Source organism: Pantoea sp. PGP6, from assembly GCF_053474785.1.
Genome location: NZ_JBQBMA010000001.1, coordinates 3,135,435 through 3,192,335 on the forward strand (window position 1 = coordinate 3,135,435; position 56,901 = coordinate 3,192,335).

Sequence of the window (56,901 nt, forward strand, 5' to 3'; positions counted from 1 at the left end):
TCCTGTTGCACCGCGGCTTCCCGATCTCCCAGTTGGCGACCCACTCCAACTATCTGGAAGTGTGTTACATCCTGCTGAATGGCGAAGCGCCAAATCAAAAGCAGTTTGAAGAATTCCGTACCACCGTTACCCGTCATACCATGATTCATGAGCAGATTACCCGTCTGTTCCACGGCTTCCGTCGTGATTCACACCCGATGGCGGTGATGTGTGGCGTGACCGGCGCACTGGCGGCGTTTTATCACGATTCGCTGGACGTTAACAATGAGCGTCACCGCGAAATCGCCGCGTTCCGCCTGCTGTCCAAAATGCCGACCATGGCCGCGATGTGCTACAAATACTCTATCGGTCAGCCGTTTGTTTACCCGCGTAATGACCTCTCTTATGCCGGTAACTTCCTGCACATGATGTTCGCGACACCGTGCGAAGAGTACAAGGTAAATCCGGTACTGGAACGCGCCATGGACCGTATCCTGATCCTGCATGCTGACCATGAGCAGAACGCCTCGACGTCAACCGTGCGTACCGCCGGTTCTTCTGGTGCTAACCCGTTTGCCTGTATCGCCGCCGGGATCGCCTCCCTGTGGGGACCGGCGCACGGCGGTGCCAACGAAGCGACACTGCGCATGCTGGAAGAGATCAGCACCGTTGAGCACATTCCGGAATTTGTTAAACGTGCCAAAGACAAAAATGACTCCTTCCGTCTGATGGGCTTTGGTCACCGCGTTTACAAAAACTACGATCCACGTGCCACCGTGATGCGCGATACCTGCCATGAAGTCCTGAATGAGCTGGGTATGAAGGATGATCTGCTGGAAGTGGCGATGGAACTGGAACACATTGCGCTGAACGACCCTTACTTCATCGAGCGCAAACTCTATCCAAACGTCGATTTCTACTCCGGTATTATTCTGAAAGCGATGGGAATTCCTTCCTCAATGTTTACCGTGATCTTCGCGATGGCGCGTACCGTTGGCTGGATTGCGCACTGGAAAGAGATGCACGACGAAGGGATGAAAATCGCCCGTCCGCGTCAGCTCTATACCGGTTATACCGAGCGCGAATTCAACTCGCAGCTGGAAAAATAAGCGTTATATTTCAACGCAAAAACGGGGCCATCTGGCCCCGTTTTTTTTATAGCTGCCGTCAGGCACTCAGTGCTGACACCCCGGACACCAGTAAAAAGGCCGTGATGAGAGCGTGCCCTTCTCAATCACCGTGCCGCAGCGCCGGCATTTTTTGCCCTGCCGATGAAACACCTCAAACTGAAACGCCGCTTCCTCATGATATTTCTTCATCGTGCCACGCATCCGATAGGCATGGCGCGGCACTGAAAGCAGCGCCTCGCTGAAAGCAGTCAGCTGATGGTTACTGAGATCCTGCGCCCGATGCTGCGGCAGCAACTGTGCCAGCCAGAGAATTTCGGCACGCAGGTAATTGCCCAGCCCGGCCAGAAAAGCCTGATCCAGCAGCAGACCACTGAACTGCCGCCGCCGGAAACGGGGTGACAGCAGCCGCTCTTTCACCTCATCCACCGTCAGCGCACTGCTCAGCACATCGGGGCCGATGCGGTTAAGAAACGGGTGTGCTGCCAGCGTATCGGCGTTCAGTAACTCAATATCTGACGCGCTATACAGCAGAATAGCCCGATCGGCCGTCGCCAGCCGTACCCGTAACTGTCGGGTGGTCTGTAATTCCGTTTCGGGCGTGACGATGCGCCAGACGCCATACAGCTGATTGTGGCTGTAGAGCGTCAGGCCATTGCTGAAATGTGTCAGCAACGCCTTGCCGCGTGTCTCAATCGCCTGCACCTGTTCGCCAATCAGCGCCGGTTCGTAAGTTTTCAGCGCCGGAAAGGCAAACCACGCTTCGGTTAACGGCTGGCCGACAATCGCGGTTTCGAGCTGATCCGCCACCCGGCGGATCTCTGGTCCTTCAGGCATCGTGGATCCTCTTAGTGTGTGGCACCGCCAGCTATTTTCAGATCTTCACCGGTCTCCAGCGTCACCCGGACCGCAATTTCCAGCGCCTGAATCACACTGGCGACCGACATGCTTGGCGCACCAGGGTGCAACGCCGCCTGCTCCGGCAGGTAAGGGATGTGGATAAAGCCACCGCGCACCGGCGTCTGCTGCTGGGCCAGCCAGTGCAGCAGACCATACATCACCCGGTTACAGGTAAAGGTCCCGGCGGTCTGTGACACCGAGGCGGGAATCCCCGCCTGACGCAGCGCGGCCACAATCGCCTTGATCGGCAGACGCGAGAAATAGGCCGCCGGACCGTCAGCCACAATTGCTTCATCAACCGGCTGATGGCCGGCGTTGTCGGCAATACGCGCATCATCAACGTTGATGCCGATGCGTTCAACGGTAATATCGCTGCGCCCGCCCGCTTGTCCTACCGACAGAATCGCATCCGGTTTCACCTCCTCCAGCGCCTGGTAGAGCACATCCAGCACATCCGCAAACACCACCGGCAACTGACGGATGACGATCCGTGCGCCAGCAATCTCTTTGCCTTCCAGCGCACTGACCGCTTCCCATGATGGGTTAATGCTTTCACCGCCAAACGGTTCAAAGGCGGTCATCAGGACAGTTTTCATTCAGCCTCACAGGAACATCAGGAAATAGAGCAGGAAAATGTTAACGATTAACAGTAGCACACCGGTCGGGACCTGAGCTTTGATCACCGCGTTACGATCCGGCAGCTCCAGCAGCGCCGCCGGCACGATGTTAAAGTTAGCCGCCATCGGCGTCATCAGCGTGCCGCAGTAGCCGGAGAACATGCCGATGGCTGCCATCACCGCCGGATTGCCGCCGTGCTGCAGCACCAGAATCGGAATACCGACGCCCGCTGTGATAATCGGAAACGCAGCAAAGGCGTTGCCCATCACCATGGTCAGCAGCGCCATGCCACCGGCATAAACCGCCACCGCGATAAAGCGACTGTCGACCGCCAGATAGCTTTCGGTCAGATGGGAAATCGCACTGCCGACGCCGGCACTGGTAAACAGCAGACCCAGGGTGGCGAGGATCTGCGGCAGGATAAATGCCCAGCCAATAGCATCCAGCAGCCGTCGGGTCTCCTGCATCGACTGCACCGGTTTCTCATGCGTCAGTTTCAGCGCCACCAGCCAGCCGATCAGGCAGCCGATCATCATCGAAAACAGCGTCACCAGCGTCGCGTGGTTACTAGGACCAAACACCGTATCCTGCAAGCCCGGGATATGGTTGAACGCCAGCACGCCCGCGACCGTCACCACCGGGATCGCTAGCGCAGGCAGGAACAGTTTATTGCGCAGGCGCAGCGCACTGGCCTGTTTCTCCTCATCACTGCGCTGATGATAGCGGCCCAGCTTTACCCCGCCTAAGCCAGCAATCAGCGCCATCACCACCACTGCGACCCCGACGCTAATGTTCAGCATCCGGGTGCCGGCGGCTGCCGAACCCATCCACTGCGTCATCAGTTGCGTGGTCCAGTCGCCAACCAGGAAAATCAGGCCATACAGCGCCCAGAACAGTCCGGTGGTTAAACGACGCGGGTTGGCGCGATCGCCCCAGGAGAGGAGCGCCACCACCAGCAGGATCAGCCCTGCCAGCCACATCAGATATTGTTGCTGAAACATTACTGCCCTCCTTTGGCTTTCAGTGCCTGGCCGTTCAGCGCCTGTAATTCACGGGCTAACTGACGATCGAGCCGTACCAGGCGGGCCGAGTGGATCAGGAAGGCCGCCACTGCGGTCGGGATACCCCACAGGGCAATGTGCAGCGGTTCAGTCTGAATCCCGGCCGACTCCTGCATAAAGTTGTGCATAAAGATAATCGCGCCAAAGGCGACGAAAATGTCCTCGCCAAAGAACAGCCCGACGTTATCAGTTGCCGCCGACATGGCGCGCAGACGATGGCGCACCTCTGACGAGACGTCAGCATAACGGTTTTCCGTCGCCCCTTCCGCCATCGGTGCCAGCAGTGGGCGCACCATCTGCGGATGACCACCGAGGCTGGTCAGGCCGAGCGCTGCGGTCAGTTCGCGCACCAGCAGATAGACGATCAGTAAACGTCCGGCGGTGGCGGTTTTAATCTGGGCGATCCACGCCTGCGCCCGCTCTTTCAGCCCGTGACGTTCCAGCAGGCCGATCACCGCCAGCGGCAGCAACAGAATCAGTGGCAGGTTACGGGTGTTGAGAAAGCCCGAACCGAGCTTTTCCAGAATGTCGGCCAACGGCATCATGGCCGCGAAGCCGGTGACGAAACCGGCGACAATAACCACCAGCACCGGATTAAACCGTAATACGAAGCCGATAATGATGGCTGCAATGCCAAGCAGCGGCCAGAGATTTACCACGCTATCCATCTTTTCCCCTTAGAGTATGAAAAAGCCCGGGCACAGCCGGGCTAAGCATTATTATTCAGGCACTGGTGACGCTGATTTGCTGGGCGGCAAAGGCATCACGCAGCCGCCGGGCAAACTGCAACGCATGCGCCCCGTCGCCATGTAAGCAGACGGTTTGCGCTTTAACCGCGACCCATTCCCCGCTGATGCTTTTTACCTTGCCCTGCTGCACCATGCTCAGCGTCTGATCGATCGCCTGCTGTTCATCCTCAATCAGCGCTCCGGGCTGGCTGCGCGGCACCAGCGCACCGCTGCTGAGGTAACCGCGATCGGCAAACACCTCTTCACGGGTACGGAGACCATAGTGAGCCGCCGCCCGAATCGATTCGCTGCCCGCCAGCCCGACCACAATCAGCTGGCTGTCCACCGCCTTAATCGCCCGGGCAATGGTGTCGGCCAGCACCGCATCGGCCGCCGCCTGGTTGTAGAGCATGCCGTGCGGCTTAACATGAACCAGCCGCACGCCTTCGCTTTCTGCCAGGCTTTTCAACGCCCCAATCTGGTAGATCATCTGGGCATAGACCGTTTCCGGCGGCAGCTGCATCGCGCTGCGGCCAAAGTTTTCGCGGTCGGGAAAAGCCGGATGTGCGCCAATCGCTACTCCGGCTTCTTTCGCCCAGCGGATCGATTGCAGCATGGTCTGGGCATCGCCGGCGTGAAAGCCACAGGCGATGTTGGCCGAGCTGACCAGTTGCAGCAGCGCGCGATCGCTGTCGCAGCCTTCACCGAGATCGGCGTTTAAATCAATTTTCATCAGCGAGTCCCCATACCATCTGGTCCAGCGCACGCTGCTGATGCTGACGCGCCTGCATCGCCTCCGGCAGAGTGCAATGAATAAAGTGAATCGGTTCACCCAGCCGGATTTGCGCCAGGTGATAGAGGTCAGCCTCGATAATACAGGCGATACGCGGATAGCCGCCGGTGGTCTGGGCATCCGCCATCAGCACAATCGGCTGACCGTTAGGCGGCACCTGCACCACGCCCGGTACCAGCCCGTGCGACAGCAGTTCCCGCGGGTTTTCCCGGTTGAGCTGACGTCCCTCCAGTCGGTATCCCATCCGGTTACTTTGCGGACTGAGCTTCCACGCTGTGCGCCAGAACGCCTGCTGCGCCTCGCGGCTGAACTCATGGTATTCCGGACCCGGCAGCGCGCGAATGCGGTTGCCCCACAGCAGCTGCCGGACGCCAGCTTTGCGAGCAAACTGACGGGTCGGTTTGCCCAGCGGAAGGCAGTCGCCATCCTGCAGCGTGCGCCCGTGGAATCCGCCAAATCCGGCTTTCAGATCGGTGCTGACAGAACCGAGCATCGCCGGCAGATCGAACCCGCCCTGCACCGCCAGATAGCTGCGCATGCCGTGTACCGGCATCGCCAGCGACAGCACCTGTCCTTTTTTAACCGGGGTGCGCCAGCCGGTCCATACCGGATTACCGTCCAGTTCTGCGTTACAGCCAGCGCCGGTCAGCGCAAACCAGCCGTCGCGGGTGAACTCCGCCTTAAACTGGCCGAGCACCATCTCCAGCACCGCGCTGTCTGGCGCATTGCCCACCAGCAAATTAGCGGTGGTCATCGCGGGCTGATCCAGCACCCCACCGAGGCTGATACCGTACTGCCGCCAGCCGTGACGACCCGCATCCTGTATCGTGGCGGCCAGTCCGGCTCGCAGGATCCTCAACATACGCCCTCCTTCTGTGGCACGAAGCGCACGGTATCACCGGGTCGGAGCAGCGTCGGCGGTTGCTGCAGCGGATCAAACAGCGCGACAGGCGTCTGGCCGATGAGCTGCCAGCCGCCCGGTGACGCCAGCGGATAGACACCGGTCTGGCTGCCGCCGATACCGACCGATCCGGCGGGCACGGCGACGCGCGGTTCTGCCCGACGAGGAATATGCAGACGCGGATCCAGCCCACCCAGATAGGGAAAGCCGGGCTGAAAACCGATGAAATAGACCACGTAGTCGGTACTGCTGTGCAACTCCACCACCTGATGGATGGAGAGTCCGGCGTGTTCGGCCACTACCGTCAGATCGGGGCCGGCCTCGCCGCCATAAATGACCGGGATCGCCACCTGACGTGATTCCGGTATCTGCACTTCACTCTCTTCCCACCAGCGCTGCAGCCGCTCAATGGCGTCCAGCGCGCTCTGCTGTGGATCACGCAGTATCAGGGTGATGTTGTTCATGCCGGGGATCACCTCCTGAACGCTCGCGACCGCCTGCAGGCGCTGGTTCAGACCCCAGATTCGTTGCTGGCTGGCCAGCGAGATGGGTGGTTCCAGTTCCAGCACCACCGCGCGTTCACCCAGTAAATAACAACGTGCTCGTTGCAACAGCGACCTCCCGTTGAGCTGAAATCTCGCGTGCCAGACCGGTTCTGGCGCACGGCTCAGCCGTTTGCTTATCTACTCAAAGCAAACAGTTATGCGAAAGTGACGGAGATGTGTCAACAGATTTAGGTCCTGCGGCGGGGCGCAGGACCGGGAGTGGGATCAGGCAGGATTCGGAATATCGATGAAGGTCACATCCAGACCGTGGTGTTGCGCCAGCCAGTCGCCCAGCGCTTTGACGCCACCGCGCTCGGTCGCATGGTGTCCGGCAGCGAAGAAGTGCAGTCCCTGTTCACGAGCGCTGTGAATGGTCTGCTCCGACACTTCACCGGTCAGGTAAGCATCCACACCAAAAGCAGCAGCCTGATCGATAAAGCCCTGCCCGCCACCGCTGCACCAGGCGATGCGGCGAATCAGTTCTGGTGCGTTGTCGCCACAGTGCAGTGGCTCACGTCCCAGCTTATCGGCAATGCGATCGGCCAGTTGCTGGCCGGTGAGTGGCTCGGCCAGTTCACCCCACAACACCAGCGGCATCACTTCGCCACGTACCTCGATATCCAGCAGCTTCGCCAGCTGCGCGTTGTTGCCTAACTGCGGATGGGCGTCGAGCGGCAGATGCCAGCCATAGAGATTAATGTCGTTGGCCAGCAGCGTACGCAAACGACGACGCTTCATGCCTTTTATCGCGGCCGGTTCGTTTTTCCAGAAATAACCATGGTGCACCACTATCGCATCTGCCTGACGTGCTACGGCTTCATCCAGCAGGGCCTGACAGGCGGTAACGCCGGTAATCACCGTTTTCACTTCGCTGCGCCCTTCAACCTGCAAACCGTTTGGGGCGTAATCACTGAAGTTGTGGCTCTCCAGCTGCTGATTGATCAGCGTCTCGAGTTGGTAATGATTCATCGTGGCTCCTTGATCGCCTCAGGCCGCGCTTTTCGCGCGCTCAAAGGCGTCTAATGTCTTTTTACGGGCGCTCTTATGTTCCACGATCGGTGGCGGATAATCGAGTTTCTTATGATTTTTCGCGGCCCACAGCAGCGGCTGATGAATATCGCTGTCCGGCACGTCTGCCAGCTCCGGCAGATAGTGGCGGATAAATGCGCCCTGCGGATCAAAGCGTTCACCCTGCGTGGTCGGATTGAAGATGCGAAAATAGGGCGCGGCATCGGTGCCGGTCGAGGCTGCCCACTGCCAGCCGCCATTGTTCGCCGCCAGATCCCCATCAATCAGCTGCTGCATGAAGTAGCGTTCACCGTCGCGCCAGTCAATCAGCAGATCCTTGACCAGAAAACTGGCGGTAATCATTCGTAGCCGGTTATGCATCCAGCCAAGCGCGTTGAGCTGCCGCATCGCCGCATCCACAATCGGATAGCCGGTTTTCCCTGCTTTCCAGGCGTCGAAATGGGCTGCGTCAGTCTGCCATTCCACGTGTCGCGTCCAGCTAACAAAGGGCTGGTGCTTGCACAGCGTCGGATACGCCACCAGCAGATGACGATAAAACTCGCGCCAGATCAGCTCATTCAGCCAGCTAAACGCCCGGCTGTTGTCCAGCGCGTCAGGATGTTCATGCAGCACGCGGTGTAGGCACTGTCGCGGCGATAACAGCCCGGTCGCCAGATATACCGATAACCGGCTGGTGCCGTCCCGCGCCGGCAGATCGCGCTCGGCGGGATAATCCAGCACCGGCTGGGTTGCGAACTGCCGCAGGCGTTTCAGGGCTGCGGCTTCGCCGGGCGGAAACAGCGTCTGGTCAACGCTGTCGGTCGGATAATCAAACGGTGGAATCGCCGGGTTTTCCAGCGGCGCGCCGGGACGCGCTTTCGGCGCGGGCACACACTCCGGCAGGGTTTGCTGCAAGCGGCGGACAAACGCTTTGCTGAACGGGGTAAAGACTTTGTACATCGAGCGGTCACCGCTCTGTACGCTGCCAGGCGGCAACAGCAGGCTGTCATCAAAACCCTGACAGATCACGCCCGCCTGATCGAGACGCTTCTCGGCGTCCGCATCGCGCTGGCGTTCGTTGACTTCATACTGATAGTTGTAGAAAAGCTGGTCGACCTGCTGCTGCTGGCAAAAGCTGACCAGGTAATCGACCGCGTCGCCGAAGGTCTCACACGACTGATAATGCAGAGCGATACCCCGCTCGGCCAGCGACGCCGCCAGCAGTTGCAGACTGGCATGAATAAAGGCCGCCTGTCGCGGCGCCATGTCGTGCTGCTGCCACTGTTTCGGCGTGGCGAGATAGAGCGCAATCACCTTTGCCTCGCTGTCGCGGCAGGCAGCATGCAGCGCCAGATTGTCGTTGAGGCGTAAGTCGTTACGCAGCCAGACCAGATGGGTGGTCATAACACTCCTGAATTATTGTCCGTAACGTAAACACAACGCTTCCGGATAGGGATCGAAATAGCGTTGCTCAGCCAGCCATGGATGCGGGAACTCCGCCATGTAGTGCTTCAGAATGGTAATCGGCACCAGCAATGGTTGGGTGCCCTGGCGGTAACGATCAATCAGCGTCGCCAGTTCCTGCCGCTGCGGTGAACTGAGCTGGCGGCGGAAATAACCCTGAACGTGCATCAGAACGTTGGTGTGATTACGACGCGAGGCGGGTCGTGACATCAGCGCCATCATGCGATTACGGTATTCGAAGGCGAATGCTTCCAGTGAGTCCCACTGGTTCATTGAGGCGACAAACGGCCCCAGCTCGCGGTATTTCTCCTGCGAATGGGCCAGCATCAGTAATTTATAGCGGCTGTGGAAGGCAATCAGACGGTGACGGGTCAGGCCGCTTTGCCACATCTGATTGAACTCATGCAGAGCGCAGATACGACCAATGAAATTTTCGCGCAGCGCAGGATCGTGCAGTCGTCCATCCTCTTCCAGCGGTAACCACGGCATTTCACGCTGCAGGAATTCAGCAAAAATGCCGGTACCGGCTTTGCGATTGTTGTTGGTGTCTGGCTCGTAAACCCGCACCCGCTCCATGCCGCAGCTGGGGGATTTGGCGCACAGGATATAGCCTGACAGATGATGCAACGATTTCACGCGCTCGGCCGACCAGTCACGCATCCGGTCAGTCACCTCTTCCCCGCCATCTTTGCTGAAGCACAGATGCAGTTCCTCATCACCCTGATTAACCAGGCGTAAGGCTGGGCGCGGCGTCGGCAGACCAATCGCCATTTCAGGGCAGATCGGCTCGAAACGCACAAAAGGCGTGAGGTCTTCGGTAGCGAAAGTAAGGCGCTTGTGTCCACCGTCAAATCTGACGCTTTCACCAAGCAAGCAGGCACTGATTCCGACCGGGATTTTTTCGCTCATACTTGTACAACCTCCGAAATCTTGTAGAGGTTTAAGTGTAGCGTAAATCAGCCAGGAAGACAGCGTTAAGCCAGGGAAAAGCGCGGCTGTTTTAAGAAAAAACGCAAAAAAAAGCCTGGTCCAGTGACCAGGCCGATTCAGCAGATATCCGTCTTACCAGAAAGCGCCGCCAGCGGCTTCTGCTTGCGCCAGCCATACCGGCTTGGCGCTGGTTTTGCACCACATCCGATGCAGATAGCTGTAGAAGCGAGCGCGGTCGCGACGGAACAGCATCACGGGTAACGCAACAACGCCGAGAAGGACCACCAGCGTGCGACGCAAAATGATTTTGGAACGTGGATAAGCCTGATACATGGTTATCACCTCCCGGAGAGTTATAAGGTTCGAATGTGATCTGTGTCTAAGATTACGCCTGATTGTGTAATTTTACTACTCATCAGACCACTTATTTACCCGAAAATGTATCGTTTAAGAATTAACCTGTAATTAAGTTACACGGATGTTATTTCGTGGTTACGCGCAGGTTTAAATCAGCCCGGCGTAACCGGCACGGACGGCAGAAAAATTTGTTGGTAAAGTAGCGCATCACTGTTTATTCAAGGCAGGTTTGCGTGACCACGGTTTTGATCGTTGAAGATGAAAAAGAGATCCGCCGTTTTGTGCGGCTGGCGCTGGAAAATGAGGCACTGAAAGTCTTTGATGCCGATACGCTGCAGCGCGGCTTGATTGAAGCCGCCACCCGTAAACCCGATCTGGTGATCCTCGATTTAGGCCTGCCGGATGGTGATGGTACCGACTTTATCCGCGACCTGCGCCAGTGGAGCGCGATGCCGGTGATTGTGCTGTCAGCACGCAGCGACGAGCAGGATAAAATCGCCGCGCTGGATGCCGGTGCTGATGACTATCTGACCAAACCGTTTGGTATCGGTGAACTGCTGGCTCGCGTCCGGGTCGCACTGCGGCGGCACAGCAGCCAGCAACCCGACGCCCGCGTCACCTTTGCGGATGTGAGTGTTGATTTTGCTGCACGCCGGGTACAGCGCGGCGGCGAGGAGATTCATCTCACCCCGATTGAGTTTCGCCTGTTGAGTATTCTGCTGAATAACGCGGGCAAAGTGCTGACCCAGCGCCAGCTCCTGAGCCAGGTGTGGGGACCGAATGCGGTGGAGCACAGCCACTATCTGCGCATCTATATGGGGCATCTGCGGCAGAAGCTGGAAGCCAACCCGACCCAGCCGGTGCATCTGCTGACGGAAACCGGTATTGGCTATCGCTTTATGCCATAAAAAAAGGCGCCAGAGGCGCCTTTTTCATTGCCCGATTTCTCAGGCGTTTTTCAGTACTTCGCTGACAATCTCTACCGCTTCTTTCTCAATCTGCGCGCGGTGTTCCGCACCCAGGAAGCTTTCACAGTAGATTTTGTAGGCGTCTTCGGTGCCTGACGGACGCGCGGCGAACCAGCCGTTGTCGGTCATCACTTTCAGGCCACCAATCGACGCGCCATTACCTGGCGCAGCGGTCAGACGCGCGGTAATCGGGTCGCCCGCCAGCGTATCGGCGCTCACCATCTCAGGTGACAGCTTCGACAGCGCGGCTTTCTGGGCAGACGTTGCGGACGCCTGCAGACGGTTATAGCTTGGCGCACCAAAGCGCCCGGCCAGTTCATCGTAATGCTGCTGCGGGTTTTTACCGGTGACAGCAGTGATCTCTGCCGCCAGCAGACACATGATGATGCCGTCTTTATCGGTTGACCATGGCGTGCCATCGAAACGCAGGAAAGAGGCACCGGCGCTCTCTTCGCCGCCGAAACCAAAGCTGCCGTCATACAGACCATCAACAAACCACTTAAAGCCAACCGGCACTTCCACCAGCTTACGGCCGATGTCGTTAACCACGCGGTCGATCATCGCGCTGGATACCAGAGTTTTACCAACGGCGACATCCTGGCCCCACTGTGGACGGTGCTGGAACAGGTAGTTGATTGCCACTGCCAGATAGTGGTTTGGATTCATCAGGCCTGCCGGAGTGACAATACCGTGACGGTCATAATCCGGGTCGTTACCGAACGCCAGATCGAACTTGTCGCGGTAAGCCAGCAGACCGGCCATGGCGCACTCAGAGGAGCAGTCCATGCGGACCACGCCATCTTTATCCAGATGCATAAAGCGGAAAGTCTGATCGACAGCGTCATTTACCAGCGTCAGATCCAGCTTGTAGTGCTCAGCGATACGCTGCCAGTAAGCAATACCAGAACCACCCAGCGGATCAACACCAATTTTCAGACCGGCTTTCTGAATCGCCGGGAAGTCGATGACCTGCGCCAGACCTTCAACGTAAGGCTGGATCAGATCTTTCTCGACCACGTGGCCGCTGGCCAGTGCCTGATCGATTGGCAGACGTTTAACTTCTTTCAGGCCATCTTTGATCAGCTGATTCGCGCGATCTTCAACCACTTTGGTGACGTTGGTATCAGCCGGTCCGCCATTAGGTGGATTGTACTTGATGCCGCCATCTTCCGGTGGGTTGTGTGAAGGCGTGATCACAATGCCGTCGGCCAGTGCGCCACCGGCTTTGTTGTGCTCAAGAATGGCGTTAGAGATGGCAGGGGTCGGCGTATAGCCATTATCCTGCTGCACAATCACATCCACGCCGTTCGCCGCCAGCACTTCCAGCACCGACAGGATCGCCGGCTCGGACAGCGCGTGGGTATCTTTACCCACGTAGCACGGACCGGTGATGCCGTTCTTTTTACGCTCTTCTGCAATCGCCTGCGCAATCGCCAGAATGTGCATCTCGTTGAAGCTTTGACGCCCTGCGCTACCGCGATGGCCAGAGGTGCCAAACTTCACCGCATGTTCCGGGTTCGCCACGTCGGGCTGCAGGACATAATACTGTGAGGTTAATTGTGCAACGTTAATCAAATCGCTCTGCTGGGCGGGTTGCCCGGCACGGGGGTGATTGGCCATTGGCGCTTCTCCCTGACGCTTCAGTTTAAATGGTGCCGCAAACTTTCTCTGTCAGTTCCTGCGGGAACTGCATTGAGAGCATGATGTGTTCGATCATGCTGCATTTGCGACCGGTATTGGTATTGGTGATCACCCAGTACGGTGTGCCGGGTACGTGCTTCGGCTTAGTATGGGTGCCATTTTGCAACAGCGTATGCTCATCACCCGCAAAATAGACGCGGGTACGGCCCTGCAGTGATGCAGTTGCCTCAGCAAAGGCTGCGGTATCAAGACGATAGAGCGTTGACAAGATTAGCATAAAGCGATTAACCGCCCGCTTCTGCTCCGCATATTCATCAGAAAGCATCAGTTCACGCATCGCGCGTACCCGATCCTGCGGACGTGAGCCAGCCACGGCAGGCTGAGTCTCTTTCGCCGCACCGGACGCTGCATTTTGTGCCGGCGCAGCAGGTGCTGTCTGACCGGCCGTGAACTTCAGCATACGACGCAGAATGTCGGATGCGCTTTCACCAATGTGTTGCGTGTGGCTGGCAATATAACGGTAGAGCTCTTCGTCAACTTCGATCGTTTTCATCTTATTCCGTACGGTTCTTTCTCATGACAGAACCACTTGTTTCCTGAAAAGCCCTAAGCAAAGTTTGGCGATTCGAAGGGTGAGCGGGTTCTAACATGAGGATTATAAAGTTAAATTCAGGCGGGTTGTTAGCAATCAAACGGTTTACGGGCAAAAGTCAGAATATGTCCTAATGCCGCCGGAACCGGCGCGCCTGAAAAGGTGAATCCATGATAACCTAAGCTTAGGTCTCAAACTTAAGAACTTTGCCATGATTTTGAACGCCCGTCTGCAAACTGAACAATCCCCGACTGATTCCCTGCCCATCCTGCTGATCCACGGCCTGTTCGGAACGCTGGATAACCTTGGCGTGCTGGCTCGCGGGTTAAAAGATGCCGCGCCGGTACTGCAGGTTGATGTCCGCAACCATGGATTATCACCGCGATCCGATCAGATGAACTACGCTGTGATGGCACAGGATATGTTAGAGACGCTGGATGCGCACGGCATCGATCGGGTGGCGGTAATCGGTCATTCGATGGGCGGCAAAATTGCCATGACCATGAGTGCGCTGGCGGCAGATCGTATCGAACGTCTGGTGATGATCGATATCGCACCGGTGGATTATCAGACCCGCCGCCACGACACCATTTTCGCGGCGATCCGCGCGGTAACGGAAGCGGGCGTGACTTCCCGCAGTGAAGCTGCGCAGGTGATGCGTGGCCTGCTTGATGAAGAGGGTGTGATTCAGTTCCTGCTGAAATCTTTCCAGCAGGGTGAATGGCGCTTCAACGTGCCGGTATTGTGGGACAACTACACCACCATTTCTGGCTGGCAGCCGGTTCCCGCCTGGCCGCATCCGGCGCTGTTTATTCGCGGCGGTGACTCCAGCTACCTGGATAATCAGTACCGCGAGGCGTTGATTACGCAGTTCCCGGCGGCTCATGCGCATGTGATCAGCGGCGCGGGACACTGGGTGCACGCCGAAAAACCTGATGCCGTATTACGCAGCGTCCGTCGCTTTTTTGCGCTTTAAAAGCAAATACCTGGCGGCAAATGTTTAGGATTGGCGTCCGGAGTTAGCGTGGAGTATGATGGCGCGCTAAAATTTTGCCGCCGGTCATTTTGCCGCGGTAACGGCCAATAATTTATAATCTGCGCGGCGAGCGTCTGGCGCCCGCACATTCAGTTTCACTAAGCCATGGCAAAAGAACACACTGACCGCACGACGCTCGATCTGTTTGCTGATGAGCGCCGCCCAGGTCGACCCAAAACCAGTCCGCTTTCGCGTGATGAACAGCTGCGCATCAATAAGCGCAATCAACTGAAACGTGACAAAGGGCGCGGGCTTCGTCGTGTCGAACTGAAAATGAACAGTGAAGCCGTCGAAGCGCTCAATACGCTGGCAGAACAGCGCAATCTCAGCCGTAGCGAATTGATTGAACAAATGCTGCTGGCGCAACTCAAACTGGATTAATGCGGGCAAAACGCACGCAGAGGCAAATGTCGAGGCTTTAACCGTTCCGCGGGTTTGTCTCGTCTGCTATTATTCGCTGAAATGTGCTGCGGCACACATCTCATCATCAGGATTTAAGAGGTTATTTTACTCATGGCACTCGTAGGCATCTTCTTTGGCAGCGATACCGGCAACACCGAAAACATTGCAAAAATGATCCAGAAACAGCTGGGTAAAGACGTTGCAGAAGTCCACGACATCGCGAAAAGCACTAAAGAAGATCTGGAAGCGTTTGACATCCTGCTGCTGGGTATTCCGACCTGGTATTACGGTGAAGCGCAGTGCGACTGGGATGACTTTTTCCCGACGCTGGAAGAGATCGATTTTAACGGCAAGCTGGTTGCCCTGTTCGGCTGCGGCGATCAGGAAGATTATGCCGAGTATTTCTGTGATGCGATGGGCACCATCCGCGACATCATTGAGCCGCACGGCGCAGTGATCGTAGGCCACTGGCCGACCGAAGGTTATCACTTCGAAGCGTCAAAAGGCCTGGCTGACGATACCCACTTCCTCGGCCTGGCGATTGACGAAGATCGTCAGCCAGAGCTGACCAATGCGCGCGTCGAGAAATGGGTTAAGCAGATTTTTGATGAACTGCAGCTTAAAGAGATCCTCGAAGCCTGAGGGTAGCCGACTCAATGTGAGCGCCAGCTCACATTGAGGCAACGGAAATTCCTATAGAAATAATAGCCACATTTTTTTAACTTTCTTCGTTTAATCTGTAGAATACCCGCATCGATCTTCCGCTTATTTTCTCTGGCAGCAGATAGGACTAAGCGAAATGTTAACAGACTCCTGCAGAAATCCTCCCCGGCTCGGTGACGTATCCCATACAGCCCCGGGTGATTTAGGCACTCCCCTCGGTTTTCATTTCACTGCATCAGTTCTATAATGAGACGCAAATGAGAATGGGTATAGATCGACATTCAAGGCCAAGCGCCACAAAAGTGAATATAAGTAACAGGACAAAATCCGCATGACTGACAACAATACCGCATTAAAGAAGGCTGGCCTGAAAGTCACGCTGCCCAGACTGAAAATTCTGGAAGTGCTTCAGGAACCTGAGTGCCATCACGTCAGCGCGGAAGATTTGTACAAACGCCTGATCGACATCGGCGAAGAGATTGGCCTGGCCACCGTTTACCGCGTGCTGAACCAGTTCGATGATGCCGGTATCGTGACCCGTCACAATTTTGAAGGCGGCAAGTCGGTGTTTGAGCTGACCCAGCAGCATCACCACGATCACCTGATCTGCCTGGACTGCGGTAAAGTGATTGAGTTCAGCGACGAGTCGATTGAAACCCGTCAGCGCGAAATCGCCACCCGCCACGGCATCAAGCTGACCAACCACAGTCTCTATCTGTATGGTCACTGTGCACTGGGCGACTGCCGTGAAGATGAGACGCTGCACGATCAGTAAGTCTGACGCAGGCTGAAATAAAAAAACCGGTGAATTCACCGGTTTTTTTTGTTCTTTTTTCGCTGTCGGCTCAGGCAACCAGCGTTTCCTGCAGATAACGCCAGCGCGGAATCGAGGTACTGTAATCCAGAATCGCCAGTGCGATGCGGCTCTGATTATTGCCGTTCAGCATCTGCATCTCCCGGTACTGTACGGTGACCTCTTTCTCCTGATGGGAAATGACCACGTGCTCGCAGGTTGCGATACGCATCCCTTCCCGCTGGCCCTGTAGCTGACGGAAAAGATCTTCCACTTCATTCAGGTTCAGCTGAGTTCCGCGCGGGGTAACCATGCGAAAATCGGGATGAAAATAGGACATCATCAGCTCGAAACTGTCATCAGAGCCGGCAGGTTGATTGAAAATACGTTCAATAAGTTGATGTAAAACGACGACACTGTGTTTGGCTTCCTGGGCGAGAACGGTCATTTTTTTTCCTTATATCACTCGCTGAGCTATGTCTGTGAGGGCATAGCCTACCTGAAAGCGGATAATTCACATCTGGTAATTGATTAATTTTTTTAAACTCAGATTTCTCTCACAACTTCGTAACAATCGCTGAAAAAGGCTTGTAGAATAAACCTCGGTGATGGCAAAAATCAGGACAATAAAAAAGGGCGATAAGTCGCCCTTTTGTCATTTTATCAGGTCAGCACCAACGATTATTCGCCAGCTTTAGTCCAAGTATCGCGTAAGCCAACGGTGCGGTTAAACACCAGCTGTGACGGCTTCGAATAGACGCTGTCCGCGCAGAAGTAACCTTCACGCTCAAACTGGTACGGCGTGGTGGCTTCCACATCGCGCAGGCCTGGCTCAACAAAGCCCTGTTTGATGGTCAGCGAGTCTGGATTGATCACCGACAGAAAATCGTCGGCTGCACCCGGATTTGGCACGCTGAACAGGCGATCATACAGGCGGAACTCGGCTGGCTGCGCGTGTTCTGCCGACACCCAATGGATCACGCCTTTGACCTTGCGGCCATCAGCAGGATCTTTACTCAGGGTATCAACATCGCTGGTGCAGTAGATGCAGGTGATGTTGCCGTCTTCATCTTTTGCCACCCGCTCAGCACGGATCACGTAGGCGTTGCGCAGGCGAACTTCTTTGCCCAGCACCAGACGCTTATACTGCTTGTTGGCCTCTTCACGGAAATCCGCCCGGTCGATCCAGATCTCACGGCTGAAAGGCACTTCACGCGTGCCCATCTCCGGTTTAGACGGATGGTTAGGCATGGTGATGCTTTCGTGATGGCCAGCCGGCAGATTTTCGATCACGACTTTCAGTGGATCGAGCACCGCCATAGCACGTGGCGCATTCTCATTAAGATCGTCACGGATGCACGATTCCAGCGACGCCATTTCCACAATATTGTCCTGCTTGGTGACGCCAATACGGCGGCAGAACTCGCGGATTGACGCGGCAGTGTAACCGCGACGGCGTAAGCCAGAAACGGTCAGCATGCGCGGATCATCCCAGCCCTCAACGTGCTTCTCTGTCACCAGCTGCGTCAGTTTGCGTTTTGACATCACCGCATACTCAAGATTCAGGCGCGAGAACTCATACTGACGCGGGTGCACCGGAATGGTGATGTTATCCAGCACCCAGTCATACAGACGACGGTTGTCCTGGAACTCCAGCGTACAGAGTGAATGGGTAATTCCTTCCAGCGCATCGGAGATGCAGTGGGTAAAGTCATACATCGGATAGATGCACCACTTGTTACCGGTCTGGTGGTGTTCAGCGAATTTAATTCGATAGAGCACCGGATCGCGCATCACGATAAAGTTAGAAGCCATATCGATTTTGGCGCGCAGGCAGGCAGTGCCTTCGGCAAACTCACCGCTACGCATTTTCTCGAACAGCGCCAGGTTCTCTTCCACGCTGCGATCGCGATACGGGCTGTTTTTACCCGGCGCAGTCAGGGTGCCACGGTACTCGCGGATCGCTTCCGGACTCAGCTCATCGACATAAGCCAGCCCTTTATTGATCAGTTCGATGGCATAGTTGTAGAGCTGATCAAAATAGTTTGATGAGTAACAAACCTCACCGCTCCACTCAAAGCCCAGCCATTTGACGTCACGCTTGATGGATTCAACGAACTCCATATCCTCTTTGACCGGATTGGTATCGTCGAAACGCAGATTGCATTGCCCCTGGTAATCCTGGGCGATGCCAAAATTCAGACAGATCGATTTCGCATGACCAATGTGCAGATAGCCATTGGGCTCCGGCGGAAAACGGGTATGCACGCTGCTGTGCTTACCGCTCGCCAAATCTTCGTCGATGATCTGACGAATAAAGTTAGTTGGGCGGGCTTCAGCCTCACTCATCTCAAAAATCCTCAATACGAATAGCGGGTGATATGTACCACGAAGTAACGGAGTATGATCCACAAAGCGCCAGAGGGAAACAACCGTTTGTTCAGCCTTTAAAACAAAAAAGGCAGGAATCGCTTCCTGCCTTGTGGCTTCTGTTGCGGGGATTAGCCTTTCACTTGGTACAGCGGGGTTTCACCCGCCACGACCTTACCGCTGGCCAGTAACGTCAGGCCGGCAAAATCATCGCTGTTGCTGACCACCACCGGACTGACCATCGAGCGGGCATTGGCGTTCAGGAAATCCAGGTCCATCTCCAGTACCGGCTGACCGGCCGCCACGCTGGCGCCCTCTTCCACCAGACGGGTAAAGCCTTTACCCTCCAGCGCCACGGTGTCCAGCCCCATGTGCACCACAATCTCAACCCCGTTGTCGGTTTCCAGACAGAAAGCGTGATTGGTATTGAAGATTTTCACCAGCGTACCGGCAATCGGTGCAACCACCCATTTGTCGCTCGGCTTGATCGCCAGACCGTCACCCACCGCTTTGCTGGCAAAGGCTTCGTCCGGTACCGCGTCCAGCGCAACGACGTCACCACTCACCGGTGCCAGCAGCGTGGCGATAACCCGTGATTCACTGTTCAGTACCGCCTGCGGCTTAACGGCTTCCGGTGCAGCTGCATTGCTGCTGGTGGCGGCTACCGGCCCTTTGGTCAGCACTTTTTTCATCGCCGACGCAATGCCTTCTGCCTGAGTACCGACAATAATCTGTACGCTCTGCTTGTTGAGGCGAATCACTCCGGACGCGCCGAGACGTTTAGCCACGCCCTCATTGACCTGCGCTGAATCATTAACGTTAAGACGCAGACGGGTAATACAGGCATCAATGCTGGTTAAGTTGTCTGAGCCACCCACCGCGCCAATATAGCGACGCGCCAGCGTTTCAGTTGCACTTTCACCGTTATCGGTTTTATCGACGTTGACGTCATAACCATCACTCTCATCACCAGCGACTGCCAGCTCACGGCCCGGCGTCATCAGGTTGAATTTTTTGATGGTGAAACGGAACACCACGTAGTAGATGACGAAGAACACCAGCCCCTGCGGGATCAGCATGTACCAGTGCGTCGCCAGCGGGTTACGGGTCGACAGCACCATATCCACCAGCCCGGCGCTGAAGCCGAAGCCGGCAATCCAGTGCATGCTGGCCGCGATGAAGACGGAAATACCGGTCAGCACGGCGTGGATCAGATACAGCACCGGTGCCACGAACATGAAGGAGAACTCCAGCGGCTCAGTGATGCCGGTGAAGAAGGCTGCCACCGCTGCCGCCAGCATGATACCGCCAACTTTGGCGCGGTTTTCCGGCCGTGCGCACTGGTAAATTGCCAGCGCCGCACCCGGCAGACCGAACATCATGATGGGGAAGAAGCCCGCCTGATAGCGACCGGTGATGCCGACAGTTGCCGATCCATCAGCCAGTGACTGTGCGCCGCCGAGGAATTTAGGAATATCGTTAATCCCGGCCACATCAAACCAGAACACGGAGTTCAGCGCGTGATGTAAACCTACCGGAATCAGCAGACGGTTAAAGAAGGCGTAGATACCGGCGCCGACTGAACCCAGTTTCTGGATATGCTCGCCAAAACTGACCAGACCGTTGAATACCACCGGCCAGATATACATCAGGATAAAGGCGACTAAGATCATCAGGAACGACACCAGAATCGGTACCAGTCGGCGTCCGCTGAAGAATGAGAGCGCTTTAGGCAGCTCGACGTGGCTGAAGCGGTTATAGACTTCCGCCGATAAAATACCGACCAGGATACCAACAAACTGGTTTTCAATTTTGCCAAAGGCAGCAGGTACCTGCTCCAGCGGTATTTTCTGAATCATCGCCACCGCAGCTGGCGAACAGAGTGTAGTCACTACCAGGAACCCGACGAAGCCGGTCAGCGCTGCTGCGCCATCTTTATCTTTGGACATCCCGTAAGCGATACCGATAGCGAACAGCACTGACATGTGTTCGATGATGGCGGCACCGGATTTGATAAACAGCGCTGCCAGCGCATTGCCTGCGCCCCAGCTGACTGGATCAATCCAGTAACCGACCCCCATTAATATCGCTGCCGCTGGCAGGGTTGCTACCGGCACCATCAGTGCACGGCCAACGCGTTGTAAGTAACCTAACATTTACCCTTTCCCCCTATGAGCCTGGCTTGTCGCTCTGCGCCGCTTAATATTGTTATGTCGGCTGCAAAGACCTTATGACACTTCATATCACGCAGCGAAGTGTAATGATAAATTAATTCGCCTCGCAAATTAAAACCACCATAACTGTGACTTTTATCACCAAAAAACATCGATTACTGCGGCAACATCTGGCTATACCCGCAAACTTATTTTATGATCCGAAATATTAAGGCGCACTCAGGCCGTGGCGGGATGACAGAATCCGTTTAGGCTGATGAGTAACGCATTGGATTCGCGCGCCCCCTTTTCTATTTTCCTAATTGAGGTGAAACATGAGACTGATTCCTTTAGCTACACCAACCCAGGTCGGCAAATGGGCAGCACGCCATATTGTGAACCGGATTAATGCCTTTAACCCAACGGCAGACAAACCCTTTGTGCTGGGCTTACCCACCGGCGGTACGCCGCTTGAAGCTTACAAGCACCTGATTGAGATGCATAAAGCGGGCCAGGTTAGCTTCAGGCATGTTATCACTTTCAATATGGATGAATATGTTGGCCTGCCAAAAGAGCACCCGGAAAGCTACCACAGTTTCATGTATCGCAACTTCTTTGATCACGTTGATATTCAACCAGAAAACATCAATCTTCTGAATGGTAATGCGCCGGATATTGACGCAGAATGTCGCCAGTATGAAGAGAGAATCCGCGCGCTGGGCAAAATTCACCTGTTTATGGGTGGCGTTGGCAACGATGGTCACATCGCCTTTAACGAACCGGCCTCTTCGCTGGCTTCACGTACCCGGATTAAAACCCTGACGCATGACACCCGCGTGGCAAACTCTCGCTTCTTTAACGGCGATGTCGATCAGGTACCAAAATATGCGCTGACGGTGGGTGTCGGCACCCTGCTGGACGCGGAAGAAGTGATGATTCTGGTTACCGGCCACGTTAAAGCTCAGGCGCTACAGGCGGCGGTCGAAGGCAACGTTAATCACATGTGGACCATCAGTTGTCTGCAGCTGCACCCGAAATCGGTGGTGGTGTGTGACGAGCCAGCCACCATGGAACTGAAAGTGAAAACCGTGAAATATTTCCGCGAGATGGAAGCGGAAAATATGAAAGGCGTGTAACTAAAAATTTGTCGTACCTGCTGTTGCCCCGGGCAGCGGCAGGTCAGGACGGGAGAGAAGAGATGTTCGCATTAGTTAATGGCCGGATTTATAGCGGCCACCAGATTCTGGACAATCACGCGGTGGTGATTGCCAACGGGCGCATTGACCGCGTGATCCCACGTGAGTCGCTGCCTGCAGACGTGGAGCAGCGTGATGTATCAGGTGCCATCATTGCGCCCGGCTTTATCGATCTGCAGCTTAATGGCTGTGGCGGCGTTCAGTTTAATGACGACATCGACGCGCTCAGCGTAGAGACGCTGGAAATCATGCAGCGCGCCAACGAAAAGTCAGGCTGCACCAGCTTTTTACCGACGCTGATCACCAGCAGTGACGAATTAATGCAGCGGGCGATCGAAACCATGCGCGCTTACCTGCAAAAACATCAGCATCAGGCGCTCGGGCTGCATCTGGAAGGTCCGTGGCTGAGCAAAGCGAAGAAAGGCACCCATAATCCGGCGCTGATCCGCCTGCCCGACGCCGCCCTGGTGCAATACCTGTGTGAAAATGCGGATGTGATCACAAAAGTGACGCTGGCCCCGGAAAATGCCGGCAGCGACGTGATTCGTCAGCTGACTGAAGCGGGTATCATCGTCTCCGCCGGGCATTCCAACGCCACTTACGAAGAAGCCAAAGCGGGCTTTTCTGCGGGCATCAGCTTCGCCACACACCTGTATAACGCCATGCCGACCTTTGCCGGTCGTGAACCCGGTCTTATCGGTGCGCTGTTTGATTCGCCTGATGTATACTGCGGCATTATTGCGGATGGTTTACATGTCCATTACGCTAACGTTCGCAATGCGAAGCGCATTAAAGGCGACAAGCTGATCCTGGTAACGGATGCCACAGCACCGGCTGGCGCGGCGATTAGCGAGTTTATTTTTGCTGGTAAAACAATCTATTATCGTGACGGGCTGTGCGTTGATGAAAACGGAACGCTGAGCGGTTCTGCCCTCACCATGATTGAAGCAGTACAGAACAGTGTGGAACATGTTGGCATTGCACTGGATGAAGCGTTGCGCATGGCGTCACTTTACCCGGCACGGGCGATGGGCGTGGAAAAGCAGTTAGGCTCGATCGAAGCAGGAAAAATCGCGAACCTGACTGTGTTTACGCGCGACTTTAAAATCATTAAGACGTTTGTCAACGGAGACGACGTCCTGAGCGAGTAAGCACTGAATGACCACTGGCGGCCAGTCACAAATAGGAAATGTCGATCTTGTTAAGCAACTCAATAGTGCGGCCGTTTACCGGCTGATTGATCAACAGGGGCCGATATCGCGCATTCAGATTGCCGAACTCAGCCAGCTTGCGCCCGCCAGCGTCACCAAAATTACCCGTCAATTGATAGAGCGCGGATTGATCAAAGAGGTGGACCAGCAAGCCTCCACCGGCGGTCGCCGCGCCATCTCCATCATCACTGAAACCCGCAACTTCCATACCATCGGCGTCCGACTCGGACGCAACGACGCGACCCTGACGCTGTTTGATCTGAGCGGAAAATCGCTGGCGCAAGAGGATTATGCGCTGCCGGAACGCACTCAGGAGACGTTGCAGCACGCGTTGTTCAACGCCATCAGCGCCTTCATTGAGCAGCACCAGCGCAAGATACGCGAGCTGATCGCGATTTCGGTGATCCTGCCAGGGCTGGTTGACCCGATTAACGGGGTGATCCGCTATATGCCGCACATCGCCGTCAGTCACTGGCCGCTGGTCGCCAGCCTGAAAGAACGCTTTAGTGTTACCAGTTTTGTCGGTCACGACATCCGCAGCCTGGCGCTGGCTGAGCACTACTTTGGGGCAAGCCGCGACTGTGCCGACTCCATTCTGGTGCGCTTACATCGCGGCACCGGGGCCGGTATCATCGCCAACGGGCATATTTTTCTCGGCAGCAACGGTAACGTCGGTGAGATTGGCCACATTCAGGTCGATCCGCTGGGCGAACGCTGCCACTGCGGTAACTTTGGCTGCCTCGAAACCATCGCCGCCAACGGCGCGATTGAAAGTCGGGTACGTCATCTGCTGAATCAGGGCTATCCCAGCGTGCTGACGCTGGAGGCGTGCCAGATGCCGCAAATCTGTAAAGCGGCTAATCAGGGTGATGCGCTGGCCTGCGAAGTGATCGAATATGTCGGCCGCTACCTCGGTAAAGCTATCGCGATTGCCATCAACCTGTTTAATCCGCAAAAAGTGGTGCTGGCCGGTGAAATCACCGACGCAGAGAAAGTGCTACTGCCCGCGATTGAAGGCTGCATTAACACTCAGGCGCTCGCCGCCTTCCGCAAAAATCTGCCGGTGGTACGTTCGACCTTAGATCATCGTTCGGCAATCGGCGCCTTTGCGCTGGCAAAACGTGCCATGCTTAACGGCATTCTGCTGCAACATCTTCTCGAAGAATAAGCTCAGCCTGCCACTCTGGCGGGCCACATCGGATCTGACTATGACCATTAAAAGCGTAATTTGTGATATTGATGGCGTGCTGATGCACGACAACACGGCGGTTCCCGGCGCACAGGAGTTTTTGCAGCGCATTCTGGCGAAAGAGATGCCGCTGGTGGTGCTGACTAACTACCCTTCGCAAACCGCGCAGGATCTGGCCAACCGTTTCGCCTCGGCGGGCGTAGAAGTGCCGGACTCGGTGTTCTACACCTCGGCGATGGCCACGGCAGACTTTCTTCGCCGTCAGGAAGGCAAAAAAGCCTATGTGATAGGTGAAGGTGCGCTGATCCACGAACTCTACAAAGCCGGCTTTACCATCACCGATATCAACCCTGATTTTGTCATCGTCGGGGAAACGCGCTCGTTTAACTGGGACATGATGCATAAGGCGGCTTTTTTTGTCGCCAATGGCGCGCGGTTCATCGCCACCAACCCCGATACCCATGCGCGCGGCTTTGTTCCGGCCTGTGGCGCGCTGTGTGCCGGTATCGAGAAGATTTCCGGTCGCCGCCCGTTCTACGTCGGCAAACCGAGTCCCTACATTATGCGTGCAGCCCTGAACAAGATGCAGGCGCATTCGGAAGAGACAGTGATAGTCGGTGACAATCTGCGCACCGATATTCTGGCCGGTTTTCAGGCCGGGCTGGAAACGGTGCTGGTGCTATCGGGCGTATCAACCTTAAGCGATATTGATGCCATGCCGTTCCGGCCGGACTGGATCTACCCTTCAGTCGCGGATATTGACCTGTTCTGATGCCTTTTTCTTATGACGCATCGGGCTAAAGCGTGATGCGTCCCCTCTTTTCGACCGATTACCCGCCCTCTCTTTCGGCTAAAATTCAGCCAGAAAATGCATTTCATTATCGATTCAACAATAAAAACGTTGTTAAATTGTCGTTTATTCAATTTTATCGCCATGACAACAATCTTTTTATCAGTAAATCGCGATTCCTCTTGCATTGAATGCACCAAATAGCGCATTTTCTTATACATCACGCAGCGTCAGGCTGCCGGACAAACGCAAAAGATAACATCGCCGTAAGGTGAGCTCAGGAGTCAGTTATGTGTTCAATTTTTGGTGTGCTGGATCTGAAAACCGATCCTGTTGAGCTGCGCAAAAAAGCGCTGGAATGTTCACGCTTAATGCGTCATCGCGGCCCGGACTGGTCTGGTGTCTATGCTGATGACCATGCAATCCTGGCGCATGAACGTCTCTCAATCGTTGACGTCAACAACGGCGCACAGCCGCTGTACAACGCCGACCACACTCATGTTCTGGCGGTTAACGGCGAAATCTATAACCATCAGGCACTGCGCGCAGAATTGAGCGATCGCTATCAGTTCCAGACCGGATCTGACTGTGAAGTCATCCTGGCGCTGTATCAGGAAAAAGGGGTCGATTTCCTCGACGATCTGGAAGGCATGTTCGCTTTTATCCTGTATGACAGTGTAAAAAACACTTACCTGATCGGCCGCGATCACATCGGTATCATCCCGCTCTATATGGGTAACGATGAGCATGGCAACCTGTATGTCGCGTCAGAGATGAAAGCGCTGGTGCCGGTCTGCCGTTCAATCAAAGAGTTCCCACCGGGCAGCTACCTCTCCAGCACCGATGGCGAAATCCGTCGTTACTGGCAGCGTGACTGGATGGAATACAAAAACGTAGAGCACAACACCACCGACGCTGCGGGCCTGAAGCATGCGCTGGAAGAGTCAGTAAAAAGCCATCTGATGTCAGATGTTCCTTACGGTGTGCTGCTGTCGGGCGGACTCGATTCGTCAATCATTTCTGCCGTCACCAAGCGCTTTGCCGCTAAGCGGGTCGAAGATCAGGATAAAAGTGATGCCTGGTGGCCGCAGCTGCACTCGTTCGCAGTGGGCCTGGAGGGATCGCCCGATCTGAAAGCGGCTAAATCCGTGGCGGAACATCTCGGCACCGTGCACCATGAAATTCATTTCACCGTGCAGGAAGGTCTGGATGCAATTCGCGATGTGATTTATCACATTGAAACCTACGACGTCACCACCATCCGCGCCTCCACGCCGATGTACCTGATGTCACGTAAGATTAAAGCGATGGGCATTAAGATGGTGCTGTCGGGTGAAGGCGCAGATGAAGTCTTCGGCGGCTACCTTTACTTCCATAAAGCGCCGAACGCCAAAGAGTTCCACGAAGAAAACGTGCGTAAACTGCAGGCGCTGCACATGTTCGACTGCGCCCGTGCCAACAAGGCGATGTCAGCCTGGGGCGTGGAAGCGCGTGTCCCCTTCCTGGATAAAAAATTCCTCGATGTGGCGATGCGTATCAACCCGGCCGACAAAATGTGTGGCAGCAACGGCAAAATGGAGAAGCACATCCTGCGTGAATGTTTCTCTTCATACCTGCCGGAAAGCGTGGCATGGCGGCAGAAAGAGCAGTTCTCAGACGGCGTTGGCTATAGCTGGATCGACTCCCTGAAAGAGGTTGCCGCGCAGCAGATCAGCGATCAGCAACTGGCCACTGCGCACTTCCGTTTCCCGTTCAACACGCCGGGTTCGAAAGAGGCTTATCTGTATCGTGAAATCTTTGAAGAGCTGTTCCCGTTACCGAGCGCGGCAGAGTGCGTGCCTGGCGGCCCATCAGTGGCCTGCTCGTCAGCCAAAGCGATTGAATGGGACGAAGCATTCAAAAACATGGACGATCCATCAGGTCGCGCCGTGGGTGTGCATCAGTCAGCCTATAAATAACCGCGTCTGAACTGATGAAAAATGGGCCGTTTATGGCCCATTTTTTTTATCATCTGCGTTGTATTCACTGAAAAATTGTTGAATAAACCGCCAGCCTGGTTATAAGCCGGTCAAACAGCGGTTATCAGCAAAAAAACGGCAAAAAACTTGTTGACGCTGTTAAGTCAACTCCGCATAATGCGCCCCGCAACGCCGATGAAGGTAACGCGAAAAAAAGATGGCTACGTAGCTCAGCTGGTTAGAGCACAGCACTCATAATGCTGGGGTCACAGGTTCGATTCCCGTCGTAGCCACCATCTTTTTTTGCGGGAGTGGCGAAATTGGTAGACGCACCAGATTTAGGTTCTGGCGCCGCAAGGTGTGCGAGTTCAAGTCTCGCCTCCCGCACCATTTCATTATTCGGCAGCATGGATGGGGTATCGCCAAGCGGTAAGGCACCGGTTTTTGATACCGGCATTCCCTGGTTCGAATCCAGGTACCCCAGCCAATTTCGATGAATCTCGTGGCTGCGAGTGGACGAATGGGATATCGCCAAGCGGTAAGGCACCGGTTTTTGATACCGGCATTCCCTGGTTCGAATCCAGGTATCCCAGCCATCATCGAAATGCAGTACAATTTGGCTACGTAGCTCAGCTGGTTAGAGCACAGCACTCATAATGCTGGGGTCACAGGTTCGATTCCCGTCGTAGCCACCATATTATTGGGGTGTCGCCAAGCGGTAAGGCACTGGTTTCTGATACCAGCATTCCGGGGTTCGAATCCCTGCACCCCAGCCACACAAAAGACAATTTGAATTAACACCTATTGGGGTGTCGCCAAGCGGTAAGGCACTGGTTTCTGATACCAGCATTCCGGGGTTCGAATCCCTGCACCCCAGCCAAATTGCACAACAAAGCCCGCTTTTGCGGGCTTTGTTGTTTTTGTGCTTCCCTGTCCAATGACGGTCGATTGTAGCGGCCCGCCTTATCACGAGCCGTACAACGCTTTCAGGCTGATTTACAATCCCAGCGCATAGCGCAACACCTGACGCTTCAGCACCCCGGAATGCTCGGCGGCGATCAACCCAAGGTTACGTGCAAAGCGCAGCGGTGCCAGCTGATTGCTGAAGGCGAAATAGAACAGATCCATCCCGCCCTGCATCAGCATATTGTCGGTGCGACGCTGACGCTGATAGCGCTGCAATATCCGCTCAGCCGCCCAGTCTTCCGCCGCACCGCGCGCGGTCACCAGCACCTCAATTAACGCATCAATATCGCGGTAACCCAGGTTAACGCCCTGCCCCGCCAGTGGGTTGATGGTGTGTGCCGCATCGCCCACCAGCGCCAGTCCTGGCAGCACGTAACGCGCCGCATGACGCCGCACCAGCGGGAACCCGCCCGCAGCATGGGCTTTAAACCGCCCCAGACGCGCCGGGAAGTGGCTGGCAATCTCTTTCTCCAGCTGAGGCAGCGCCATCGCCTGGAGCTGGCGTATCCGCGCTGGCGCGTCATACCACACCAGCGAGGCGCGGTTGTCATACAGCGGCAGAAAGGCGCGTGGCCCCTGCGGAGTAAAATGTTGCCAGGTGGCATCGCCGGCCGGATGTTCACAGGTGACGCTGATCAGCAGGCAAGACTGCGCATAGCTCCAGCCGTGGATGCCAATCCCCGCCATCTGCCGCACCTGTGAGTTAGCGCCATCTGCGCCCACCACCAGCCGGGCATGCAACGTCTCGCCGCCGCTCAGGTCGACGCGCCAGCCGCCATTCTCCTGCTGCAAATTCTCCAGCGTGGCCGGACAGCAGAGCGTAACACCAAGCGCCTGCATCTCTTCCCACAGCGCCCGTTGCAGCACGCTGTTTTCCACCATAAAACCCAGTTCCGGCAGGCCGAGCGAGGCGGCATCGAAGCTGACCTGTGCGGTTTGCCACTCCCAGGTCTCCAGCTTGCGATACGGGGCGCATCGCATCGCCTCAACCCGCGACCAGACGTTAAGCTGCTTCAGTAACGCTACCGACGATGAGCCGATGGCCGAGATCCGCAGATCGGGATCGCTCTCTGCCGCAAACGGGGCCGGCTCAGCGCGCTCAATCACCGCCACGCGGAACTGCTGCTGCGTCAGCCCACACGCCAGCGCGGCTCCCACCATGCCGCCGCCGACGATCACCACATCAAACTGGTTATCCTGCATTGCTTATATCCTTCTTCTTTTCCCGCCAGCCTGCGCAACACGGGTCTGATTGAAGCAAAGTGTACCGGAAAATTCTGGCACGATCAGAAAAGCCCTTAGGCTGGTCACAACAGCATCAAAGCATTACAATACGCGCCCTGCACTCCACTGCACTGAATCAATGGCTAGTTCGATGACAAAAAAACTGCATATCAAAACCTGGGGATGTCAGATGAATGAGTATGATTCATCTAAGATGTCTGACCTGCTGAACAGTACGCACGGCTACACGCTGACCGAGGTCGCTGAAGAGGCGGATATTCTGCTGCTCAACACCTGTTCTATTCGCGAGAAAGCGCAGGAGAAGGTTTTCCACCAGTTGGGGCGCTGGAAAAAGTTAAAAGAGCGTAACCCGGATTTGATCATCGGCGTCGGCGGTTGCGTGGCATCGCAGGAAGGGGATCACATTCGCCAGCGTGCGCCCTGCGTCGATATCGTCTTTGGCCCGCAGACTCTGCACCGTCTGCCGGAAATGATTAACACCGTGCGCGGCAGCAAAAGCCCGGTGGTGGATATCAGCTTCCCGGAAATCGAGAAATTTGACCGTCTGCCCGAGCCGCGTGCAGAAGGTCCGACCGCCTTCGTCTCCATCATGGAAGGCTGCAACAAGTACTGTACCTTCTGCGTGGTGCCTTATACTCGCGGTGAAGAAGTCAGCCGTCCGAGCGACGACATTCTGCTGGAGATCGCCCAACTGGCGGCCCAGGGCGTGCGTGAAGTTAACCTGCTCGGCCAGAACGTTAACGCCTATCGCGGTGCCACTTTTGATGGCGGCATCTGCACCTTCGCTGAACTGCTGCGCCTGGTGGCGGCCATCGACGGCATCGATCGTATTCGCTTCACCACCAGCCACCCGATTGAGTTCACCGATGACATTATCGAGGTTTACCGCGATACGCCGGAGCTGGTGAGCTTCCTGCACCTGCCGGTCCAGAGCGGTGCCGACCGCATCCTGACGCTAATGAAACGGGCGCACACGGCGCTGGAGTATAAGGCGATTATCCGTAAGCTGCGCGCGGCGCGCCCGGATATTGAGATCAGTTCTGACTTCATCATCGGCTTCCCGGGTGAAACTCAGCAGGATTTCGAACAGACCATGAAGCTGATTGCCGATGTCAATTTCGACATCAGCTTTAGCTTTATCTACTCTGCACGTCCGGGCACCCCGGCGGCTGACCTGCCGGATGACGTCAGCGAAGAAGAGAAAAAGCAGCGTCTCTGGATCCTGCAGGATCGCATCAATCAGCAGGCGATGGCTATCAGCCGGCGGATGCTCGGCACGGTGCAGCGTATCCTGGTGGAAGGGATCTCCCGTAAGAACGTCATGGAAGTTTCTGGCCGCACCGAAAATAACCGGGTGGTGAACTTTGAGGGATCGCCTGAGATGATCGGTAAGTTCGTTGATGTCGAAATCGTCGACGTCTACACCAACTCGCTGCGCGGCAAACTGGTGCGTACCGAAGAAGAGATGGGACTGCGTATGGCAGAAAGCCCGGCTTCCGTTATCGCCCGTACCCGTAAAGAGAACGAGATCGGCGTAGGTCTGTTCCAGCCTTGATGCCTGCCATAATTGCGGCAATGCGCGCAGCATTGCCGCCAATTTCACTTTGTTGCACTTGGTTTCTGAAAGTGCCGCCCAAATATCTTTTCTTAAGCTTGCGCCCAGGCGTTACGGCATAAATAATTTCGTTATGGTGCATCCGGTTAAGCCCAACGGTGCGTCAGACACACCTCATAACTGGCCCTGAGTGACCCAAAGGATTCGTTTGAATATCGAAACTCGTGAAATCGCCCTTGAACCGGCCGATAACCGTCGTCTGATGAGCCTGTGCGGTCCATTTGACGATAATGTGAAACAGCTTGAACGTCGTCTGGGCATTGAGATCAACCGTCGGGACAACGTCTTTAAGCTGGTGGGGCGCGCACTCTGCGTGAATGCGGCGGCTGACATTCTGAAAACACTCTATGTGGATACCGCACCGGTACGCGGCGATATTCCGGATATTGAGCCGGACCAGATCCATCTGGCGATCAAAGAGAGCCGGGTACTGGAGCAGACCGCCGAAAGCGTGCCGGAATATGGCAAAGCGGTCAATATCAAGACCAAGCGCGGCGTCATCAAGCCACGCACGCCAAACCAGGCACAGTACATCGCGAACGTGCTCGACCATGACATCACCTTTGGTGTTGGCCCGGCCGGGACCGGTAAAACCTACCTGGCCGTCGCGGCGGCGGTCGATGCGCTGGAACGTCAGGAGATACGCCGAATCCTGCTGACCCGCCCGGCAGTTGAAGCGGGCGAGAAGCTCGGCTTTCTGCCCGGCGATCTGAGTCAGAAGGTGGACCCTTATCTGCGTCCGCTGTATGACGCACTGTTCGAGATGCTCGGCTTTGAGCGGGTTGAGAAGCTGATGGAGCGCAACGTGATTGAAGTGGCTCCGCTGGCCTATATGCGTGGCCGTACGCTGAATGACGCGTTTATCATTCTCGATGAGAGCCAGAACACCACCATCGAACAGATGAAGATGTTCCTGACGCGTATCGGTTTCAACTCTAAAGCGGTCATTACCGGTGACGTCACTCAGATCGACCTGCCGCGCCACGTTAAATCGGGCCTGCGTCATGCGATTGAAGTGCTGTCGGAAGTGGAAGAGATCAGCTTCAACTTCTTCCACAGTGAAGATGTGGTGCGCCACCCGGTTGTAGCCCGTATCGTCACCGCCTATGAAGCCTGGGAAGCGGCCGATCAGAAACGTCGCGACCAGCAGGCTGAAGAGCGTAAACGCGAGGCGCTGGCCGCCCAGAGCGTAACGCAGGAGAGCAAATGAGCGAGGTGATTCTTGACCTGCAAATCGCCTGTGAAAACAGCGCCGATCTGCCCACTGAAAGCCAGTTTCACCGCTGGCTTTCAGCGGCGGTCACCCCTTTCCAGCCGGAAAGCGAAGTAACGGTGCGTCTGGTTGATGAAGCGGAAAGTCATGAGCTTAATCTGACTTATCGCGGTAAAGATAAACCGACCAACGTGCTCTCTTTCCCGTTTGAAGCGCCGCCTGGCATCGAACTACCGCTGCTCGGTGACCTGATTATTTGTCGTCAGGTGGTCGAGCAGGAGGCGGCTGAGCAGCACAAAAGCACTGAGGCCCACTGGGCACACATGGTGGTACACGGCACGCTTCATCTGCTGGGCTACGACCATATTGAAGACGACGAAGCCGAAGAGATGGAGTCACTGGAGACCGAGATAATGCTTGCTCTTGGTTATCCTGATCCGTACATTTCGGAGAAAGAAGACGCCTGACCTCCGGGTTCCGGCTATCCTGCTGCCAGCGCTGCGCTGGCAGCGTTAATTCCTCACCAGAGAGATCTTTAAAAACCGCCATGAGCGACGACCATTCTCAAAACAGCGATGCACCCAGTAGTAAAAAGGGATTCTTTTCCCTGTTGATCAACCAACTTTTTCACGGTGAACCGAAAAACCGTGATGAGCTACTGGAGCTGATCCGCGACTCAAATCATAAAGACCTGATTGACCAGGATACCCGTGACATGCTCGAAGGGGTGCTGGATATTGCGGAGCAGCGCGTGCGTGACATTATGATCCCGCGCTCGCAAATGATTACCCTGAAACGCAATCAGAACCTCGAAGAGTGTCTGGACGTGATTATCGAGTCGGCGCATTCGCGCTTCCCGGTGATCAGCGAAGACAAAGATCACGTTGAAGGGATCCTGATGGCGAAAGATTTACTGCCGTTTATGAGCAGCGAATCTGAACCGTTCAGCATTGAGAAAGTGCTGCGCCCGGCGGTAGTGGTGCCTGAAAGCAAACGCGTAGACCGGATGCTGAAAGAGTTCCGTTCTCAGCGTTACCACATGGCGATTGTGATCGATGAGTTCGGCGGCGTCTCCGGCCTGGTCACCATCGAAGACATTCTGGAGCTGATCGTCGGTGAGATTGAGGATGAGTATGACGACGAAGAGGATCGTGATATCCGTCAGCTTAACCGCCACACCTTTACGGTGCGGGCGTTAACCGCGATTGAAGATTTCAATGAGGTGTTCGGCACGCAGTTCAGCGATGACGAAGTCGACACCATTGGTGGCCTGGTGATGCAGGGCTTCGGCCATCTGCCCGCGCGCGGTGAGAGCATCGACATCGAAGGTTATCAGTTCAAAGTTGCGATGGCCGACAGCCGCCGTATCATCCAGGTTCATGTCACTATTCCGGATAATTCGCCACAACCTCAACTGGATGACGAATAAGTTTATGGCTTTAGCCTCACTTTACCCGCGTCAGCGGGTTCGCCTGCTGCTGGCTTTATTAACGGGTGCGTCTGGCACCCTCGCCTTCTCTCCTTACGATTTCTGGCCCGCCGCACTGCTGTCGCTGTGCGGCTTACAGCTTCTGACCCTTAATCGCACCAGCCCTCAGGCCAGTGCGATTGGCTTCGTCTGGGGGTTTGGCCTGTTCGGCAGCGGCATCAACTGGGTCTACGTCAGCATTGCGACCTTTGGTGGGATGCCTGGTCCGGTGAACGTCTTTTTGGTGGTGCTGCTGGCGGCCTATCTGGCGATCTATCCGGCGCTGTTTGCCGGGCTGCTCAATCGCCTGTGGCCGCGCACGACGTTATGGCGTCTGGCGCTGGCGGCCCCGGCGTTATGGCAGATCACCGAGTTTCTGCGCGGCTGGATCCTCACCGGCTTTCCGTGGCTGCAGTTTGGTTACAGCCAGATCAATGGCCCGCTGAAAGGCGTAGCGCCGCTGGGCGGCGTGGAAACCATTACCTTTCTGCTGATGGTGGTCGCCGGTCTGCTGGTGTATGCCCTGCAACAGCGCAATGTAAAAAGCCTGGTCGCGGCCCTGCTGCTGCTGGCCTTACCCTGGCCGCTGCGCTACGTCCAGTGGGTTCAGCCGTTACCGGCCCGTGCAGTCGATGTGGCCCTGGTACAGGGCGATATTCCGCAGTCGATGAAGTGGGACCCGCAACAGTTGCTGAACACGCTGCGCATTTACAGCGGACTCAGCCAGCCGTTGATCGGCAAAACCCCGATTATCATCTGGCCGGAATCAGCAATTACCGATCTGGAAAGTAATCAGCAGCCGTTCCTGCGCTCGCTGGATGATGAGCTACGCGCGCGCGGCAGTGCTCTGGTGACCGGCATCGTAGACTCGCGCCTCGAGCAGAACCGCTATCACGATTACAACACGGTGATCGTGTTAGGCGGCAACGCGCCTTATAACTACTTCAGCGGCAATCGCTACCAGAAAAATCACCTGGTGCCGTTTGGGGAGTTTGTACCGCTGGCCGATCTGCTACGTCCACTGGCACCGTTCTTCGATCTGCCAATGTCTGCTTTCAGTCGTGGCGCTTACCTTCAGCCGCAGCTCAGGGTGGCCGGTTACAACCTGACCAGCGCCATCTGCTATGAGATTGTGCTGGGTGAACAGGTGCGCGCCAACTTCCATCCCGACACCAATTTCCTGCTGACGGTCTCTAACGATGCCTGGTTTGGTCACTCGATCGGCCCATGGCAGCATTTCCAGATGGCCCGGATGCGGGCGCTGGAGCTGGGCCGTCCGCTGTTACGCAGCACCAACAACGGCGTGACAGCAGTGGTGAATGCCAGCGGCGAGGTTGAAAAGATGCTGCCGCAGTTCAGCCGCGCAGTGTTAACCGACAAAGTGGTACCGACCACCGGTGAAACTCCTTATGCGCACGCTGGCGTCTGGCCGGTGTGGATTCTGACGGCGCTGGCCGCCCTGGCGGCGGTGCTGCGTCGCCGACGCTGATTCACCCTGCTAAAAGGCGAAGCGGCTGCTTCGCCTTTTTTTATCGCTTTTGCCTGCTATTTTCCCCTTCCCTCACCGCAGACTCTGCTGCGTCAGCGCGCCGGAACCCGTTTCTGGCACGATGATTGCTAATTATTTCAGTGTTTTTCGCAAACAGGCGCACTGCATACGCTGATAGCAGGCCGGTTGCACCAAAATAATCGCTTCGCTTGCACCGTTAACGCGCAGGCAGGAAAAATTGCCTTTTTTTGGTGCGGATCACCTCGCAAAAAAGAAACTTTTTTGTTTCATCGCGTTAACAATCCGCTATGTTAGTGACTATTCTGCGCGCAGCTGCGCTACGGGATAGCCAGAAAAGCAGCAGGAAATACACACAACATCATAATCAGCACAGGTTATATCCTGTGCATTTTCCATACGAAGGAGTTGGAACATGCAACTACGCAAAGTGGCATTATCTCTTCTGCTGATCAGCGCAGCAGCGGGAGCGGCCCAGGCGGAAGATCTCAGCGGCACCCTGAAGAAGATCAATGACAACGGCGTCATTGTGGTCGGGCACCGCGAATCATCAGTTCCCTTTTCTTATTATGACAACCAGCAAAAAGTCGTCGGCTACTCACAAGCCTATTCCGCTGCCATTGTGGACGCCATTAAAGCGAAGCTGAACAAGCCTGATCTGCAGATCAAAATGATCCCGATTACCTCGCAAAACCGTATCCCGCTGCTGCAAAACGGCACCTACGATTTTGAGTGTGGATCTACCACCAACAACCTTGAGCGCCAGAAACAGGCAGCCTTCTCTGACACCATCTTCGTCATTGGTACCCGTCTGCTGGTGAAAAAAGGCGGTCCGATCAAAGATTTCACCGACCTGAAAGGCAAAACCGTGGTGGTGACCTCCGGGACCACTTCTGAAGTGCTGTTACACAAACTGAACGACGAGCAGAAAATGGAAATGCGCATTATCAGCGCGAAGGATCATGGCGACTCGTTCCGTACGCTGGAAACCGGCCGTGCCGTGGCCTTTATGATGGATGATGCTCTGCTGGCCGGTGAACGCGCCAAAGCGAAAAAACCCGACAACTGGGAAATCTTAGGTACGCCGCAGTCCAAAGAGGCTTACGGTTGTATGCTGCGTAAAGACGATCCGCAGTTCAAAACCTTAGTGGATGAAACCATCGCCAAAGCGCAGACCTCAGGCCAGGCTGAAAAATGGTTCGACACCTGGTTCAAACAGCCAATCCCACCGAAGAACCTGAACATGAACTTTGAACTGTCGGATGACATGAAAGCGCTGTTCAAAACGCCGAATGATAAAGCACTGAACTAACAAGAAAATACCCAATGGATTTCAGCTTGCATTGAGGCGGCAAGAGAATGAATCCCGATAAGCTTACTCAGGTAAGTGACTCGGGTGAGTAAACGTGGCCAACAAAAATGCAGCCTGAATGACGACGGGTATAACAAGGGCGGCCTGGCTACCCTCTCGATTGCTGAAACCGCGGCGCGGACAGACAGACTGAACCGGGTCGTTCCCCTGGTACAGGAGAGAAAACGCCGTTCATCAATCTTCAGGGTAGCTTAGCTACCCTTTTTTACCGGAGCTCGTTATGGGTATCGATTGGAACTGGGGCATATTTCTCGAACAGGCCCCGTTCGGTAACACGACCTATCTCGGCTGGCTGTGGTCCGGTTTTCAGGTGACGATTGCCGTCTCCTGTTGCGCCTGGATTATTGCCTTCTGCGTAGGTTCACTTTTTGGCATTCTGCGTACCGTGCCTAATCGCCTGCTGGCGACCATTGGCACCTGCTATGTCGAACTGTTTCGCAACATTCCACTGATTGTGCAGTTCTTCTTCTGGTATCTGGTGGCCCCGGAACTGGTAGGCGAAAAGCTGGGCATGTGGTTTAAATCTGAGCTGGACCCCAACATTCAGTTCTTCATCTCATCAATGATCTGCCTTGGTCTGTTTACCGCCGCCCGCGTCTGCGAGCAGGTGCGTGCCGCCATTCAGTCACTGCCGCGCGGTCAGAAGAATGCCGGTCTGGCGATGGGTTTAACCCTGCCACAGACCTACCGCTATGTGCTGCTGCCAAACGCCTATCGGGTGATTGTGCCGCCAATGACCTCAGAGATGCTCAACCTGGTCAAGAACTCCGCCATCGCTTCGACCATCGGGCTGGTCGATATGGCGGCGCAGGCGGGCAAACTGCTGGACTACTCCGCACACGCCTATGAATCGTTCACCGCCATTACGCTGGCCTACATCGCGATTAACCTGGTGATCATGTTGTTAATGAGCCTGGTGGAACGCAAAGTGCGTCTGCCTGGCAACGGGGGAGGCAAGTAATGTACGAGTTTGACTGGAGTTCAATTACTCCCAGCCTGCCCTATCTGCTTAACGGCCTGGTGATCACCTTCAAGATCACCATTACCGCAGTGGTATTCGGGATTATCTGGGGCACGCTGCTGGCGGTGATGCGCCTGTCGACCCTCAAGCCAGTCAGCTGGTTCGCCAGACTGTACGTTAACCTGTTCCGCTCGGTGCCGCTGGTGATGGTGCTGCTGTGGTTCTATCTGGTGGTGCCGAGTTTTCTGCAGCAGGTGCTGGGATTATCGCCGAAAACTGATATCCGCCTGATCTCCGCCATGGTGGCCTTCTCACTGTTTGAAGCGGCCTATTACTCCGAAATTATTCGCGCCGGCATCATCAGTATTTCGCGCGGTCAGGGTAACGCGGCTCTGGCGCTGGGCATGACCCAGTGGCAGTCGATGAAACTGATCATCCTGCCGCAGGCGTTTCGTGCCATGGTGCCACTGCTGCTGACTCAGGGGATCGTACTGTTTCAGGATACCTCGCTGGTCTATGTCTTAAGCCTGGCGGACTTCTTCCGGACAGCGTCCACCATTGGTGAACGCGACGGTACCCAGGTTGAAATGGTTCTGTTTGCCGGTCTGGTCTACTTCGTTATCAGCCTGAGCGCGTCACTGCTGGTCAGTTATCTAAAAAGAAAAAGGACGGTTTAAATGATTAGCCTGAAAAACGTTTCTAAGTGGTATGGTCACTTTCAGGTGCTGACCGACTGCTCTACCGAGGTTAAAAAAGGTGAAGTGGTGGTGGTATGCGGACCGTCCGGCTCCGGTAAATCGACCCTGATTAAAACAGTGAACGGCCTGGAGCCGATTCAGCAAGGGGTTATCACGGTGAACGGCACCGAAGTGAACAACAAAAAAACCAATCTCGCCCAGCTACGCAGCAAGGTCGGCATGGTGTTCCAGCACTTCGAACTGTTCCCGCACCTCAGCATTATCAATAATCTGGTGCTGGCGCAGGTGAAAGTGCTGAAGCGCGATAAAGCCGCGGCGCGGGATAAAGGGCTGAAGCTGCTCAATCGGGTGGGGTTATCGGCGCATGCCGATAAGTTTCCCGGTCAGCTGTCGGGCGGCCAGCAGCAGCGTGTGGCGATTGCCCGCGCGCTCTGCATGGACCCGATTGCGATGCTGTTTGATGAACCGACCTCCGCTCTTGATCCCGAGATGATTAACGAAGTGCTGGATGTGATGGTTGAACTGGCGCATGAAGGGATGACGATGATGGTGGTGACGCATGAAATGGGCTTCGCCCGTAAAGTCGCCAATCGCGTGATCTTCATGGATGAAGGCAAAATTATCGAAGACACCAACAAAGATGACTTCTTTAATAACCCGCAGTCTGACCGCGCCAAAGACTTCCTCGCAAAAATTCTGCACTGATTTTCTGAACGGGATCTTTTGCACCAGAGAAAGGCGGGCCCGGTTGCCCTGATGCTGGTCAGTTAAGGATAAATTTGCAAAGGCTGCCACGGTCAAACGTGGCAGCCGTTTTTTCTGCGCGAGCGGGCCGGGGTGCGGGCCTGAGCACCTCTGCTGCTGCCGGGCCGTCCTCCCGCCGCTGACGCAGTGCCTTCGGCTTTGACGTCATGCCGACGAACCGTTCGCGGATCGGCCCTCCCTGGCCGGCCCCGAACTCTCCACGCTTCCCGGCGTGGAGTTCTGGCCCAACGTCACGCCTCAGCGCTGCGGATAGCCCTTTCAGCAGCAGAGGCGCTCAGGCCTCCACTATTGTGCCCTTTTTAACCATACACACTGAAGTTTCAGAGCAGGCAGGGGTCGATCAGGGACAGGCAATCCGCAGCGCTGAGCAGAATGAGTCTGCCAGGAGAGCCGGCAGGACGCGGGCGAAAGACGGGGGCACCACAGGATGTGCCATCCCCGGCGGTCCGTCAGGCAGAGGAATGAAGTGAAGGAACCGCGCAGCGGCGCGAGGACCGCCAGCCCCTGAGCGGCACCAGACTGCGTTATCACCCATCGCTTAACTGCCCAGCATCAGGCCCGGTGCCCGCCAGATTTTCAGGGTTCGAAAGGCTGACGCTGGAACTGATCGTGACCACACTCCGGGCAGCGTGACAGCGTTTCCGGCGTGTAGATCGCCCGGGTGAACTGACATTTCTCACACACCAGATTACCCAGCCCCACCACTTCGCCGCTCTGATAGACGCCATGGTGATGCAGATCCTGAAACACCTCACGCCACTCAAGCTGGCTTTTATCGGTGATATCCGCCAGCTCTTTCCAGACGCTTTCACGAATGATGCGCATAAACAGCGAATCGGCCAGCGGCTCTTCAACATCGGTATAGCTGCGTGCAAACTCTTCTAAATCGCGGCGCACCGAGCTGAGCGCCTGATCGACCTCAACAGGCGTCAGATCCGGACGTGCCAGCAGCTGGCTGCGTCGCTCGCTAATCAGGCTATCAATATTCCGATCGCCCTGACGCAGACGCTCGGTCAGCACCGCTAACGACTCGCGATATTCCTGAGCCACTTTATTCATTTTGTTCTCCTTTATGTAGGTCATCGCTGGATTAAGTTTAGTCGCTTTGTGGTGTTTGCCGTGTCGTCTGTCAGTTGAATTACAAAAGGGTGAAGGCTTTGACGCTTTCGACACAAATCGCGCCAGCGAAAGTGGGAAATGTTGTTGATGCGCGGCCTTATGGGTATGCTATGCGGATCTTAACGTCAGCAAAGTGTTATTCATTAAGGACCACAGGCAGCCATGCAAGAGCAATACCGCCCGGAAGAGATTGAATCCCGCGTGCAGCAGCACTGGGATGAAAACGAAACGTTTAAAGTGACTGAGCAGGAAGGTAAAGAAAAATACTATTGCCTCTCCATGTTGCCCTATCCTTCTGGCCGCCTGCATATGGGCCACGTTCGTAACTACACCATCGGCGACGTAATCGCGCGTTATCAGCGTATGCTCGGCAAAAACGTGCTACAGCCGATTGGCTGGGATGCTTTCGGTCTGCCTGCGGAAGGCGCGGCGGTCAAAAACAATACCGCACCGGCGCCCTGGACCTACGACAACATCGCCTACATGAAAAACCAGCTTAAGCTGCTGGGTTTTGGTTATGACTGGAGCCGTGAACTGGCGACCTGTCAGCCGGAATATTATCGCTGGGAACAGTGGTTCTTCACCAAACTGTATGAAAAAGGTCTGGTGTATAAGAAAACCTCAGCGGTTAACTGGTGCCCGAACGATCAGACAGTACTGGCTAACGAGCAGGTGATTGACGGCTGCTGCTGGCGCTGCGATACCAAAGTTGAACGCAAAGAGATCCCGCAGTGGTTCATTAAAATCACCGATTACGCGGAAGAGTTACTGAACGATCTCGATACGCTGGAAGAGTGGCCTGAGCAGGTCAAGACCATGCAGCGTAACTGGATTGGCCGCTCTGAAGGGGTTGAGATCACTTTTGACGTCGCGGACAGCGAAGAGAAAGTTACCGTCTACACCACCCGTCCGGACACCTTTATCGGCGCGACCTATGTCGCGGTCGCTGCTGGTCATCCGCTGGCCACTCAGGCGTCGGTGAATAATCCGGCGCTGGCTGACTTTATCGCTGAATGCCGCAACACCAAAGTGGCCGAAGCGGAAATGGCGACCATGGAGAAAAAAGGCATGGCCACCGGCCTGTCCGCTATCCATCCGCTGACCGGCGAGCCAATCCCGGTGTGGGTCGCTAACTTCGTGCTGATGGAATATGGCACCGGTGCGGTGATGGCGGTTCCGGCACACGATCAGCGTGACTGGGAATTTGCCACCAAATACGATCTGCCGATTAAGCCGGTGGTGCTGAACCTTGACGGCAGCGAGCCAGACGTCAGCGCCGCGGCGATGACCGAGAAAGGCGCGCTGTTTAACTCAGGTGAGTTTAACGGTCTGGATCACGCCGCAGGCTTCAATGCGATTGCTGACGCGCTGGCCGCCAAAGGCGTGGGTGTGCGTAAAGTGAACTACCGCCTGCGCGACTGGGGTGTTTCACGTCAGCGTTACTGGGGTGCGCCAATCCCGATGGTCACGCTGGAAGATGGCACGGTTATGCCAGCACCAGAAGATCAGCTGCCGGTGATCCTGCCGGAAGATGTGGTGATGGACGGCATTACCAGCCCGATTAAAGCCGACCCGGAGTGGGCAAAAACTACCGTCAACGGTCAGCCAGCGCTGCGTGAAACCGACACCTTCGACACCTTTATGGAGTCTTCCTGGTACTACGCGCGCTACACCTGCGCCAGCTACAAGGAAGGCATGCTGGATCCGGCGGCGGCGAACTACTGGCTGCCGGTCGATCAGTATGTGGGCGGTATTGAACACGCCATCATGCACCTGATGTATTTCCGCTTCTTCCACAAGCTGCTGCGTGATGCCGGTCTGGTTAACTCCAATGAACCGGCTAAGCGCCTGCTGTGTCAGGGGATGGTACTGGCAGACGCCTTCTATTACCTCGGTGCTAACGGTGAGCGTAACTGGGTATCGCCGGTCGACGTGAACGTGGAACGCGATGAGAAAGGCCGCATCGTCAAGGCGGTTGACACCCAGGGCCGCGAAGTGATCTACGCTGGCATGAGCAAAATGTCGAAGTCGAAGAACAACGGCATCGATCCTCAGCTGATGGTCGAGCGTTACGGCGCGGATACCGTGCGTCTGTTCATGATGTTTGCTTCCCCGGCCGATATGACGCTGGAGTGGCAGGAATCGGGCGTGGAAGGCGCTAACCGCTTCCTGAAACGCGTCTGGAAGCTGGTCTTCGACCACACCCAGAAAGGCACAACCGTAGCGCTTGATGTCGCCAGCCTTAATGATGAGCAGAAGTCACTGCGTCGCGATCTGCACAAAACCATCGCCAAAGTGGCGGATGACATTGGCCGTCGTCAGACCTTCAACACCGCCATCGCCGCAATTATGGAACTGATGAACAAGCTGGCACGTGCGCCGCAGGAGAGCGAGCAGGATCGCGCACTGATGCAGGAAGCGCTGCTGGCGATTGTCCGTCTGCTCTATCCGTTCACTCCGCATGCCAGCTATGTTTTGTGGCAGACGCTGGGCGGCGAAGGTACGATTGATGAAGCCAGCTGGCCGGTTGCTGATGAAGCCGCAATGGTGGAAGATTCACTGCTGGTGGTGGTGCAGGTAAACGGTAAAGTACGCGGTAAAATTACCGTACCGGCCGATGCCACGCAGGAACAGGTTCAGGCACGCGCCGCCCAGGAGCATCTGGTGGCGAAGTACCTGGACGGCGTGACGATTCGTAAAGTCATTTATGTACCGGGCAAACTGCTTAACCTGGTCGTAGGTTAAGTTCAGGAGGAACTGTGCGACATCCGATTATCAGGCTGTTTGTCATGCTGGTGGTGGTGATCACCGCTGGCTGTGGTTTTCATCCGCGCGGCACCACTCAGGTGCCGAGTGAACTGAAAACCCTGATTGTTTCAACCGGCGATCCTTACGGTCCACTGGCGCGTACCGTGCGGCAGCAGCTGCGTATCAACAATGTGCGTATTGTTGAGGACAGCAAGCAGAACCGCACCGATATCCCGACGCTGCGTCTGGGTAGCGAATTGCAGGGCCGCGATACCGCATCGGTCTTTATCAATGGCGGAACCGCTGAGTACCAGCTGGTAATGACCCTGACCGCCCAGGTGCTGCTGCCGGGCAAAGGCATCTATCCGATCAGCACCACGGTTTATCGTTCGTTCTTCGATAACCCGAATGCGGCGCTGGCGAAAGATGCTGAGCAGGACATGATTGTGCAGGAGATGCGTCAGCGTGCTGCCGAGCAGCTGGTGCGTAAACTGCTGACGGTTCATGCGGCACAGCTCAACAATAAAGATACCCTGCGCCAGTCAGCGATTCCGGTGCCGGGTCAGGAATCAGAGGAAGTCCCTTCTTCCTCTGCCACCAGTCTGCAATGATCAGGATTTATCCTGAGCAACTCAGCGCGCAGCTCCGTGAGGGGCTGCGCGCCTGTTATTTGTTGGCCGGTAACGAACCCCTGCTGCTGCAGGAGAGCGCAGACGCGATCCGCGCGGCAGCGACAACTCAGGGATTCGAAGAACACTTCAGCGTCACCCTCGATGCCCAGACCGACTGGGAAAGCCTGTTTGTAAGCTGTCAGTCGCTGAGCCTGTTTGCCCAGCGTCAGACGCTCACCCTGCACTTCCCCGACAATGGTCCGAATGCCGCGATGGCTGAGCAGCTGGTTAAGCTGTCGCAACTGCTGCATGCGGATATTCTGCTGATTTGCCGGATGCCGAAGCTGACCAAAGCGCAGGAAAACAGCGCCTGGTTTAAAGCGCTTTCGGCCTCCGCCGTATTAGTGCCCTGTCAGACTCCAGAGCAGGCGCAGCTGCCGCGCTGGGTAGCGAACCGCGCCAAAGCGCTGAAGCTGGCGGTTGATGACGCGGCGGTGCAGCTATTGTGCTACTGCTATGAGGGCAACCTGCTGGCGCTGGCGCAGGCGCTGGAGCGACTGTCGCTGCAGTGGCCCGACGGCAAACTGACGCTGCCGCGGGTTGAAGAAGCGGTCAGCGATGCGGCGCACTTCACCCCTTTCCACTGGGTCGACGCGGTGCTGGCGGGCAAAAGCCGCCGCGCTCTGCATATCCTGCATCAGCTGGAGCGGGAAGAGAGCGAAGTGGTGATCCTGCTGCGTACCCTGCAACGCGATCTGCTGACGCTGCTGCATCTGCAACGTCACCAGGCGCAACAGCCGCTGCGTAATCTGATGGATCAACAGCGCATCTGGCAGAACCGTCGCGCCCTGTTTACCGATGCGTTACAACGGCTGGATGCGGCGCGTTTGCAGCGGGCAATCCATCTGCTGAGCCAGATTGAGATCACCCTGAAGCAGGATTATGGCCAGCCGGTATGGCCGCAGTTGCAAACCCTGACGCTGCTGCTCAGCAGCCGCGCGTTTCCCGCGAGTTTCGCTCATGTCTGAGTTACACGCGCTGTTTGGCGGCACTTTCGATCCGATCCATTTCGGGCATCTGCGTCCGGTTGAAGCGCTGGCGCAGCAGACCGGGCTGCAAAAAGTCACCCTGCTGCCGAACAATGTGCCGCCGCACCGTCCTCAGCCGGAAGCCAGCGCGACCCAGCGGGTGGCGATGCTGCGCTGCGCCATCGCCGGATTGCCGCTGTTTGACATTGATACCCGTGAACTGGAACGCGACACGCCTTCCTGGACCGTGACCACGCTGGAAAATCTGCGTGCCGAACGCGGCGCTCAGCAACCGCTGGGCTTCATCATCGGTCAGGATTCGCTGCTGAACCTGCCAAAGTGGCATCGCTGGCAGGATCTGCTGTCACTCTGCCACCTGCTGGTGTGTCAGCGGCCGGGCTATCCGACCCGGATGTCGTCGCCCGAAATGCAGCGCTGGCTCGATCAGCATCTTGCGCATGACGTAAAACAGCTTCATCTTCAGCCTGCTGGCCATATCTGGCTGGCAGAAACGCCGCTGTATGACATCTCCGCTACCGAGATCCGTCGCCGTCGCCATCACAACCAGTCCTGCGACGCCCTGCTGCCCGCTGCGGTTATCGATTATATCGACCGCGCAGGCTTATATCGCGACTGATCCGGGCATGCTATACTGCGCCGCTTAATTTTTTGGCTGCATAATCCGGGCTTACAGCCGGCTCGTCACCACCAGTTTTAGAGGGGAACCTTTTGCAAGGTAAAGCACTCCAAGAGTTCGTTATTGATAAGATTGATGATCTCAAAGGCCAGGACATTGTCACCATCGACGTTCAGGGCAAATCCAGCATCACCGATTTCATGATCATCTGCACCGGCACCTCCACGCGTCACGTCACCTCGATCGCCGAGCACGTTGAGCAGGAGTCCCGTGCGGCCGGCCTGATGCCGTTAGGCATTGAAGGCAAGAGCGCAGCAGATTGGGTGGTTGTCGATCTCGGTGATGTCATCGTGCATGTGATGCAGGAAGAGAGTCGCCAGCTGTACGAGCTGGAAAAACTCTGGGGCTAATCGGTGAAACTGCAACTTGTTGCCGTCGGCACCAAAATGCCTGACTGGGTGCAGACCGGTTTCATGGAATATCTGCGCCGCTTCCCGAAAGATATGCCGCTGGAGCTGACCGAAGTGACCGCGGGTAAACGCGGCAAAAATGCTGATATCAAACGCATCCTTGAAAAAGAGGGTGAGGCGATGTTAGCGGCGGTCGGCAAAGGCAATCGCATCGTCACGCTGGATATTCCCGGCCATCCGTGGGAAACCCCACAGCTGGCGCAGCAGCTTGAGCGCTGGAAGCTGGATGGTCGCGATGTCAGCCTGTTGATTGGCGGTCCTGAAGGGCTGGCGCCAGCCTGTAAAGCGGCGGCAGAACAGAGCTGGTCACTGTCAGCATTGACGTTGCCCCATCCGCTGGTGCGCGTGCTGGTGGCCGAAAGCCTGTATCGTGCATGGAGCATAACGACAAATCATCCTTATCATCGTGAATGACCGATCAGCCCACATCAGACATGACAAGTAGCGGATGAAATTACAAAGCAACGCCTTTCGCGATTACAGCGCCGAACAAAAACTCTTTGTCCGTCGGGCGTTTATCGCTTTCGTCGGTATCTTACTGCTCTCCTCGGTGCTGGTGGTTAACCTTTACCACCTGCAAATTTTACGCTTCGACGATTACAGCACCCGCTCAAACGAAAACCGCATTAAGCTGGTTCCGGTCGCGCCCAGCCGGGGCATCATCTATGACCGCACCGGCACGCCGCTGGCCCTCAACCGCACCATCTATCAGGCCGAACTGGTGCCGGAAAAAGTTGATAATCTGCAACAGACGCTGGATAACCTGCGTCCGATTCTCGAACTGACCGACGACGACCTCGAAAACTTTCAAAAAGAGCGTAAACGCTCGCGCCGCTTTACCTCTATTCCGGTAAAAACCGGCCTGAATGAGGTGCAGGTCGCGCGCTTTGCGGTGAATCAGTACCGCTTCCCCGGCGTGGAAGTCAAAGGGTATCAGCGCCGTTACTATCCGTTTGGTCAGACCCTGACGCACGTGGTCGGTTACGTGTCCAAAATTAACGATCGTGACGTTGCTCGCCTCGATAAAGAGGGAAAATGGCCTAACTACGCCGCGACCCACGATATTGGTAAGCTCGGCATTGAAGCCTATTACGAAGATCTGCTGCATGGCAAAACCGGCTTTGAAGAGGTTGAAGTGAACAACCGCGGCCGGGTGATCCGTCAGCTGCATGAAGAGTCACCGCAGGCTGGCCGTGATATCTATCTGACCATCGATCTTAAGCTGCAACAGTATATCGAAACGCTGCTGACCGGCAGTCGCGCCGCGGTGGTGGTCAGCGATCCGCGTACCGGCGAAATTCTGGCGATGGTTTCAACGCCGAGCTACGACCCGAATCTGTTTGTCGACGGTATCTCCAGTAAGGATTATCGCGGCCTGCTCAACGATGAAAACCGTCCGCTGTATAATCGCGCCATCCAGGCCGCTTATCCACCGGCCTCAACGGTCAAACCGTACGTCGCGGTCTCAGCCCTGAGTGCCGGCGTGATCAACCGCAATACCAGCCTGTTCGATCCAGGCTGGTGGCAGCTGCCCGGCTCTGAGAAGCGCTTTCGCGACTGGAAAAAATGGGGCCACGGCCGCCTGAACGTCACCAAAGCGCTGGAAGAGTCCGCCGATACCTTCTTCTACCAGGTCGCCTATGACATGGGCATTGACCGATTGTCGGAGTGGATGAACAAGTTTGGTTACGGCAGCCGCACCGGCATCGATCTGCCACAGGAGAGCGCGGGCAACATGCCGACCCGTGACTGGAAGCTCAGACGCTTTAAAAAGCCGTGGTATCAGGGCGACACCATCCCGGTGGGCATCGGCCAGGGTTACTGGACCGCGACGCCGCTGCAGATGAACAAAGCGATGATGATCCTGATTAACGATGGCGTCATCCGGGTACCGCATATGCTGCGCGCCACCCGCGAAGGGCGCACTCTGGTGCCCTATCGCCAGCCGCCTGCGGCACCGATTGGCGACATCCATTCCGGCTACTGGGAAATTGCCAAAGACGGAATGTATGGCGTGGCAAATCGCCCTAACGGAACCGCGCACAAGAGCTTTGCTGACGCGCCTTATAAAATCGCCGCCAAATCAGGGACGGCTCAGGTGTTTGGCCTGAAAGAGAATGAAACCTATAACGCGCATAAAATTGCCGAACGATTACGCGACCATAAGCTGATGACCGCGTTTGCCCCTTATGACAAACCTCGGGTCGCGGTGACCATTATCCTGGAAAACGGTGGCGCCGGACCGGCTGTCGGTACCGTCATGCGCCAGATTCTGGATCACATCATGTTAGGTGATAACAATACAGTTCTGCCGGACGCAGCCCCTGTGCCGCCCGGCTACGAAGGTGAATAAACATGTCGATGAACGATAGTCCGCAGAAACGATCGATCTGGATGCGCATCCATATCGATCCGCTGTTTATGCTGGTGATTCTCGGCCTGCTGATTTACAGCGCCGTGGTGATCTGGAGCGCCAGTGGCCAGGACCCGGGCATGATGGAGCGTAAAATCGGCCAGATCGCCATGGGCCTGGTGATCATGATTGTGCTGGCGCAGGTGCCGCCGCGCGTCTACGAAGGCTGGGCACCCTATCTCTATATCATCTGCGTCATTCTGCTGATTGCGGTAGATGCGTTTGGGCAGATCAGTAAAGGTGCTCAGCGCTGGCTTGACCTCGGTATCGTCCGCTTTCAGCCGTCGGAGATCGCAAAAATTGCCGTGCCGCTGATGGTGGCACGCTTTATCAACCGCGATGTCTGTCCGCCGACGCTGAAAAATACCGGCATCGCACTGATCCTGATTTTTGTGCCCACCCTGCTGGTGGCGGCTCAGCCCGATCTCGGTACCTCGATTCTGATTGCCGCCTCCGGACTGTTTGTGCTGTTCCTGTCCGGTATGAGCTGGAAGCTGATTGGCGTTGCGGTGCTGCTGGTGGCGGCGTTTATCCCGATTCTGTGGTTCTTCCTGATGCACGACTATCAGCGTGACCGCGTGATGATGCTGCTCGATCCGGAAAGCGATCCACTGGGTGCCGGTTACCACATCATTCAGTCAAAAATTGCCATCGGATCTGGCGGACTACGCGGCAAAGGCTGGCTGCAGGGCACCCAGTCACAGCTGGAGTTTTTGCCGGAACGCCACACTGACTTTATCTTCGCGGTACTGGCGGAGGAGTTAGGACTGGTTGGGGTACTGGTGCTGCTGGCGCTTTATCTGCTGCTGATCATGCGGGGATTGATTGTGGCAGCCCGCGCCCAGACCACGTTTGGCCGGGTAATGGCGGGCGGTTTAATGCTGATTTTATTCGTTTATGTTTTCGTTAACATTGGCATGGTTAGTGGTATCTTACCGGTAGTTGGCGTGCCGTTGCCGCTGGTCAGTTATGGCGGCTCCGCGCTTATCGTGCTCATGGCGGGATTTGGCATTGTGATGTCGATCCATACTCACCGAAAAATGTTATCTAAAAGTGTTTAAGAGGCAGCAGATGCGTAAGGAATGGCTTGGCGTTGCACTGGCATCACTGGTTCTGGCGGCCTGTACCACGCCCGAACCCCAAAATACCGCGCCGCCGCAACCGGCCTATAATGGTCCGGTGGTAGAAATACCCGGCGTTGAGCCACGCTATGAGCCGATCAATCCCGGCACCAGCCAGGATTACAGCGTCAACGGCAAAAATTATCGCATCATTAAAGATCCGTCGAACTACAGCGAAGTCGGCCTCGCCACCTGGTACGGCGAAGAAGCGCAGGGCAACCGCACCGCCACCGGCGAAGCTTACGATCCTGACGCCCTGACCGCCGCGCACCCTACTCTGCCGCTGCCGAGCTACGTGCGCGTGACCAATATCGCCAATGGCCGCCAGATTGTGGTGCGGGTTAACGATCGTGGCCCGTATACGCCTGGCCGCATCATCGACCTGTCGCGCGCCGCCGGCGATCGCCTGAACATTTCCAACAATTCACGGGTTCGCGTCGATTACATTAAGGTCGCGCCGGATGGTACGCTCTCAGGTCCCGGCACCATCGGGACAGTAGTGGCGAAACAGAGTTATTCGCTGCCGGCCCGCCCGGATCTCAGCGGCGGCTCGGTGATGAGCGGCGGCAGCGCAGCCGCTTCTCAGCCGGTACCACAACAAAATGTTGAGGCGATCAGCAACAGCACTTTGCAGAGCAGTGACAACATGGGCGCACCGGTCCAGAGCAGTGGTTTTCTCGGCGCACCCCAGCCGTTAGCCAGCGGCGTACTGGAAAGCAGTCAACCGCCAGCCAGCGCGCCAGCCGTAACGGCAGCGCCAGCCAGCGCCGCACCCGCTGCGGCCAGCCCGACGCAGACTGCTGCCGGCTATGTGGTGCAGGTCGGCGCGCTGAACGATCCGGCGCGCGCGCAGCAGCTGATGAAAAGCCTGAGCCAGCGTTATGGCGTGCCCGGCACGGTAGAAACGGCGGGCAATGTGTATCGTGTCCAGCTCGGCGGTTATCCGACCCGTGCCGAAGCGGCTGCGCTGCAACAGCGCCTGAGCAGTGACGGCCAGAACGCCTCATTTATTACCAATACGCGTCGCTGATTGAACGGTTACCGTTACGTCTGCTAACAACCCAATCATCATGCCCGATGCCGGAAAGCCAGCCATTGGGTATGATGAGTGACTTTTTTAACCTCAAAACCACGGATGTTGTAGTCCTACACATGAACACGCTGAAATCATCTCGTTTGCTGAAACGCCTGACAGTGGGATCACTGATCGCCTTCTCTCTCAGCCATGCCGCTATTGCTGATGACGTCAATCTCAAGACCATGATTCCGGGCGTACCGGACATTGATGCCGAAGCGTATGTCCTTATCGACTACAACTCGGGCAAAGTGCTGGCAGAGAAAAATGCTGATGCACGCCGCGATCCCGCCAGTCTGACCAAAATGATGACCAGCTACGTGATTGGTCAGGCGGTTAAAGCCGGCAAAATCCATCAGGACGATCTGGTCACCGTCGGTCCCGATGCCTGGGCTACCGGCAACCCGGTGTTTAAAGGTTCATCGCTGATGTTCCTCAAGCCAGGCGATCGGGTTCCGGTTTCGCAGCTGACGCGTGGGATTGTGCTGCAATCGGGTAACGACGCCTGTGTCGCCATGGCGGACTATGTCGCCGGCAGCCAGGATGCGTTCGTCAACCTGATGAACAACTACGTTAAAGCGATTGGCCTGCAGAACACCCATTTCCAGACGGTACACGGCCTGGATGCTGAAGGTCAGTACAGCTCGGCGCGCGATATGGCGCTGATTGGCCAGGCACTGATCCGCGACGTACCGGAAGAGTACGCCGTTTATAAAGAGAAAGAGTTCACCTTCAACAATATCCGTCAGATGAACCGTAACGGTCTGCTGTGGGATACCAACCTGAACGTGGATGGCATTAAAACCGGCCATACCAATGCAGCAGGTTACAACCTGGTGGCTTCGGCTACCGAAGGCCAGATGCGTCTGATCTCCGCGGTAATGGGAGGTCACACCTACAAAGGCCGCGAGACCGAAAGCAAAAAACTGCTGACCTGGGGCTTCCGTTTCTTTGAAACCGTGGCACCGCTGAAAGCGGGCAAAGAGTTTGCCTCTGAGCCGGTATGGTTTGGTGACAACGATCGCGTTCAGCTTGGGGTTGAAAAAGATGCGTACCTGACCATTCCACGTGGCCGGATGAAGGATCTGAAAGCCAGCTATGTGCTGAACAACACCGAACTGCATGCGCCGCTGAAGAAAAATCAGGTGGTCGGCAGCATCAACTTCCAGCTGGATGGCAAAACCATCGAACAGCGTCCGCTGGTGGTGTTGAATGAGATCCAGGAAGGCGGATTCTTCAGCCGCATCGTTGATTACATCAAACTGATGTTCCATCACTGGTTCGGCTAAGCGTGGCGGGTGATTGAAAAGTCACCCCATCGCCCCCATTACAGGTTATTATGATGCTCCCGCTCAGGCGGGAGTCTGTTTTTTATGCACCGGAGTTAATATGAAAACCAAACTGAATGAACTGCTCGAATTTCCTACCCCGTTTACCTACAAGGTAATGGGTCTGGCGCAACCGGAGCTGGTTGATCAAGTGGTTGAAGTGGTGCAACGCCATGCGCCCGGCGACTACAGTCCTGAAGTTAAGCCGAGCAGCAAGGGCAACTATCACTCCGTAAATATCACCATTACCGCGACCCATATAGAGCAGGTTGAACGCCTGTATGAAGAGCTGGGTAAAATCGAAATCGTACGCATGGTGCTCTGATTTGCCGGGTCGGCGAAGCGCCCTTTCCTGACGGTTTGCCGACGTTATTTTCAGCTTACTTTGTTAAAGCGGGCCATCGTTTTGTCAGTTGATACCCTTCTCGTCCGCCGGTCAGGATTACGCGACTGGCAATCCGTCTCCGACGCCATGCACCACTACACCGATCAGCGCGACAGCCTGAGCCGGGATGAGATCTGGCTGGTGGAGCATCCTCCGGTTTTTACCCAGGGCCAGGCGGGAAAAGCGGAACATCTGCTGATGCCCGGCGATATCCCGGTGGTGCAGAGCGACCGCGGCGGCCAGGTCACCTATCATGGACCGGGTCAGCAGGTTATGTACGTGCTGATTGATATCAAGCGACGCAAAATTGGCGTGCGCCAGCTGGTGACGGCGCTGGAAGAGACGGTGATTACCACGCTGGCCGGTTTTGGAGTCAGCGCCCGCGCGCGTCCCGACGCGCCAGGCGTTTATGTCGGCGAGCAAAAAATCTGCTCACTCGGGCTGCGCATCCGCAAAGGCTGCTCGTTTCACGGCCTGGCGCTGAATGTCGCCATGGACCTGGCGCCCTTTTCGCGCATTAATCCCTGTGGCTATGCCGGTATGAGCATGACCCAGTTGCAGCATTTTCAACCGGACGTACGGCTGGATCAGGTGCAGGCCCCGCTGGTGACGGCGTTTGCCCGCCTGACAGGTTATGAAAATGTTGAATGGTCAGACGAAGATTTGCCGATTCAGCCTTAACGCTGAATGCGAATTTACAAATATGTAACTTATCCACGCTAACGGTGGCTGCTTCCCGGGCGATGAGATGATATAATTTTTGCACTTTTTTCAAATAAAGTTGAAAGCACCCTTCTCGGGTTGAGTGAGAACGCTTTCAAATCGCAATCCGACCGGAACCTGCTGATTTATGAGTAAACCAATTCAGATGGAACGCGGCGTCAAATATCGTGACGCAGACAAAATGGCGCTGATCCCGGTGAAAACCGTGGCCGTTGAACGGCAAGAGATGTTGCGTAAGCCGGAATGGATGAAAATCAAGCTGCCTGCTGACTCCAGTCGTATTCAGGGCATTAAAGCCGCGATGCGAAAAAATGGACTTCACTCGGTCTGTGAAGAGGCCTCCTGTCCAAACCTGGCCGAATGCTTCAACCACGGTACCGCCACCTTTATGATCCTCGGCGCTATCTGTACCCGCCGTTGCCCCTTCTGCGATGTCGCGCATGGCCGCCCTAATGCACCCGATGCGAATGAGCCCGGCAAGCTGGCGCAAACCATCGCTGACATGGGCCTGCGTTATGTGGTGATCACCTCGGTTGACCGTGACGATCTGCGTGATGGCGGTGCTCAGCACTTTGCCGACTGCATCAGTGCGATTCGTGAAAAGAACCCGACCATCAAAATCGAAACTCTGGTGCCTGACTTCCGCGGCCGGATGGATCGCGCCCTGGATATTCTGACCGCTACCCCGCCGGATGTGTTTAACCATAACCTGGAGAACGTGCCACGCGTTTATCGTCAGGTTCGTCCGGGTGCTAACTACGAGTGGTCACTGAAGCTGCTGGAGCGTTTCAAAGAAGCGCACCCGCACATTCCGACCAAATCTGGCCTGATGGTAGGTCTGGGTGAAACCAATGCGGAAATCGTCGAAGTGATGCGCGATCTGCGTCGTCACGGCGTCACGATGCTGACCCTCGGCCAGTATCTGCAGCCCAGCCGTCACCACCTGCCGGTTCAGCGCTACGTCAGTCCGGCGGAATTTGATGAGATGAAAGAAGAAGCCATGGCGATGGGCTTTACCCACGCGGCGTGCGGTCCGTTTGTCCGCTCTTCTTATCATGCGGACATGCAGGCCAAAGGGCTCGAAGTTAAATAAGCCGGCTGCCTGTGGCGTAACGTCAGGCGCTCGCCTGAAAACAAAAAAACCAGACTGGAAACAGCCTGGTTTTTTTAATGTCGGTCTGACATAAAAAGTAACAATTATTTTCAGGAAATAACTGATTAATCTTTATGGACGACGCGTTCAGCCGGGACTTCTTCAGCCGGAGTTCGGGCTGCGCTGGTGTCTTCATCTTTCATGGCTTTCTTGAAGCCCTTGATTGCGGAGCCCAGATCGCCACCCAGAGAGCGTAACTTGTTGGTGCCAAAAAGCAGTACGATAAGCGCACCGATGATCAGCAGTTTGGCAATACTGATACCTTCCATATTTAACCTTTCAACTTCAGCGAATAACGGTGACTGTTATTTACGCGCAGTTTGCGTGCTGCCACAACTGCAATCTGTAACAGAGTAAGATCGGAGCGGCGATCTTATCAGATAAAACGGCTGAGGAAAGCCTGAGTACGCGGATGCTGCGGATTAGCAATCACCTGTTCCGGCGTCCCCTGCTCCACCACTACGCCGCCATCCATAAACACCACCCGGTCGGCCGCCTCACGGGCGAAGCTGATCTCATGGGTTACCACAATCATCGTCAGTCCCTGATCGGCCAGGGTTCGCATGGTCGCCAGCACTTCACCCACCAGTTCAGGGTCCAGCGCCGAAGTAGGCTCATCAAACAACATTAACTGCGGCTTAATGGCTAAGGCGCGCGCAATCGCCACGCGCTGTTGCTGGCCGCCCGACAGATGACGCGGCCAGGCATCCGCCTTATCGCTCAATCCCACCGTTGCCAGCAGTGACCGGGCATGCGCCAGCGCCTGCTGACGCGGAAATTTATGCACGCCGATAGGTGCCTCAATAATATTTTGCAGTACCGTCATGTGGGGATAAAGGTTGAACTGCTGAAACACCATGCCAATCTTCTGGCGCTGACGGGCGATCTGACGTGAGGACAGGCGATGCAGCAGGTTGCGTTTCAGCACGTAGCCGATCTGCTGATCGCCGACCCGTATCGATCCGCCATTCATCTCTTCGAGATGGTTGATGCAGCGCAGAAAGGTCGATTTACCCGAGCCTGAAGGTCCGAGGATCACCACCACCTCACCGGGCCAGACATCAAGATCGATCCCTTTCAACACCTGATTGTCGCCATAACGCTTCTGCACGTTACGGGCGCAGACTAACGGCTCAGCCTGGCTCATTGCTCCTCCTTCTGTTGCTGTGCGGTGGCCGCCAGCGCGCCTGGCCGCTTCGCCACGCTGGTCACCCGTCGGGTGCCACGCGCGTAATAGCGCTCAATGGCGGACTGCCCCAGGTTGAGGATCGAGGTAATCAGCAGATACCAGATTACCGCGACCATCAGCATTGGAATAATTTCAAAAGTGCGGTTGTAGATCGCCTGCACCGAATAGAGCAGATCGCCCATAGCAATCACGCTCACCAGCGACGTTGCCTTGATCATGCTGATCAGCTGATTACCGGTGGGCGGGATAATCGAACGCATCGCCTGCGGAATAATGATCCGCCGCAGGGCCCGCGCCCGGCTCATACCAAACGCCTGGGTGGTTTCAACCTGACCATTATCCACTGACAGCAGTCCGGCGCGGATAATTTCAGCCATATAGGCCGCTTCGTTAAGCGCCAGCCCGGCGATGGCGGCGGTCAGTGGGGTGATCAGATCGTTGGTGTTCCAGCGCGCCAGCGTGATGTCGGTCCACGGTAACGTCAGGGATAACGCAGGAAACAGGGTCGAGAGGTTGTACCAGAAAATCAGCTGCACCAGCAGCGGCGTTCCGCGAAAGAACCAGATATAGAGCCCGGCAATGCCGCGCAACAGTCGGTTGTCCGACAGCCGCCAGACGCCTAACAGCAGCCCCAGCAGCGTACCCAGCACCATCGAAACCAGCGTCAGCCCCAGCGTAACCTGTAGTCCTTTCAGCACCGAGCCTTCGGTGAACCACTTCAGCACCACCTGCCATTCAAAATTGGGGTTGGTCATCACCAGCCACAGCAGGTTAGAGCCAACCACCAGCACCACAATCCAGCTGACCCAGCGTCCATAGGCCGGCGCGCTGCGGGCGAAAGCCACGTCGCGCAACTGCGCCTCATCACGCTGTTGTTCCCTGATCGGCGAATCGTGGCGGCTCAGGCTCATTTAGCCTCCTGTTTTGCCAGGTTCAGCCCTGGCGCAGCGGTCATGTTGTCCTCCAGCTGCCATTTTTTCATGATGGCGGCATAGGTCCCGTTCTGATAGAGCACCTTGTAAGCATCAAGAACCACGCCGCCTAACGGCGATCCTTTCGGCACCACGGTGCCCTGGAAAATGTCACCGAAGCCGTTCTTATGTCCTTTGCCCGCCAGCTCGAGCTGGCCTTTGGCCTGATTGACAAACCAGGTCAGCGGCGCCTGGGAGGAGAAAAAAGCATCCGAGCGTTTCGAGCGCACCGCGAGGATCGACGAAGGCTGATCGGTAAAGGCCTGCACCGTGACTGCCGGTTTGCCGGCGGCGGTACAGCGCGCCGATTGTTGACGGATTACCTGTTCCGCAGAGCCTGCTGCCATCACCGCGATCCGTTTGCCACAGGTATCATCAAGCTGATTGATCTGCGCCGGGTTGCCCTTCTGGACGCCAAACACCACGAATTCCTGCACAAAATCGATGAAGTCCACCTTCTGCTGACGATCCGGATAGTCGCCAATCGGGCCAATCGCCAGCTGATAGCGGCCAGCGTTAATGCCGGTCAGCACGCCGGACAGGCCACTCACCGTGGCGTGATCGATCTTCACGCCCAGCAGCTGCGACAGTGCAGTAGTGAGATCCGCCGAGGCACCCTCCATCGAATGCGGGCCATTGACGATCTCATACGGCGGGAAGGATCCATTGTTGACCGAAATCATCCGGCCCGCTTTTTTGCTCTGATCCGGCAGGCGGTCATGTAAAGCCTGATCGACCGTCTGGGTC

The 56,901-nt window shown here is 56.0% G+C and carries 55 protein-coding genes and 7 tRNA genes (2 of these 62 running past the window's edge); 40 read left to right on the forward strand and 22 right to left on the reverse strand.

Annotated elements, in window-relative coordinates; translation table 11 throughout:
• Positions 1-1,088: the 3' portion of a citrate synthase gene (locus tag ACLIBF_RS15240; RefSeq protein ID WP_031374820.1), read on the forward strand. It extends 196 nt beyond the left edge of the window; only the last 1,088 of its 1,284 coding nucleotides appear in the window; its start codon lies beyond the left edge, outside the window; the stop codon is at positions 1,086-1,088.
• 66 nt (positions 1,089-1,154) lie between these two features.
• Here ACLIBF_RS15240 and nei read toward each other — a convergent pair whose 3' ends face one another.
• From nei to ACLIBF_RS15295, 11 genes are all read right to left on the reverse strand, one after another.
• A complete protein-coding gene (nei, locus tag ACLIBF_RS15245) occupies positions 1,155-1,943 on the reverse strand; it encodes an endonuclease VIII (protein WP_031374819.1) in 789 nt (262 codons plus the stop codon).
• Between the two features lie 11 nt (positions 1,944-1,954).
• Complete coding sequence (gene pcp, locus ACLIBF_RS15250; protein ID WP_046288455.1) at positions 1,955-2,602, reverse strand: pyroglutamyl-peptidase I; 648 nt, start codon at positions 2,600-2,602, stop codon at positions 1,955-1,957.
• Positions 2,603-2,608: 6 nt separating this feature from the next.
• A complete protein-coding gene (locus ACLIBF_RS15255; protein ID WP_279809433.1) occupies positions 2,609-3,625 on the reverse strand; it encodes a DUF979 domain-containing protein in 1,017 nt (338 codons plus the stop codon).
• Entirely contained in the window at positions 3,625-4,353 is a 729-nt protein-coding gene (locus ACLIBF_RS15260) for a DUF969 domain-containing protein (protein ID WP_279809434.1), read from the reverse strand. The genes ACLIBF_RS15255 and ACLIBF_RS15260 overlap by 1 nt, the downstream gene beginning before the upstream one ends.
• A 55-nt stretch (positions 4,354-4,408) precedes the next feature.
• Positions 4,409-5,146, reverse strand: a complete 738-nt coding sequence (gene pxpA, locus ACLIBF_RS15265) for a 5-oxoprolinase subunit PxpA (RefSeq protein WP_279809435.1) — start codon at positions 5,144-5,146, stop codon at positions 4,409-4,411.
• The gene (pxpC, locus tag ACLIBF_RS15270) at positions 5,136-6,068 is read right to left on the reverse strand and encodes a 5-oxoprolinase subunit PxpC (RefSeq protein ID WP_031374817.1); all 933 of its coding nucleotides are present in this window, start codon (positions 6,066-6,068) and stop codon (positions 5,136-5,138) included. The genes pxpA and pxpC overlap by 11 nt, the downstream gene beginning before the upstream one ends.
• Positions 6,062-6,718, reverse strand: a complete 657-nt coding sequence (gene pxpB / locus ACLIBF_RS15275) for a 5-oxoprolinase subunit PxpB (protein ID WP_031374816.1) — start codon at positions 6,716-6,718, stop codon at positions 6,062-6,064. The genes pxpC and pxpB overlap by 7 nt, the downstream gene beginning before the upstream one ends.
• Before the next feature lie 159 nt (positions 6,719-6,877).
• Positions 6,878-7,621 (reverse strand): type 2 GTP cyclohydrolase I, encoded by a 744-nt coding sequence (locus ACLIBF_RS15280; RefSeq protein ID WP_031374815.1) that lies wholly within the window; start codon positions 7,619-7,621, stop codon positions 6,878-6,880.
• A gap of 18 nt (positions 7,622-7,639) precedes the next feature.
• Positions 7,640-9,064, reverse strand: coding sequence for a deoxyribodipyrimidine photo-lyase (phrB, locus tag ACLIBF_RS15285; RefSeq protein WP_031374814.1), 1,425 nt, complete (start codon positions 9,062-9,064; stop codon positions 7,640-7,642).
• Positions 9,065-9,076: 12 nt separating this feature from the next.
• Positions 9,077-10,033, reverse strand: coding sequence for a YbgA family protein (locus ACLIBF_RS15290; protein ID WP_031374813.1), 957 nt, complete (start codon positions 10,031-10,033; stop codon positions 9,077-9,079).
• A 153-nt stretch (positions 10,034-10,186) separates the two neighbouring features.
• Positions 10,187-10,387, reverse strand: coding sequence for a DUF2517 family protein (locus ACLIBF_RS15295; protein WP_031374812.1), 201 nt, complete (start codon positions 10,385-10,387; stop codon positions 10,187-10,189).
• A gap of 257 nt (positions 10,388-10,644) precedes the next feature.
• Between ACLIBF_RS15295 and kdpE the strand changes: the two genes are divergently transcribed.
• Complete coding sequence (kdpE, locus tag ACLIBF_RS15300) at positions 10,645-11,319, forward strand: two-component system response regulator KdpE (protein ID WP_031374811.1); 675 nt, start codon at positions 10,645-10,647, stop codon at positions 11,317-11,319.
• Between the two features lie 39 nt (positions 11,320-11,358).
• Here kdpE and pgm read toward each other — a convergent pair whose 3' ends face one another.
• The gene (gene pgm / locus ACLIBF_RS15305; RefSeq protein WP_031374810.1) at positions 11,359-12,999 is read right to left on the reverse strand and encodes a phosphoglucomutase (alpha-D-glucose-1,6-bisphosphate-dependent); all 1,641 of its coding nucleotides are present in this window, start codon (positions 12,997-12,999) and stop codon (positions 11,359-11,361) included.
• Positions 13,000-13,024: 25 nt separating this feature from the next.
• The gene (gene seqA / locus ACLIBF_RS15310; RefSeq protein ID WP_031374809.1) at positions 13,025-13,573 is read right to left on the reverse strand and encodes a replication initiation negative regulator SeqA; all 549 of its coding nucleotides are present in this window, start codon (positions 13,571-13,573) and stop codon (positions 13,025-13,027) included.
• Between the two features lie 250 nt (positions 13,574-13,823).
• On the opposite strand from seqA, the gene ybfF reads away from it, so the two are divergent.
• The 4 genes from ybfF (at position 13,824) to fur (ending at position 16,488) form a co-directional block, all read left to right on the forward strand.
• Positions 13,824-14,588, forward strand: a complete 765-nt coding sequence (ybfF, locus tag ACLIBF_RS15315) for an esterase (protein WP_031374808.1) — start codon at positions 13,824-13,826, stop codon at positions 14,586-14,588.
• 165 nt (positions 14,589-14,753) lie between these two features.
• Positions 14,754-15,029, forward strand: a complete 276-nt coding sequence (gene ybfE, locus ACLIBF_RS15320) for a LexA regulated protein (protein ID WP_069728027.1) — start codon at positions 14,754-14,756, stop codon at positions 15,027-15,029.
• A 132-nt stretch (positions 15,030-15,161) separates the two neighbouring features.
• Complete coding sequence (fldA, locus tag ACLIBF_RS15325) at positions 15,162-15,692, forward strand: flavodoxin FldA (RefSeq protein WP_031374806.1); 531 nt, start codon at positions 15,162-15,164, stop codon at positions 15,690-15,692.
• A gap of 352 nt (positions 15,693-16,044) precedes the next feature.
• Positions 16,045-16,488, forward strand: coding sequence for a ferric iron uptake transcriptional regulator (gene fur / locus ACLIBF_RS15330; RefSeq protein WP_031374805.1), 444 nt, complete (start codon positions 16,045-16,047; stop codon positions 16,486-16,488).
• A gap of 70 nt (positions 16,489-16,558) precedes the next feature.
• Here the strand turns inward: fur and ACLIBF_RS15335 are convergent, their stop codons facing one another.
• The 3 genes from ACLIBF_RS15335 to nagE form a co-directional block, all read right to left on the reverse strand.
• Positions 16,559-16,954: a hypothetical protein gene (locus ACLIBF_RS15335; RefSeq protein WP_031374804.1), complete on the reverse strand. Its 396-nt coding sequence runs from the start codon at positions 16,952-16,954 to the stop codon at positions 16,559-16,561.
• Between the two features lie 233 nt (positions 16,955-17,187).
• Positions 17,188-18,855 carry a glutamine--tRNA ligase gene (gene glnS, locus ACLIBF_RS15340; protein WP_046288458.1) on the reverse strand — a complete coding sequence of 556 codons (1,668 nt, stop codon included), beginning with the start codon at positions 18,853-18,855 and terminating at the stop codon, positions 17,188-17,190.
• Between the two features lie 152 nt (positions 18,856-19,007).
• Complete coding sequence (gene nagE / locus ACLIBF_RS15345) at positions 19,008-21,032, reverse strand: N-acetylglucosamine-specific PTS transporter subunit IIBC (RefSeq protein WP_069728025.1); 2,025 nt, start codon at positions 21,030-21,032, stop codon at positions 19,008-19,010.
• A 332-nt stretch (positions 21,033-21,364) separates the two neighbouring features.
• Between nagE and nagB the strand changes: the two genes are divergently transcribed.
• The 12 genes from nagB to ACLIBF_RS15405 all read left to right on the forward strand — a co-directional run bounded on the left by nagB (position 21,365) and on the right by ACLIBF_RS15405 (position 28,253).
• On the forward strand, positions 21,365-22,165 hold the full coding sequence (gene nagB / locus ACLIBF_RS15350) for a glucosamine-6-phosphate deaminase (RefSeq protein WP_031374802.1): 801 nt from the start codon (positions 21,365-21,367) through the stop codon (positions 22,163-22,165).
• A 62-nt stretch (positions 22,166-22,227) separates the two neighbouring features.
• Positions 22,228-23,376 carry an N-acetylglucosamine-6-phosphate deacetylase gene (gene nagA, locus ACLIBF_RS15355; RefSeq protein WP_031374801.1) on the forward strand — a complete coding sequence of 383 codons (1,149 nt, stop codon included), beginning with the start codon at positions 22,228-22,230 and terminating at the stop codon, positions 23,374-23,376.
• 7 nt (positions 23,377-23,383) lie between these two features.
• Entirely contained in the window at positions 23,384-24,604 is a 1,221-nt protein-coding gene (gene nagC, locus ACLIBF_RS15360) for a DNA-binding transcriptional regulator NagC (protein ID WP_279809446.1), read from the forward strand.
• Positions 24,605-24,644: 40 nt separating this feature from the next.
• Entirely contained in the window at positions 24,645-25,397 is a 753-nt protein-coding gene (locus ACLIBF_RS15365; RefSeq protein WP_031374799.1) for an HAD-IIA family hydrolase, read from the forward strand.
• A gap of 308 nt (positions 25,398-25,705) precedes the next feature.
• Complete coding sequence (asnB, locus tag ACLIBF_RS15370) at positions 25,706-27,373, forward strand: asparagine synthase B (RefSeq protein WP_031374797.1); 1,668 nt, start codon at positions 25,706-25,708, stop codon at positions 27,371-27,373.
• Between the two features lie 219 nt (positions 27,374-27,592).
• A tRNA-Met gene (locus tag ACLIBF_RS15375) sits at positions 27,593-27,669 on the forward strand.
• 9 nt (positions 27,670-27,678) lie between these two features.
• A tRNA-Leu gene (locus ACLIBF_RS15380) sits at positions 27,679-27,763 on the forward strand.
• 22 nt (positions 27,764-27,785) lie between these two features.
• Positions 27,786-27,860, forward strand: a tRNA-Gln gene (locus ACLIBF_RS15385).
• A gap of 34 nt (positions 27,861-27,894) precedes the next feature.
• A tRNA-Gln gene (locus tag ACLIBF_RS15390) sits at positions 27,895-27,969 on the forward strand.
• 22 nt (positions 27,970-27,991) lie between these two features.
• Positions 27,992-28,068, forward strand: a tRNA-Met gene (locus tag ACLIBF_RS15395).
• Positions 28,069-28,074: 6 nt separating this feature from the next.
• A tRNA-Gln gene (locus ACLIBF_RS15400) sits at positions 28,075-28,149 on the forward strand.
• Positions 28,150-28,178: 29 nt separating this feature from the next.
• Positions 28,179-28,253: transfer RNA gene (locus tag ACLIBF_RS15405), tRNA-Gln, on the forward strand.
• A gap of 116 nt (positions 28,254-28,369) precedes the next feature.
• On the opposite strand, the gene ubiF is transcribed toward ACLIBF_RS15405, so the two are convergent.
• Positions 28,370-29,542 carry a 3-demethoxyubiquinol 3-hydroxylase gene (gene ubiF, locus ACLIBF_RS15410; protein ID WP_031374796.1) on the reverse strand — a complete coding sequence of 391 codons (1,173 nt, stop codon included), beginning with the start codon at positions 29,540-29,542 and terminating at the stop codon, positions 28,370-28,372.
• A 172-nt stretch (positions 29,543-29,714) separates the two neighbouring features.
• Between ubiF and miaB the strand changes: the two genes are divergently transcribed.
• From miaB to ACLIBF_RS15455, 9 genes are all read left to right on the forward strand, one after another.
• A complete protein-coding gene (gene miaB / locus ACLIBF_RS15415) occupies positions 29,715-31,139 on the forward strand; it encodes a tRNA (N6-isopentenyl adenosine(37)-C2)-methylthiotransferase MiaB (RefSeq protein ID WP_046288459.1) in 1,425 nt (474 codons plus the stop codon).
• Between the two features lie 208 nt (positions 31,140-31,347).
• Positions 31,348-32,409: a PhoH family protein gene (locus ACLIBF_RS15420; RefSeq protein ID WP_031374794.1), complete on the forward strand. Its 1,062-nt coding sequence runs from the start codon at positions 31,348-31,350 to the stop codon at positions 32,407-32,409.
• Positions 32,406-32,879, forward strand: coding sequence for an rRNA maturation RNase YbeY (gene ybeY / locus ACLIBF_RS15425; protein ID WP_031374793.1), 474 nt, complete (start codon positions 32,406-32,408; stop codon positions 32,877-32,879). The genes ACLIBF_RS15420 and ybeY overlap by 4 nt, the downstream gene beginning before the upstream one ends.
• Positions 32,880-32,959: 80 nt before the next feature.
• Positions 32,960-33,841, forward strand: a complete 882-nt coding sequence (gene corC / locus ACLIBF_RS15430) for a CNNM family magnesium/cobalt transport protein CorC (RefSeq protein ID WP_031374792.1) — start codon at positions 32,960-32,962, stop codon at positions 33,839-33,841.
• Positions 33,842-33,845: 4 nt separating this feature from the next.
• Positions 33,846-35,369, forward strand: coding sequence for an apolipoprotein N-acyltransferase (gene lnt / locus ACLIBF_RS15435; RefSeq protein WP_046288545.1), 1,524 nt, complete (start codon positions 33,846-33,848; stop codon positions 35,367-35,369).
• A 433-nt stretch (positions 35,370-35,802) separates the two neighbouring features.
• Positions 35,803-36,699: an amino acid ABC transporter substrate-binding protein gene (locus ACLIBF_RS15440; protein WP_031374791.1), complete on the forward strand. Its 897-nt coding sequence runs from the start codon at positions 35,803-35,805 to the stop codon at positions 36,697-36,699.
• A 280-nt stretch (positions 36,700-36,979) separates the two neighbouring features.
• On the forward strand, positions 36,980-37,720 hold the full coding sequence (locus ACLIBF_RS15445; RefSeq protein WP_031374790.1) for an amino acid ABC transporter permease: 741 nt from the start codon (positions 36,980-36,982) through the stop codon (positions 37,718-37,720).
• Entirely contained in the window at positions 37,720-38,397 is a 678-nt protein-coding gene (gene gltK, locus ACLIBF_RS15450) for a glutamate/aspartate ABC transporter permease GltK (RefSeq protein WP_031374789.1), read from the forward strand. Before ACLIBF_RS15445 ends, gltK begins: the two co-directional genes overlap by 1 nt.
• Positions 38,398-39,123 (forward strand): amino acid ABC transporter ATP-binding protein, encoded by a 726-nt coding sequence (locus tag ACLIBF_RS15455; RefSeq protein ID WP_031374788.1) that lies wholly within the window; start codon positions 38,398-38,400, stop codon positions 39,121-39,123.
• A 636-nt stretch (positions 39,124-39,759) separates the two neighbouring features.
• Here ACLIBF_RS15455 and ACLIBF_RS15460 read toward each other — a convergent pair.
• Positions 39,760-40,242 carry a zinc ribbon-containing protein gene (locus tag ACLIBF_RS15460; RefSeq protein ID WP_031377203.1) on the reverse strand — a complete coding sequence of 161 codons (483 nt, stop codon included), beginning with the start codon at positions 40,240-40,242 and terminating at the stop codon, positions 39,760-39,762.
• Between the two features lie 222 nt (positions 40,243-40,464).
• Here ACLIBF_RS15460 and leuS point away from each other — a divergent pair, with 222 nt between their 5' ends.
• From leuS to lipA, 13 genes are all read left to right on the forward strand, one after another.
• A complete protein-coding gene (gene leuS, locus ACLIBF_RS15465; protein WP_279809452.1) occupies positions 40,465-43,047 on the forward strand; it encodes a leucine--tRNA ligase in 2,583 nt (860 codons plus the stop codon).
• A 14-nt stretch (positions 43,048-43,061) separates the two neighbouring features.
• Entirely contained in the window at positions 43,062-43,661 is a 600-nt protein-coding gene (gene lptE, locus ACLIBF_RS15470; protein WP_279809453.1) for an LPS assembly lipoprotein LptE, read from the forward strand.
• On the forward strand, positions 43,658-44,689 hold the full coding sequence (gene holA, locus ACLIBF_RS15475) for a DNA polymerase III subunit delta (protein ID WP_031377200.1): 1,032 nt from the start codon (positions 43,658-43,660) through the stop codon (positions 44,687-44,689). Before lptE ends, holA begins: the two co-directional genes overlap by 4 nt.
• Positions 44,682-45,326 (forward strand): nicotinate-nucleotide adenylyltransferase, encoded by a 645-nt coding sequence (gene nadD, locus ACLIBF_RS15480; protein WP_031377199.1) that lies wholly within the window; start codon positions 44,682-44,684, stop codon positions 45,324-45,326. The genes holA and nadD overlap by 8 nt, the downstream gene beginning before the upstream one ends.
• Positions 45,327-45,418: 92 nt before the next feature.
• Entirely contained in the window at positions 45,419-45,736 is a 318-nt protein-coding gene (rsfS, locus tag ACLIBF_RS15485; protein ID WP_031377198.1) for a ribosome silencing factor, read from the forward strand.
• Between the two features lie 3 nt (positions 45,737-45,739).
• Positions 45,740-46,210, forward strand: a complete 471-nt coding sequence (gene rlmH / locus ACLIBF_RS15490) for a 23S rRNA (pseudouridine(1915)-N(3))-methyltransferase RlmH (RefSeq protein WP_031377197.1) — start codon at positions 45,740-45,742, stop codon at positions 46,208-46,210.
• Between the two features lie 34 nt (positions 46,211-46,244).
• Positions 46,245-48,149: a peptidoglycan DD-transpeptidase MrdA gene (gene mrdA / locus ACLIBF_RS15495; protein ID WP_046288460.1), complete on the forward strand. Its 1,905-nt coding sequence runs from the start codon at positions 46,245-46,247 to the stop codon at positions 48,147-48,149.
• Positions 48,150-48,157: 8 nt separating this feature from the next.
• Positions 48,158-49,270 carry a peptidoglycan glycosyltransferase MrdB gene (gene mrdB / locus ACLIBF_RS15500; RefSeq protein WP_046288546.1) on the forward strand — a complete coding sequence of 371 codons (1,113 nt, stop codon included), beginning with the start codon at positions 48,158-48,160 and terminating at the stop codon, positions 49,268-49,270.
• Positions 49,271-49,280: 10 nt separating this feature from the next.
• Entirely contained in the window at positions 49,281-50,360 is a 1,080-nt protein-coding gene (rlpA, locus tag ACLIBF_RS15505) for an endolytic peptidoglycan transglycosylase RlpA (protein WP_279809455.1), read from the forward strand.
• 122 nt (positions 50,361-50,482) lie between these two features.
• The gene (gene dacA / locus ACLIBF_RS15510) at positions 50,483-51,694 is read left to right on the forward strand and encodes a D-alanyl-D-alanine carboxypeptidase DacA (RefSeq protein WP_031377759.1); all 1,212 of its coding nucleotides are present in this window, start codon (positions 50,483-50,485) and stop codon (positions 51,692-51,694) included.
• A 100-nt stretch (positions 51,695-51,794) separates the two neighbouring features.
• Positions 51,795-52,058, forward strand: coding sequence for a DUF493 family protein YbeD (gene ybeD / locus ACLIBF_RS15515; protein WP_031377758.1), 264 nt, complete (start codon positions 51,795-51,797; stop codon positions 52,056-52,058).
• 81 nt (positions 52,059-52,139) lie between these two features.
• Positions 52,140-52,799 (forward strand): lipoyl(octanoyl) transferase LipB, encoded by a 660-nt coding sequence (lipB, locus tag ACLIBF_RS15520; RefSeq protein ID WP_031377757.1) that lies wholly within the window; start codon positions 52,140-52,142, stop codon positions 52,797-52,799.
• 169 nt (positions 52,800-52,968) lie between these two features.
• A complete protein-coding gene (gene lipA, locus ACLIBF_RS15525) occupies positions 52,969-53,934 on the forward strand; it encodes a lipoyl synthase (protein ID WP_046288462.1) in 966 nt (321 codons plus the stop codon).
• A gap of 125 nt (positions 53,935-54,059) precedes the next feature.
• Here lipA and tatE read toward each other — a convergent pair whose 3' ends face one another.
• The 4 genes from tatE to ACLIBF_RS15545 all read right to left on the reverse strand — a co-directional run.
• On the reverse strand, positions 54,060-54,263 hold the full coding sequence (gene tatE, locus ACLIBF_RS15530) for a twin-arginine translocase subunit TatE (protein ID WP_031377756.1): 204 nt from the start codon (positions 54,261-54,263) through the stop codon (positions 54,060-54,062).
• A gap of 107 nt (positions 54,264-54,370) precedes the next feature.
• Complete coding sequence (locus ACLIBF_RS15535) at positions 54,371-55,141, reverse strand: amino acid ABC transporter ATP-binding protein (RefSeq protein WP_031377755.1); 771 nt, start codon at positions 55,139-55,141, stop codon at positions 54,371-54,373.
• On the reverse strand, positions 55,138-56,094 hold the full coding sequence (locus tag ACLIBF_RS15540; protein WP_069728019.1) for an amino acid ABC transporter permease: 957 nt from the start codon (positions 56,092-56,094) through the stop codon (positions 55,138-55,140). Before ACLIBF_RS15540 ends, ACLIBF_RS15535 begins: the two co-directional genes overlap by 4 nt.
• Positions 56,091-56,901 carry the 3' portion of an ABC transporter substrate-binding protein gene (locus tag ACLIBF_RS15545; protein ID WP_279809460.1) on the reverse strand. 77 nt of this gene lie beyond the right edge of the window, so only the last 811 of its 888 coding nucleotides appear in the window; its start codon lies off the right edge, out of view; it ends in the stop codon at positions 56,091-56,093. The genes ACLIBF_RS15540 and ACLIBF_RS15545 overlap by 4 nt, the downstream gene beginning before the upstream one ends.

What these genes read in the sequence shown, in the direction of transcription:
- nei (WP_031374819.1), bottom strand. Translation starts at nt 1,943, where the DNA reads ATGCCTGAAGGACCAGAGATCCGCCGGGTGGCGGATCAGCTCGAAACC.
- pcp (WP_046288455.1), bottom strand. Translation starts at nt 2,602, where the DNA reads ATGAAAACTGTCCTGATGACCGCCTTTGAACCGTTTGGCGGTGAAAGC.
- ACLIBF_RS15255 (WP_279809433.1), bottom strand. Translation starts at nt 3,625, where the DNA reads ATGTTTCAGCAACAATATCTGATGTGGCTGGCAGGGCTGATCCTGCTG.
- ACLIBF_RS15260 (WP_279809434.1), bottom strand. Translation starts at nt 4,353, where the DNA reads ATGGATAGCGTGGTAAATCTCTGGCCGCTGCTTGGCATTGCAGCCATC.
- pxpA (WP_279809435.1), bottom strand. Translation starts at nt 5,146, where the DNA reads ATGAAAATTGATTTAAACGCCGATCTCGGTGAAGGCTGCGACAGCGAT.
- pxpC (WP_031374817.1), bottom strand. Translation starts at nt 6,068, where the DNA reads ATGTTGAGGATCCTGCGAGCCGGACTGGCCGCCACGATACAGGATGCG.
- ACLIBF_RS15280 (WP_031374815.1), bottom strand. Translation starts at nt 7,621, where the DNA reads ATGAATCATTACCAACTCGAGACGCTGATCAATCAGCAGCTGGAGAGC.
- phrB (WP_031374814.1), bottom strand. Translation starts at nt 9,064, where the DNA reads ATGACCACCCATCTGGTCTGGCTGCGTAACGACTTACGCCTCAACGAC.
- ACLIBF_RS15290 (WP_031374813.1), bottom strand. Translation starts at nt 10,033, where the DNA reads ATGAGCGAAAAAATCCCGGTCGGAATCAGTGCCTGCTTGCTTGGTGAA.
- ACLIBF_RS15295 (WP_031374812.1), bottom strand. Translation starts at nt 10,387, where the DNA reads ATGTATCAGGCTTATCCACGTTCCAAAATCATTTTGCGTCGCACGCTG.
- pgm (WP_031374810.1), bottom strand. Translation starts at nt 12,999, where the DNA reads ATGGCCAATCACCCCCGTGCCGGGCAACCCGCCCAGCAGAGCGATTTG.
- seqA (WP_031374809.1), bottom strand. Translation starts at nt 13,573, where the DNA reads ATGAAAACGATCGAAGTTGACGAAGAGCTCTACCGTTATATTGCCAGC.
- ybfF (WP_031374808.1), top strand. Translation starts at nt 13,824, where the DNA reads ATGATTTTGAACGCCCGTCTGCAAACTGAACAATCCCCGACTGATTCC.
- ybfE (WP_069728027.1), top strand. Translation starts at nt 14,754, where the DNA reads ATGGCAAAAGAACACACTGACCGCACGACGCTCGATCTGTTTGCTGAT.
- fldA (WP_031374806.1), top strand. Translation starts at nt 15,162, where the DNA reads ATGGCACTCGTAGGCATCTTCTTTGGCAGCGATACCGGCAACACCGAA.
- fur (WP_031374805.1), top strand. Translation starts at nt 16,045, where the DNA reads ATGACTGACAACAATACCGCATTAAAGAAGGCTGGCCTGAAAGTCACG.
- ACLIBF_RS15335 (WP_031374804.1), bottom strand. Translation starts at nt 16,954, where the DNA reads ATGACCGTTCTCGCCCAGGAAGCCAAACACAGTGTCGTCGTTTTACAT.
- glnS (WP_046288458.1), bottom strand. Translation starts at nt 18,855, where the DNA reads ATGAGTGAGGCTGAAGCCCGCCCAACTAACTTTATTCGTCAGATCATC.
- nagE (WP_069728025.1), bottom strand. Translation starts at nt 21,032, where the DNA reads ATGTTAGGTTACTTACAACGCGTTGGCCGTGCACTGATGGTGCCGGTA.
- nagB (WP_031374802.1), top strand. Translation starts at nt 21,365, where the DNA reads ATGAGACTGATTCCTTTAGCTACACCAACCCAGGTCGGCAAATGGGCA.
- nagA (WP_031374801.1), top strand. Translation starts at nt 22,228, where the DNA reads ATGTTCGCATTAGTTAATGGCCGGATTTATAGCGGCCACCAGATTCTG.
- nagC (WP_279809446.1), top strand. Translation starts at nt 23,384, where the DNA reads ATGACCACTGGCGGCCAGTCACAAATAGGAAATGTCGATCTTGTTAAG.
- ACLIBF_RS15365 (WP_031374799.1), top strand. Translation starts at nt 24,645, where the DNA reads ATGACCATTAAAAGCGTAATTTGTGATATTGATGGCGTGCTGATGCAC.
- asnB (WP_031374797.1), top strand. Translation starts at nt 25,706, where the DNA reads ATGTGTTCAATTTTTGGTGTGCTGGATCTGAAAACCGATCCTGTTGAG.
- ubiF (WP_031374796.1), bottom strand. Translation starts at nt 29,542, where the DNA reads ATGCAGGATAACCAGTTTGATGTGGTGATCGTCGGCGGCGGCATGGTG.
- miaB (WP_046288459.1), top strand. Translation starts at nt 29,715, where the DNA reads ATGACAAAAAAACTGCATATCAAAACCTGGGGATGTCAGATGAATGAG.
- ybeY (WP_031374793.1), top strand. Translation starts at nt 32,406, where the DNA reads ATGAGCGAGGTGATTCTTGACCTGCAAATCGCCTGTGAAAACAGCGCC.
- corC (WP_031374792.1), top strand. Translation starts at nt 32,960, where the DNA reads ATGAGCGACGACCATTCTCAAAACAGCGATGCACCCAGTAGTAAAAAG.
- lnt (WP_046288545.1), top strand. Translation starts at nt 33,846, where the DNA reads ATGGCTTTAGCCTCACTTTACCCGCGTCAGCGGGTTCGCCTGCTGCTG.
- ACLIBF_RS15440 (WP_031374791.1), top strand. Translation starts at nt 35,803, where the DNA reads ATGCAACTACGCAAAGTGGCATTATCTCTTCTGCTGATCAGCGCAGCA.
- ACLIBF_RS15445 (WP_031374790.1), top strand. Translation starts at nt 36,980, where the DNA reads ATGGGTATCGATTGGAACTGGGGCATATTTCTCGAACAGGCCCCGTTC.
- gltK (WP_031374789.1), top strand. Translation starts at nt 37,720, where the DNA reads ATGTACGAGTTTGACTGGAGTTCAATTACTCCCAGCCTGCCCTATCTG.
- ACLIBF_RS15455 (WP_031374788.1), top strand. Translation starts at nt 38,398, where the DNA reads ATGATTAGCCTGAAAAACGTTTCTAAGTGGTATGGTCACTTTCAGGTG.
- ACLIBF_RS15460 (WP_031377203.1), bottom strand. Translation starts at nt 40,242, where the DNA reads ATGAATAAAGTGGCTCAGGAATATCGCGAGTCGTTAGCGGTGCTGACC.
- leuS (WP_279809452.1), top strand. Translation starts at nt 40,465, where the DNA reads ATGCAAGAGCAATACCGCCCGGAAGAGATTGAATCCCGCGTGCAGCAG.
- holA (WP_031377200.1), top strand. Translation starts at nt 43,658, where the DNA reads ATGATCAGGATTTATCCTGAGCAACTCAGCGCGCAGCTCCGTGAGGGG.
- nadD (WP_031377199.1), top strand. Translation starts at nt 44,682, where the DNA reads ATGTCTGAGTTACACGCGCTGTTTGGCGGCACTTTCGATCCGATCCAT.
- mrdA (WP_046288460.1), top strand. Translation starts at nt 46,245, where the DNA reads ATGAAATTACAAAGCAACGCCTTTCGCGATTACAGCGCCGAACAAAAA.
- mrdB (WP_046288546.1), top strand. Translation starts at nt 48,158, where the DNA reads ATGAACGATAGTCCGCAGAAACGATCGATCTGGATGCGCATCCATATC.
- rlpA (WP_279809455.1), top strand. Translation starts at nt 49,281, where the DNA reads ATGCGTAAGGAATGGCTTGGCGTTGCACTGGCATCACTGGTTCTGGCG.
- dacA (WP_031377759.1), top strand. Translation starts at nt 50,483, where the DNA reads ATGAACACGCTGAAATCATCTCGTTTGCTGAAACGCCTGACAGTGGGA.
- ybeD (WP_031377758.1), top strand. Translation starts at nt 51,795, where the DNA reads ATGAAAACCAAACTGAATGAACTGCTCGAATTTCCTACCCCGTTTACC.
- lipA (WP_046288462.1), top strand. Translation starts at nt 52,969, where the DNA reads ATGAGTAAACCAATTCAGATGGAACGCGGCGTCAAATATCGTGACGCA.
- tatE (WP_031377756.1), bottom strand. Translation starts at nt 54,263, where the DNA reads ATGGAAGGTATCAGTATTGCCAAACTGCTGATCATCGGTGCGCTTATC.
- ACLIBF_RS15535 (WP_031377755.1), bottom strand. Translation starts at nt 55,141, where the DNA reads ATGAGCCAGGCTGAGCCGTTAGTCTGCGCCCGTAACGTGCAGAAGCGT.
- ACLIBF_RS15540 (WP_069728019.1), bottom strand. Translation starts at nt 56,094, where the DNA reads ATGAGCCTGAGCCGCCACGATTCGCCGATCAGGGAACAACAGCGTGAT.